The 56969-nt window shown below is 68.4% G+C and carries 45 protein-coding genes and 1 pseudogene (2 of these 46 running past the window's edge); 24 read left to right on the top strand and 22 right to left on the bottom strand.

Annotation, left to right across the window (positions count from 1 at the left end; all coding sequences use genetic code 11):
• From ACOZ90_RS08130 to ACOZ90_RS08120, 3 genes are all read right to left on the bottom strand, one after another.
• Nucleotides 1-760: the 5' portion of an acetate/propionate family kinase gene (locus ACOZ90_RS08130; protein WP_431472838.1), read on the bottom strand. 440 nt of this gene lie to the left of the window's left edge; the window shows 760 of its 1200 coding nt (coding positions 1-760); its start codon is at nt 758-760; its stop codon lies off the left edge, out of view.
• Nucleotides 757-2187 carry a bifunctional enoyl-CoA hydratase/phosphate acetyltransferase gene (locus tag ACOZ90_RS08125; RefSeq protein WP_422893153.1) on the bottom strand — a complete coding sequence of 477 codons (1431 nt, stop codon included), beginning with the start codon at nt 2185-2187 and terminating at the stop codon, nt 757-759. The genes ACOZ90_RS08130 and ACOZ90_RS08125 overlap by 4 nt, the downstream gene beginning before the upstream one ends.
• Nucleotides 2188-2262: 75 nt before the next feature.
• Nucleotides 2263-3003, bottom strand: a complete 741-nt coding sequence (locus tag ACOZ90_RS08120; protein WP_422893152.1) for a hypothetical protein — start codon at nt 3001-3003, stop codon at nt 2263-2265.
• 164 nt (nt 3004-3167) lie between these two features.
• Between ACOZ90_RS08120 and ACOZ90_RS08115 the strand changes: the two genes are divergently transcribed.
• Nucleotides 3168-5900 carry an HAD-IC family P-type ATPase gene (locus ACOZ90_RS08115; RefSeq protein ID WP_422893151.1) on the top strand — a complete coding sequence of 911 codons (2733 nt, stop codon included), beginning with the start codon at nt 3168-3170 and terminating at the stop codon, nt 5898-5900.
• A gap of 15 nt (nt 5901-5915) precedes the next feature.
• On the opposite strand, the gene ACOZ90_RS08110 is transcribed toward ACOZ90_RS08115, so the two are convergent.
• The 3 genes from ACOZ90_RS08110 to ACOZ90_RS08100 form a co-directional block, all read right to left on the bottom strand.
• Nucleotides 5916-6653 (bottom strand): methyltransferase domain-containing protein, encoded by a 738-nt coding sequence (locus tag ACOZ90_RS08110; protein ID WP_422893150.1) that lies wholly within the window; start codon nt 6651-6653, stop codon nt 5916-5918.
• 73 nt (nt 6654-6726) lie between these two features.
• The gene (locus ACOZ90_RS08105) at nt 6727-7362 is read right to left on the bottom strand and encodes an SGNH/GDSL hydrolase family protein (RefSeq protein WP_422893149.1); all 636 of its coding nucleotides are present in this window, start codon (nt 7360-7362) and stop codon (nt 6727-6729) included.
• On the bottom strand, nt 7359-8609 hold the full coding sequence (locus tag ACOZ90_RS08100; protein ID WP_422893148.1) for an aminotransferase class I/II-fold pyridoxal phosphate-dependent enzyme: 1251 nt from the start codon (nt 8607-8609) through the stop codon (nt 7359-7361). The genes ACOZ90_RS08105 and ACOZ90_RS08100 overlap by 4 nt, the downstream gene beginning before the upstream one ends.
• 98 nt (nt 8610-8707) lie before the next feature.
• Between ACOZ90_RS08100 and rsgA the strand changes: the two genes are divergently transcribed.
• The gene (gene rsgA / locus ACOZ90_RS08095) at nt 8708-9793 is read left to right on the top strand and encodes a ribosome small subunit-dependent GTPase A (protein WP_422893147.1); all 1086 of its coding nucleotides are present in this window, start codon (nt 8708-8710) and stop codon (nt 9791-9793) included.
• Nucleotides 9794-9799: 6 nt separating this feature from the next.
• Here the strand turns inward: rsgA and ACOZ90_RS08090 are convergent, their stop codons facing one another.
• From ACOZ90_RS08090 to ACOZ90_RS08080, 3 genes are read right to left on the bottom strand one after another with little or no spacing between them, the layout of a single operon-like run.
• Entirely contained in the window at nt 9800-10729 is a 930-nt protein-coding gene (locus ACOZ90_RS08090) for a LysR family transcriptional regulator (RefSeq protein ID WP_422893146.1), read from the bottom strand.
• 32 nt (nt 10730-10761) lie between these two features.
• Nucleotides 10762-12000: an FAD-dependent oxidoreductase gene (locus ACOZ90_RS08085; RefSeq protein WP_422893145.1), complete on the bottom strand. Its 1239-nt coding sequence runs from the start codon at nt 11998-12000 to the stop codon at nt 10762-10764.
• The gene (locus ACOZ90_RS08080; RefSeq protein WP_422893144.1) at nt 11975-13684 is read right to left on the bottom strand and encodes a gamma-glutamyltransferase family protein; all 1710 of its coding nucleotides are present in this window, start codon (nt 13682-13684) and stop codon (nt 11975-11977) included. Before ACOZ90_RS08080 ends, ACOZ90_RS08085 begins: the two co-directional genes overlap by 26 nt.
• A 293-nt stretch (nt 13685-13977) precedes the next feature.
• Here ACOZ90_RS08080 and ggt point away from each other — a divergent pair, with 293 nt between their 5' ends.
• From ggt to ACOZ90_RS08065, 3 genes are all read left to right on the top strand, one after another.
• Entirely contained in the window at nt 13978-15708 is a 1731-nt protein-coding gene (gene ggt / locus ACOZ90_RS08075; RefSeq protein ID WP_422893143.1) for a gamma-glutamyltransferase, read from the top strand.
• A gap of 81 nt (nt 15709-15789) precedes the next feature.
• Nucleotides 15790-18906 (top strand): TonB-dependent receptor domain-containing protein, encoded by a 3117-nt coding sequence (locus ACOZ90_RS08070; RefSeq protein WP_422893142.1) that lies wholly within the window; start codon nt 15790-15792, stop codon nt 18904-18906.
• Between the two features lie 67 nt (nt 18907-18973).
• The gene (locus ACOZ90_RS08065) at nt 18974-20134 is read left to right on the top strand and encodes a serine hydrolase domain-containing protein (RefSeq protein WP_422893141.1); all 1161 of its coding nucleotides are present in this window, start codon (nt 18974-18976) and stop codon (nt 20132-20134) included.
• On the opposite strand, the gene gltS is transcribed toward ACOZ90_RS08065, so the two are convergent.
• Complete coding sequence (gene gltS / locus ACOZ90_RS08060; protein WP_422893140.1) at nt 20118-21314, bottom strand: sodium/glutamate symporter; 1197 nt, start codon at nt 21312-21314, stop codon at nt 20118-20120. The two genes, ACOZ90_RS08065 and gltS, sit on opposite strands and share 17 nt — an antisense overlap.
• A 39-nt stretch (nt 21315-21353) precedes the next feature.
• Complete coding sequence (locus ACOZ90_RS08055; RefSeq protein WP_422893139.1) at nt 21354-22994, bottom strand: N-acyl-D-amino-acid deacylase family protein; 1641 nt, start codon at nt 22992-22994, stop codon at nt 21354-21356.
• Nucleotides 22995-23205: 211 nt separating this feature from the next.
• On the opposite strand from ACOZ90_RS08055, the gene ACOZ90_RS08050 reads away from it, so the two are divergent.
• Nucleotides 23206-25521, top strand: a complete 2316-nt coding sequence (locus ACOZ90_RS08050; RefSeq protein ID WP_422893138.1) for an NADP-dependent malic enzyme — start codon at nt 23206-23208, stop codon at nt 25519-25521.
• A 6-nt stretch (nt 25522-25527) separates the two neighbouring features.
• Here the strand turns inward: ACOZ90_RS08050 and ACOZ90_RS08045 are convergent, their stop codons facing one another.
• The 3 genes from ACOZ90_RS08045 to ACOZ90_RS08035 are packed head-to-tail and all read right to left on the bottom strand — an operon-like array spanning nt 25528 to nt 28162.
• Nucleotides 25528-25908: a response regulator gene (locus ACOZ90_RS08045; protein ID WP_422893137.1), complete on the bottom strand. Its 381-nt coding sequence runs from the start codon at nt 25906-25908 to the stop codon at nt 25528-25530.
• A 5-nt stretch (nt 25909-25913) separates the two neighbouring features.
• On the bottom strand, nt 25914-26354 hold the full coding sequence (locus ACOZ90_RS08040; protein WP_422893136.1) for a response regulator: 441 nt from the start codon (nt 26352-26354) through the stop codon (nt 25914-25916).
• Nucleotides 26351-28162, bottom strand: coding sequence for a sensor histidine kinase (locus ACOZ90_RS08035; protein ID WP_422893135.1), 1812 nt, complete (start codon nt 28160-28162; stop codon nt 26351-26353). Before ACOZ90_RS08035 ends, ACOZ90_RS08040 begins: the two co-directional genes overlap by 4 nt.
• 275 nt (nt 28163-28437) lie before the next feature.
• Here ACOZ90_RS08035 and aceE point away from each other — a divergent pair, with 275 nt between their 5' ends.
• Both aceE and ACOZ90_RS08025 read left to right on the top strand, forming a co-directional pair.
• On the top strand, nt 28438-31128 hold the full coding sequence (gene aceE, locus ACOZ90_RS08030) for a pyruvate dehydrogenase (acetyl-transferring), homodimeric type (RefSeq protein WP_422893134.1): 2691 nt from the start codon (nt 28438-28440) through the stop codon (nt 31126-31128).
• A gap of 343 nt (nt 31129-31471) precedes the next feature.
• Nucleotides 31472-32383, top strand: coding sequence for a hypothetical protein (locus tag ACOZ90_RS08025; RefSeq protein ID WP_422893133.1), 912 nt, complete (start codon nt 31472-31474; stop codon nt 32381-32383).
• 7 nt (nt 32384-32390) lie between these two features.
• On the opposite strand, the gene ACOZ90_RS08020 is transcribed toward ACOZ90_RS08025, so the two are convergent.
• Nucleotides 32391-33635 (bottom strand): nSTAND1 domain-containing NTPase, encoded by a 1245-nt coding sequence (locus tag ACOZ90_RS08020; RefSeq protein WP_422893132.1) that lies wholly within the window; start codon nt 33633-33635, stop codon nt 32391-32393.
• Nucleotides 33636-33786: 151 nt separating this feature from the next.
• Here ACOZ90_RS08020 and ACOZ90_RS08015 point away from each other — a divergent pair.
• The 4 genes and pseudogenes from ACOZ90_RS08015 to ACOZ90_RS08000 form a co-directional block, all read left to right on the top strand.
• Nucleotides 33787-33978, top strand: a pseudogene (locus ACOZ90_RS08015) (hypothetical protein); the annotation flags it as partial.
• A 131-nt stretch (nt 33979-34109) separates the two neighbouring features.
• Nucleotides 34110-35171 carry a DUF5671 domain-containing protein gene (locus ACOZ90_RS08010; RefSeq protein ID WP_422893131.1) on the top strand — a complete coding sequence of 354 codons (1062 nt, stop codon included), beginning with the start codon at nt 34110-34112 and terminating at the stop codon, nt 35169-35171.
• Entirely contained in the window at nt 35168-35590 is a 423-nt protein-coding gene (locus tag ACOZ90_RS08005; protein ID WP_422893130.1) for a DUF6746 family protein, read from the top strand. Before ACOZ90_RS08010 ends, ACOZ90_RS08005 begins: the two co-directional genes overlap by 4 nt.
• A gap of 28 nt (nt 35591-35618) precedes the next feature.
• Nucleotides 35619-36686: a serine hydrolase domain-containing protein gene (locus ACOZ90_RS08000; protein ID WP_422893129.1), complete on the top strand. Its 1068-nt coding sequence runs from the start codon at nt 35619-35621 to the stop codon at nt 36684-36686.
• 1 nt (nt 36687) lies between these two features.
• Here ACOZ90_RS08000 and ACOZ90_RS07995 read toward each other — a convergent pair whose 3' ends face one another.
• Together ACOZ90_RS07995 and xth are read right to left on the bottom strand one after the other, a co-directional pair.
• On the bottom strand, nt 36688-37215 hold the full coding sequence (locus ACOZ90_RS07995) for an adenine phosphoribosyltransferase (RefSeq protein WP_422893128.1): 528 nt from the start codon (nt 37213-37215) through the stop codon (nt 36688-36690).
• 44 nt (nt 37216-37259) lie between these two features.
• Nucleotides 37260-38060, bottom strand: coding sequence for an exodeoxyribonuclease III (gene xth, locus ACOZ90_RS07990; protein ID WP_422893127.1), 801 nt, complete (start codon nt 38058-38060; stop codon nt 37260-37262).
• A 121-nt stretch (nt 38061-38181) separates the two neighbouring features.
• Between xth and ACOZ90_RS07985 the strand changes: the two genes are divergently transcribed.
• The 8 genes from ACOZ90_RS07985 (at nt 38182) to ACOZ90_RS07950 (ending at nt 47343) form a co-directional block, all read left to right on the top strand.
• On the top strand, nt 38182-41769 hold the full coding sequence (locus tag ACOZ90_RS07985) for a class I SAM-dependent DNA methyltransferase (protein WP_422893126.1): 3588 nt from the start codon (nt 38182-38184) through the stop codon (nt 41767-41769).
• A complete protein-coding gene (locus ACOZ90_RS07980; protein WP_422893125.1) occupies nt 41744-42478 on the top strand; it encodes a hypothetical protein in 735 nt (244 codons plus the stop codon). The genes ACOZ90_RS07985 and ACOZ90_RS07980 overlap by 26 nt, the downstream gene beginning before the upstream one ends.
• A 74-nt stretch (nt 42479-42552) precedes the next feature.
• Entirely contained in the window at nt 42553-43485 is a 933-nt protein-coding gene (locus ACOZ90_RS07975) for a restriction endonuclease (protein WP_422893124.1), read from the top strand.
• Between the two features lie 202 nt (nt 43486-43687).
• On the top strand, nt 43688-43975 hold the full coding sequence (locus tag ACOZ90_RS07970) for a TetR family transcriptional regulator C-terminal domain-containing protein (protein WP_422893123.1): 288 nt from the start codon (nt 43688-43690) through the stop codon (nt 43973-43975).
• A gap of 72 nt (nt 43976-44047) precedes the next feature.
• Nucleotides 44048-44899 (top strand): DODA-type extradiol aromatic ring-opening family dioxygenase, encoded by an 852-nt coding sequence (locus tag ACOZ90_RS07965; protein WP_422893122.1) that lies wholly within the window; start codon nt 44048-44050, stop codon nt 44897-44899.
• Between the two features lie 47 nt (nt 44900-44946).
• The gene (locus tag ACOZ90_RS07960; RefSeq protein ID WP_422893121.1) at nt 44947-45741 is read left to right on the top strand and encodes an SDR family NAD(P)-dependent oxidoreductase; all 795 of its coding nucleotides are present in this window, start codon (nt 44947-44949) and stop codon (nt 45739-45741) included.
• A gap of 29 nt (nt 45742-45770) precedes the next feature.
• Nucleotides 45771-46715, top strand: a complete 945-nt coding sequence (locus ACOZ90_RS07955) for an aldo/keto reductase (RefSeq protein ID WP_422893179.1) — start codon at nt 45771-45773, stop codon at nt 46713-46715.
• A gap of 97 nt (nt 46716-46812) precedes the next feature.
• Nucleotides 46813-47343 (top strand): cytochrome b, encoded by a 531-nt coding sequence (locus ACOZ90_RS07950; protein ID WP_422893120.1) that lies wholly within the window; start codon nt 46813-46815, stop codon nt 47341-47343.
• 42 nt (nt 47344-47385) lie between these two features.
• Here ACOZ90_RS07950 and ACOZ90_RS07945 read toward each other — a convergent pair whose 3' ends face one another.
• From ACOZ90_RS07945 to ACOZ90_RS07935, 3 genes are all read right to left on the bottom strand, one after another.
• Nucleotides 47386-48459 (bottom strand): alpha/beta fold hydrolase, encoded by a 1074-nt coding sequence (locus ACOZ90_RS07945; RefSeq protein ID WP_422893119.1) that lies wholly within the window; start codon nt 48457-48459, stop codon nt 47386-47388.
• A 203-nt stretch (nt 48460-48662) separates the two neighbouring features.
• Complete coding sequence (locus ACOZ90_RS07940) at nt 48663-49037, bottom strand: BON domain-containing protein (protein WP_422893118.1); 375 nt, start codon at nt 49035-49037, stop codon at nt 48663-48665.
• Nucleotides 49038-49217: 180 nt separating this feature from the next.
• Nucleotides 49218-49502 (bottom strand): DUF4031 domain-containing protein, encoded by a 285-nt coding sequence (locus ACOZ90_RS07935; RefSeq protein WP_422893117.1) that lies wholly within the window; start codon nt 49500-49502, stop codon nt 49218-49220.
• A 153-nt stretch (nt 49503-49655) separates the two neighbouring features.
• Here ACOZ90_RS07935 and ACOZ90_RS07930 point away from each other — a divergent pair, with 153 nt between their 5' ends.
• Both ACOZ90_RS07930 and ACOZ90_RS07925 read left to right on the top strand, forming a co-directional pair.
• On the top strand, nt 49656-50726 hold the full coding sequence (locus ACOZ90_RS07930; protein WP_422893116.1) for a hypothetical protein: 1071 nt from the start codon (nt 49656-49658) through the stop codon (nt 50724-50726).
• 13 nt (nt 50727-50739) lie between these two features.
• Nucleotides 50740-52740 carry a BCCT family transporter gene (locus ACOZ90_RS07925; protein WP_422893115.1) on the top strand — a complete coding sequence of 667 codons (2001 nt, stop codon included), beginning with the start codon at nt 50740-50742 and terminating at the stop codon, nt 52738-52740.
• On the opposite strand, the gene ACOZ90_RS07920 is transcribed toward ACOZ90_RS07925, so the two are convergent.
• Nucleotides 52737-53294 (bottom strand): DUF3016 domain-containing protein, encoded by a 558-nt coding sequence (locus ACOZ90_RS07920; protein WP_422893114.1) that lies wholly within the window; start codon nt 53292-53294, stop codon nt 52737-52739. The genes ACOZ90_RS07925 and ACOZ90_RS07920 overlap by 4 nt on opposite strands.
• A 19-nt stretch (nt 53295-53313) precedes the next feature.
• Nucleotides 53314-53961, bottom strand: coding sequence for an arylesterase (locus ACOZ90_RS07915; protein ID WP_422893113.1), 648 nt, complete (start codon nt 53959-53961; stop codon nt 53314-53316).
• 107 nt (nt 53962-54068) lie between these two features.
• On the opposite strand from ACOZ90_RS07915, the gene ACOZ90_RS07910 reads away from it, so the two are divergent.
• Nucleotides 54069-54773 (top strand): ABC transporter ATP-binding protein, encoded by a 705-nt coding sequence (locus tag ACOZ90_RS07910; protein WP_422893112.1) that lies wholly within the window; start codon nt 54069-54071, stop codon nt 54771-54773.
• A protein-coding gene (locus ACOZ90_RS07905) for an ABC transporter permease (protein WP_422893111.1) crosses the window boundary here: on the top strand, nt 54770-56969 show its 5' portion. It continues 296 nt past the right edge of the window; the window shows 2200 of its 2496 coding nt (coding positions 1-2200); its start codon is at nt 54770-54772; its stop codon lies off the right edge, out of view. The genes ACOZ90_RS07910 and ACOZ90_RS07905 overlap by 4 nt, the downstream gene beginning before the upstream one ends.

The following is a 56969-nucleotide window of genomic DNA, read 5'->3' as shown; positions in this document are numbered from 1 at the left end:
ACAGCACCGCGCCCGGATCCAGCGCGCCGGTGCGCGTGCCCATCATCAGCCCGTCCAGCGAGGAGAAGCCCATCGTGGTGCCGACGCTGCGCAGCTCGCGCATTGCGCACAGGCTGGCGCCGCTGCCCAGGTGGGCGGCGATCACCCGCCCGCGCGCGATGTCGCCGTGGCGCTCGGGCAGCGCCACCGACATGTAGTCATACGACAGCCCGTGGAAGCCGTAGCGCCGCAGCCCGCGTTCCCACGCATCCCAGGGCAGCGGCAGGATCTGCTCAAGGTCGGGAATGGTGTGGTGGAAGCCGGTGTCGAAGCAGGCCACCTGCGGCAGCTCCGGCGACAGCTCCAGCAGCGCTTCGATCGCCTCCAGCGCAAACGGCTGGTGCAGCGGCGCCAGCGGCACGTAGGTCTTCAGGTCGGCCAGGACTGACGCGTCCACCAGCACCGGTTCGAAATACTTGCTGCCCCCGTGCACCACCCGGTGGGCGACGGCCACGATGCGGCGGCCGTCCAGCCGGGCCAGCACCCGTTCGCGGATCACGCCCAGGGCGGCGCGGTAGGGGTGCGCGCGATCCAGCTCGACCGGATGCGGCTCCACGCCGGTCTCGCCGAAGTCCGGCGTCGGCCCGCCGATGCCCTGGACTTTTCCGTTCCAGGCCGGGGTGCGCGGCAGCGGATCGGTGGCGGCGTCGAACAGGGCGAACTTGATGCTCGACGAGCCGCAGTTGAGCACCAGCACCAGGCCCTGTGGACGGCCGGTCACGGCGGTGTCGTCCGGTAGCGGTGGGCGAGCAGGGTGGCGATGGCGCATGCGGCCAGGCGCGATTCGCGCGGGTCGGCGCGGCTGGTCAGCACCACCGGCACCTTCGCCCCCAGCACGATCCCGGCGCTGACCGCGTCGCCCATGTATTCCAGCTGCTTGGCCAGCATGTTGCCGCTTTCAAGATCCGGCACCACCAGCACGTCGGCCATGCCGGCCACGTCCGACTCGATGCCCTTGATCCGCGCCGCGGCTGCGGACACCGCGTTGTCGAAGGCCAGCGGGCCGTCGAGGATGCCGCCGCTGATCTGGCCGCGGTCGGCCATCTTGCACAGCGCGGCGGCGTCGAGCGTGGCCGGCATGCGCGGGTTGACCGTTTCCACCGCGGCCAGGATCGCCACCCGCGGCTGGCTGACGCCGATCGCGTGGGCCAGGCCGATGGCGTTGCGGATGATGTCGGCCTTGTCCTCCAGTGTCGGCGCGATGTTGATCGCCGCGTCGGTGATGATGAAGGGGCGCGGGTAGGCCGGGGTCTGCATCAGGAAGCAGTGGCTGACCCGGCGCTTGGTGCGCAGGCCGGCGGCCGAAGGCAGGATCGCCGCCAGCAGCTCGTCGGTGTGCAGGCTGCCCTTCATCAGCGCCTCGACCTCGCCCGCGGCCGCCATCTGCGCGGCGCGCGCGCCGGCGGCGTGGCTGTGCGCGGCGTCCTCGATTTCAACGCCGGACAGATCCAGCCCCGCTTCCTCCGCGGCCGCCTCGATCCGCGCCCGCGGGCCCACCAGCACCGGCTCGATCAGCCCCGCCTCGCGCGCGTCCATGGCCCCGGACAGGCTCAGCGCATTGCACGGGTGCACCACCGCCATGCGCACCGGACCCAGCGGACTGACGTGGTCGAGCAGGCGGCGGGTGCCGTTGTTGCCGGCCGACAGCCGGACTTCGGGCAGGCTGGCGCGGTCGCGTTCGATCCGCTCGGTCGGCGCGACCACTTCCGCATCGCCTTCGATCACGGTGTCGCCGTCCTGGTTGACGCAGGTGCAGTGCAGGGTCAGGCGGTGGCTGGACGGGTCGCGGGCGGTGACCGTGACGGTGACATCCAGGGTGTCGCCAATGCGCACCGGGGCGCGGAACTTCAGGGTCTGGCCCACGTACAGCGTGCCGGGCCCGGGTAGGCGCGTGCCCAGCAGCGCCGAGATCAGCGCCGCGCCCCACATGCCGTGGGCGATCACGCCGCTCATGTTCGAGGACGCGGCGAACTCGTGATCCACGTGGGTCGGGTTGACGTCGCCCGACATCACCGCGAACAGTTGGATGTCCTCGGCGGTCAGGGTGCGCTGGAGGCTGGCGCAGTCGCCCACGGCGATCTCGTCGAAGGTGCGGTTGCGCAGCGGCGGCAGGGCCGGCGGCGGCTGGGGGTGCTTGCCATCCTGCATGGCGGATCCTTGAGGTGGGTGGGGCGGGCAAAAAAGGCCGCGGCGCCGGAGAGGGCGCCGCGGCCCGGGAACGGCTCAGCGGGCGGTCTTGCGTGCGGCGCGCTTGGCGGCCTTCTTCGGCGCCTTCTTCGCCACCTTGCGGGCGGTCTTTTTCGCGGCTTTCTTCGCGGCCTTGCGAACCGGCGCTCTGGTGGCCTTCTTCACGGCTTTCTTCGTGGCGGGGCCTGCGGCCCTGGGTGCCGCCTTGCGCGCGGCCTTGCGGGCGGGCCGTTTGGCGGCCTTCGTCGCCTTGCGCACGGGCGCCTCCGGGTGTGCCGCCGGCTGCCGTGCGCCGGTGCCGGCGGATCCGGCCGGCGCCGCCGTCGGCGCCAGCGCGGTCATGCCCGACAGCAGCGCGTTCGACAGCTGCTCGAAGGTGTCGTGCAGTGACTGGAAGGGCTGGGCCGGAAGCTCAACCTCGCCCGCGGCCTCGCCGAACGCCGCGGCGGTGGCCTGCCGCCACTCGTCCAGCGCCTGCTGGAAGCCGTTGACGAAGGTCATCTGGTTGCCGCTGGCGGTCTGCGCCAGCGCCTGCACGTCGGAGACCTGCTGTTCGGCGATGCGCCACAGTTCGCTGCCGGGCAGCATTGTCATTGAGGGCCAGTCACTTCCGCCCGGGGCGGGGGCGTGCCTGGCGTCGGACATGCGCTGCTCCAGCTCCTGGGTCAGCAGGCCCATCCACTGTTCGCGGTTGTCCTTGAGCAGCTGGCCAAGCTGCAGCCACAGTTCGAGATTGGCCTTGTACAGGGCCAGGGGGAGATTGCTGGCATCGGTCATCGGTCTGTCCTCGCGTCATGGGAGCGCCTGGAACCACGGCGTGCCGGCGTTCGCCAGCCCGCCCATCCGATCCTACTGCAAGCAGCCTGCAGGTTTGCGCATGCGCCGGTGGCCGCCCTGGTGCCGGTCAAGCGGCAATCTGCCGGGGTTATAGTTTCCTTCCCATGTCCGCAGCCGATCCCGCGCCGAAGCCGCCGTTCCCCGCATCCCCCTGGCACGCCCGCGGCGCCGACGAGGCGCTGGGCGCACTGCGCGCCACGCGCGCCGGGCTGGATGGCGGGGAGGCCGCGCGGCGCCTGCGCGAACACGGCCCAAACCGGCTGCCCGAACAGCGTGGCCGGCACCCGCTGCTGCGCCTGGCGGCCCAGTTCAACAATGTCCTGATCTGGTTCCTGCTGGCGGCGGCGGTGGCGGCCGGGATCCTCGGCCATCTGGTCGACGCCGCGGTGATCCTGGCGGTAGTGATGGTCAACGCCATCGTCGGCTACGCCCAGGAGGGCAAGGCCGAGCGCGCGCTGGATGCGATCCGCGACATGATTTCGCCCCAGGCACCGGTGCTGCGCGGCGGCGAGCGCATGGCCGTGGCGGTGGAAACGCTGGTGCCCGGCGACATCGTGCTGCTGGAGGCCGGCGACCGGGTGCCGGCCGACCTGCGCCTGATCCAGGCCAGCGCGCTGCTGGTCGATGAGGCGGCGCTGACCGGCGAGTCGGTGGCGGCGGAAAAGCTGGATCGGCCGGTGGCCGCGGACGCTGCGCTGGGCGACCGCGCCTGCATGGCCTATTCCGGCACCCTGGTGGCCGCCGGGCAGGGTGCCGGCGTGGTGGTGGCGACCGGCAGCGATACCGAGATCGGCCGGATCAGCAGCCTGGTTGGCGGGGTCGAAACCCTGACCACGCCGCTGCTGCGCCAGATCAACGAATTCGGCCGGCGCTTCACCTGGGTCGCGATCGCGGCCGCCGCCGGACTGTTCGCGTTCGCGGTGCTGGTGCGCAGTTACGCCTGGGACGAGGCGCTGATCGCGGTGGTGGCGATGGCGGTGGGCGTGGTGCCCGAAGGCCTGCCGGCGGTGATCACCATCACCCTGGCGATCGGGGTGCAGCGCATGGCCACGCGCAACGCCGCGGTGCGGCGGCTGCCGGCGGTGGAGACGCTGGGCGCGACCTCGGTGATCTGTTCGGACAAGACCGGCACCCTGACCCGCAACGAGATGACCGTGCGGCGGCTGTTCGTGCCCGGCCACGAGCTGCTGGCGGACGGGGCCGGCTACGCGTCCGGGGGAACGCTGTCGGTGGTGGGCGACACGCAGGCCGATGCGGCCGCCGCCGCCGCGCCGCTGCTGGCCGGCGCGGTGCTGTGCAACGACGCGCAGCTGCGCCGGGACGAGGCCGGCGCGTGGACAGTGGACGGTGATCCGATGGAGGGTGCGCTGCTGGCGCTGGCGGCCAGGGCAGGGATCGATGGCGGGGCCGGGCGCGACCGCTGGCGGCGGATCAACGGGATTCCCTTCGACGCCCGCCACCGCTACATGGCCACCCTCAACCAGGCGCCCGATGGCGGCCGGGTGGTGTACGTCAAGGGTGCGCCGGAGCGGATCCTGGCGCTGTGCGGCGGGCAGCGCGACGGCGCCGGGATGGTGCCGCTCGACGCGGCCCGCTGGGAGGCGGCGATCGCCCGCAGCGCCGCCGAGGGCGAGCGCGTGCTCGGCTTTGCCAGCATGCGGATGGCCGATGACGCCGCCGAGCTGTCCGAGGCGGACTTCGCGGGCAGGCTGGTGCTGGAGGGCCTGGTCGGCTTCATCGATCCGCCGCGCGAGGAGGCGATGGCGGCAATCGCCGAGTGCCGCAGCGCGGGGATCGCGGTGAAGATGATCACCGGCGACCACGGCGCCACCGCCGCGGCGATCGCCCGCCAGCTTGGCCTGGCGGATGCGCCGCGGGTGGTCACCGGTGCGGAGCTGGAGGCGATGGACGAGGCGCGCCTGGGCGAAGTGGTGGAGGGAACCGACGTGTTCGCCCGCGCCAGTCCCGAGCACAAGCTGCGCATCGTGCGCGCGCTGCAGGCCCGCGGTGCGGTGGTGGCGATGACCGGCGACGGAGTCAACGACGCGCCCGCGCTCAAGCAGGCCGACGTGGGCGTGGCGATGGGCCGGCAGGGCACCGAGGCGGCCAGGGAGGCATCGCAGATGGTGCTGCTGGACGACAACTTCGCCTCGATCGTGGCCGCGGTGCGCGAGGGCCGGGTGGTGTACGACAACATCCGCAAGGTGGTGTCGTGGACGATACCCAGCAACGGCGGCGAGGTGCTGGCGGTGGCGGCGGCGATCCTGTTCGGCTTCACCATGCCGATGACCGCGGTGCAGATCCTGTGGATCAACCTGATCCTGACCGTGACCCTGGGACTGGTGCTGGCGTTCGAGCCGGCCGAACCGGGGGTGATGGCGCGGCGCCCGCGTGCCCGCGACGCGGCGCTGCTGTCGCCGTTCCTGCTGTGGCGGGTGCTGTTCGTCTCGCTGCTGGTCGGCGCCGCGGCGCTGGGCGTGTTCTTCCATTCCATCGGCCGCGGCGACGACGTGGAGACGGCGCGAACCATGGTGGTCAACGCGATCGTGGCGATGGAGACCTTCTACCTGTTCAACGTGCGCTACCTGCACCGCAGCTCGTTCAGCCTGCGCGGCGCGATGGGCACGCCGGCGGTGCTGGGCGCGATCGCGGTGGTGGTGCTGGCGCAGGCGGCGTTCAACTGGCTGCCGCAGATGCAGGCGCTGTTCGGCAGCCGCGGGGTGGGCCTGGGCGACGTGCTGCTGGCCGCCGGGGTGGGCCTGGCGGTGATGGTGGTGCTGGAAGTGGAGAAGGTGGTGCTGCGCAGGCTGGACGTGTTCCAGGAGCTGCGCCGCTGAGCAGCGTGCGCCGGCCTACGGCAGGGCCGGGGTGGCGACCAGCAGCCAGTTGTTGAACGGCGTGCTGCCGTACAGCGGGGCCAGCGAGACCTGCAGGCCGGCGCCTTCCAGGCTGCGGCGCAGCCCGTCGGCGGTGGGATAGCTGCGCGGGCGTTCCTGCATCCAGCCGACCACGTTGGCGAAGCGGTCGCTCAGGCGGCTGGTGCGGCTGCGCCCGCTGTCGTCCTGCAGGCCGGTGCGGATCACCAGCCGGCCGCGCGGGGCGATCATCGCCGCCACCTTGACCAGCAGCGCATGCTGCTCGGCCGGCTGCAGGAACTGCAGCATGTCCAGGATGGTGACGCTGCCGGAGTGGTCGGGCGTTTCCACGCCCACGTCCATCACCTCCAGGCGCACGTCGCGCAGGCCGATATCGGCCGCCACCCGGGCGCCGCGCGAGATCTTGTCGGCGTCGATGTCCACGCCGCGGTAGGCCATCGCCTGGCCGTCCTGGCGCAGCGCGTGCGCCAGCAGTCCCAGCCCGCAGCCCAGGTCGAGCACCGGCGCGCGGGTGCCGCGCAGCGCCGCCAGCACGCCGGGATAGAGCGGATCGGTGCGCAGCTTGACCAGGGTGTAGAAGAAGTCGTGGCGGTTGCCCAGCACATTGCGCGGGGCAAACGCCCGCGCGATCCTGCGGCTGCGGGCACCGTCCAGCGGTCGCAGCGACGAGAGGGCGTCGACGTCGGGCAGGCTGTGGGCGGGGGCAGGGTGCATCCGGCGTACCGGTGGCGGGACGGCGGACAAGCTAACACGCCCGTATCGGGCGTCAAACCGCGCGCGGCCGGGGCTATCGCCGCGGGTGCGGGAGCAGGCGCCGTACAACCGGCAAGGCCAGCGCGGCCCACTCGGCGTACATGGCCGCGGACGGGTGCAGGCCGTCTTCTGCGAGCATCCCGGGCTTGCCGCCGCGGGCACGGCTGACCGGGGTGATGTCGACGAACGCCACACCGCGCTCCCCGCACAGCCGCGCGGCAACGCTGTTGAAGGCGTCCAGCTCGCGCGCGATCACCGCCACGTCGCGCCCGGAGCCGGCCGCGAACGGCGTCACTCCCCAGTCCGGGACCGAGAGCACGAACGTGCGGCCCGGATCCCCGCCGGCAAAGCCGACCGCGCGTTCCAGCAGCGCCGCGAACTGTTCGCGGTACTCGTCCACGCCGCGGCCGCGGTACTGGTTGTTGACCCCGATCAGCAGGCTGCACAGGTCGAAGCCGGCAGCCGGGGCGGCGGCGTCGATCGCCGCGTCCAGCTCGTCGGTCGTCCAGCCGGTGGTGGCGATCACCTGCGGGTCGGCCAGGGCGATGCCCCCGGCGCGCAGCGCGCGGGCCAGCTGCATCGGCCACGTCCCGGCGGGGTCGACCCCTTCGCCGACGGTGTAGGAGTCGCCCAGGGCCAGCCAGCGCAGCGGTTGGCGCGGCGTGCTCATGCCGCTGCAGTGGCCGTGGAGGGCTTCGGGGCGGCATCCGCGCGCCGTGCCAGCACCCGGTCGATGCGCCGGAACACCTCCCGCAGCTGCTCCGGCTCGGGCAGCAGGGTGACCCGGAAGTGGTTGCCCGGGCGCGCGTTGAAGCTCGATCCGGGCACCACCAGCACGTCCTCGGTTTCCAGCAACTCCATGGCGAACGCGTAGTCGTCGAACCCCTGCGCCGCCCGGCCGCACACGCCGGGAAACGCGTACAGCGCGCCGTCGGGGGGTACCAGCGACAGGTGTTCGCTGGCCGCGCAGCTCTCGATCACCGCGCGCCGGGCCTCGTGCAGGCGGCCGCCCGGTGCGCACAGCGCGGCGACGGTGTCGGTGCCGTCCAGCGCGGCCTGGATGGCGAACTGGCCGGGCACGTTCGCGCACAGGCGCAGCGCGCCGAGCAGATCCATGGCGTGCTGGAACTCGCCCACCGCCGATGTCGGCCCGGACAGCATCGCCCAGCCCACCCGCCAGCCGCAGGCGCGGTGGACTTTCGACAGTCCGCCCAGCGACAGGCAGGGCACGTCGCCGGCCAGCGGCGCCAGCGGCTCGAACCGCGCGCCGTCGTAGAGGATGCCGTCGTAGATCTCGTCCACCATCAGCAGCAGCCCGCGGCGGCGGGCGATGTCGACGATGCGCTCCAGCAGCGGCCGCGGGTAGGCGGCGCCGGTCGGGTTGTTGGGGTTGATCAGCACGATCGCGCGGGTGCGGGCCGATACCAGCGCCTCGATTTCGTCCGGGTCGGGCAGGAAGCCGTCTTCCGCCCTGCAGCGGTAGTACACCGGCCGGCCGTCGTTGAGGATGGTCGCCGCCGACCACAGCGGATAGTCGGGCGAGGGCAGCAGCACCTCGTCGCCCGGGTTGAGCAGGGCGCGCAGGGAGATGTCGATCAGCTCGCTCACGCCGTTGCCGATGAAGGCCCGGTCGGGCGCCGCATCCGGGGTGCCGCGGCGGGCGTGGTGGGCGGCGATCGCCTCGCGCGCGGCGGGCAGGCCCTGCTGGTGGGTGTAGGGGTCGGTATCGTGGATGTGGCCGGTGATCGCGCGCTGCAGGTGCGCAGGGGCGCGGAAACCGAACGCGCCGGGGTTGCCGATGTTCAGCTTCACCAGACTGCGCCCCTGCGCTTCCAGCTCGCGCGCGCGCCGGGCCAGCGCCCCGCGGATCTCGTAGCGGACTTCGGACAGGCGGTTGCGGGTCTGCAGGACGGTCATGGGCGGGCGCGGGATGGGGGCCGCACAGACTAGGCCAAGCGTGCCCGCCGATGGAAGCGGGGATAGAATCCGCGCATGCGCTCCGCGACCGCCCCCGTTTGAACCCCGGACCCGCCGCCACTGCCGGCCAGGCGGGGCTGCGCGCGATCGGCTGGCCGCCGCCCGGCCAGCCGCTGCCCGAAGGCTGGCCCGCGGCGCTGGCCGCCCATCCGGACGCGCGCCCGGCGCGGATCCTGGAACAGCACCGCAACGGCTACCTGGCCGCCGAGGGGCCCGATGGCGGGACGATGGTGGAATCGCTGCCGGACTGGCAGCGGCCGCGCTTTCCCGCCGAGCAGCGGGCCGCGGTCGGCGACTGGGTGCTGCTGGAGGGCAGCCGCATCGTCGCCCTGCTGCCGCGCACCAGCCTGGTCAAGCGCGCCGCCGCCGGCGAGCACTACCGGCAGCAGCCGATCGCCGCCAACGTCGACGTGGTGCTGGTGGTCACCGGACTGGACGCCGACTTCAACCCGCGCCGGATCGAGCGCTACCTGCTGCTGGTGCGCGGCGCCGGCGTGCAGCCGGTGGTGGTGCTGACCAAGGCCGACCAGCCCGGCGTCGATGCCGCGACCGCCGTCGCCGTGCTGGCTGACGTGGTCGCCCACGACGTGCCGGTGGTGGCCGTCAACGCCCGCGACCCGGAAAGCGTCGCCGCGCTGGATCAGTGGCTGCGCCCGGGCGTGACCGCCGCCCTGGTCGGCAGCTCCGGCGCGGGCAAATCCACCCTCACCAACACCCTGCTGGGCGAGCAGCGGATGAAGACCGCCGCGGTGCGCGAGCGCGACTCGCGCGGCCGCCACACCACCACCTGGCGCTCGCTGGTGCCGCTGGCCACCGGCGCCTGCCTGATCGACACCCCCGGCATGCGCGAGCTCAAGCCCACCGGCGAGGAAGACCTGGCCGACGGCGTCTTCGACGACATCCGGGAGCTGGCCATCCGCTGCCGGTTCCGCGACTGCCGCCACGACAGCGAACCCGGCTGCGCGATCCGGGCCGCACTGGAGGCCGGCGAACTGGATCCGGGCCGGCTGGCCAACTACCTCAAGCTGCGCGACGAAGTGGCCGCGGCAAGGGGGACGCTCAGGCAGCGGCGCGCGGGTGAGCCGCCCGGTGGCAGAAATCACGGGGGATCACGTACGCAGTGAGCCGGTTCACGGACGCGCCTGGCGGGCGCGGGGCCTGGTGGCGGGCCTGCCCTTCGCCGCGCCGAGGGATGTCCGGAACTCCTCAATGAACGCTTCGGCCAGGTGTGATGGAGGACGATCCTCCAGGTACACGCATTCGATCTGGAACCGGATGGCGGGCTCGAGCGGGCGGAAATCGAGTCCGTCCGCCACGCTGGCGCGGGCGGTGAACTCGTCGATGATGCTCATGCCTGCGCCGCAGCGGGTCAGGGCGGCAGCCAGGTAATAGGTCTGGTTGGACACCACTTCGCGGAGCGTGACGCCCTGTGCTTCCAGTTCGCGATCCACCAGGTCGCTGATCGGTCCGCTGTTGGCCAGCCCGACCATCTCATGGCCGGCCAGTTGCGAAACCGGTATCCGTTCCTCCGGGCTGTCCAGGCAGCCCGGGTCAAACAGCAGCACCAGTTCACCGCTGTCCAGTCGACGGCGCTGCATGCGCGGATGCATGGGTGGCATGTAGGCGAAGGCGACGTCGCACTCGCGCTCGTAGAGGGCCTGGAAGATGTCGCCGTGGTGGAGGGTCTGGACGTCGAAGGTGACCTGCGGGAAACGCTGCCGGTAGCGGGCGATGGCGCTCGGGGCAATGTGTAGCCCGAGCGAGGGAACCACGGCCAGGCGCAGGTGGCCGCCGTCCATGTTGCGAATGTTGGTCACGGCTTTGCGCAGTGAACCCATGCGGTCGAAGATTTCCTTCACCTCTTCGAACAGGGCGTGCGCTTCGTCGGTGGCCACCAGCCGGCCGCGCACCCGGGTAAACAGCTCGAACCCCAGCTGGCACTGGGCATGCTGGAGCACCTTGCTTACCGACGGCTGGGAGACGTGCAGCGAGCGTGCAGCGGCGCTGATCGAGCCCGCGGTATAGACGGCGTAGAAAACTTCGATATGGCGAAGGCGCATCGGGACAGGCTAGGCGATGCGCCTCAGTCCTGTCACGGCCGGACGTCATGCTCGCCCATTGCCAGCGCGACCGCCTGCTCGCCGCTGCCCATGGCAAGGGTCCAGCCGAGCATGCCGTGGCCAACGTTGCAGGTCAGCCCTTCGCCGGCATCGGCAATGATCGGCACCGAGTCCGGGGTGGAGGGGCGCAGGCCGGCCCATTGGCCGTGGATCGCGGTGTAATCGGCCGCTTCCGGGAGCGACTCGCGAGCCAGCGCCAGGAACTGCTCGAATCGCCCGGGATCAATTGCCGGATCCCAGTCGTTGATATCCGCCATGCCGGCGACGCGGATGTGGTCGCCAAGCCGGCAGAACACCAGTTTGCGTGCGGTGTCCGTAATGCTGGCAAGCGGGGCCCGCGGCCCGCAGGGTGCGGTGAGCGAACAGCCCTTGATCGCCATCAGTGGCAGGCGGACGCCCAGGGGCCGCAGCAGGGCGGCGCTGTCCACGCCGGCGCATACGATCAGCCGCCGGGCCCGGGCCGCATCGCCTTCCCGTGAGCGCAGCAGCCAGCCCCGGCCATCGCGCCGAATCGATGCGGTGTCGAAGCCGAACCGGGTCTGCACCGGATACCCGCCGCACAGGATGTCCAGCAGCCCGGCTGCAAACCGCCACGGGTCGCCGACCTCTTCCTGCGGTGAATGCACCGCGCCGTGGAGCCCGGCTACCTGGGCCAGCGCCGGTTCGATGTCGACGGCCTCGCGCGGATCCAGGAGCTGCTGCTCCACGCCGTGCGGGCGCTTGAGTTCAATCATCGCCGCCCCGGCCCGCAGCGCGGCATCGCTGAAATACAGGTGCAGCTTGCCGGCCATGTGGTGCCGGAAGTCGATCGGATGCCTGTCCAGCAGCTCCCGCATCCTCTGCTGCGAGACCTTGGCCAGGGCCAGGGCGCGCAGCGTATTGCGCCGCATCCTGGCACCGGTGGCGTTGGTCAGCAGGGATAGCCCCCACGGCCAGATCCGCGGGTTGCCAGCGAGCCGGAGCCGGAACGCCGGGTCACTCCCGGCCAGCAGCCCGGGAATCTGTTTCCACAGGCCGGGACCGGCCATGGCGTCGGTATAGGCGTAACTGAGCTGGGCTCCGTTGGCGAACGACGCGCCCAGCGCGGGTCCATGCGCGCGATCCACGATCTCCACCGACAGCCCCCGCCGGGCTGCCGCCCAGGCGGTGGCCATGCCGACCACGCCTGCTCCTAGGACGGTGACATCACAGGACGGGGCGGGTGTTTCCATTCGGGCTGCTCTTTTCGGACGTTCGGGTGGTGGATACGGTGCCTTCGCGGCGCGGATCGGCAGCGCCATGAAGGACGCCGCCGCGCAGCTGCACGCCGTGCAGGCCGGAGTCTTCCCCGCTGCCGGAACGTACAGGGACGCCCAGCGCCTCCAGCGAGCCGAGTAGGGCGGGATCGAAGGCATCCGCCTCGCCGTTGAAGCGGTCGCCGCGGGCGACCAGATTGGGCAGTTGGATGGCCTCGTCCAGCCGCATGTTCCAGAACAGCCACCCGAGCAGGGCCTTGCCCACGTAGGCCGGGATCGCATTGCCGCCCGGTGAACCGATCGCGCCGGCAAAGCCGCCCTGGCTGTCGAGCACGATCACCGGCGACATCGATGAGCGCGGCCGCTTGGCCGGCGCCAGTGCGTTGGCCGCAGCGCCGCCCGGTTGCCAGGAGAAATCGGTGAGCTGGTTGTTGAGCAGCATACCGCCGACCACCCGGCCCGAGCCGAAGTAGGACTCGATCGTGGTGGTCATGGAAACGGCGTTGCCCCATCCGTCAACCACGACGAAGTGGCTGGTGCCGGAAGGTTCCGTGGTGTGGTCGTCCGCGTTGGCCGGCGCGCCGGCGGGCTGGCCGGGCCGGTAACCACCCCGGGTGGCGCGGTTGCCGATCAGGCTGACGCGGCGATCCAGGTAATCCGGCTCCAGCATGCCGTCCAGGGGCACTTCCACGAAATCCGGATCACCGACGTAATGGTCGCGATCGGCGTACATCAGCCGGCTGGCCTCGGCGAAGGTCAGCCAGGCCACCGGGTCGTCGGCCTGGCGCCGGGCGATGTCGGACTTTTCCAGCAGCAGCAGGAGCTGCAGCAGTCCCACGCCGCTCGATGGCGGGGGTGGTACGCAGACCACGTGGGCGCGGATGGCCCTGCACAGGGGCGCGGTCTTTTCCGCCTGGTAGCCGGCCAGGTCCGCCGCCTGCATCGGCGATGCGCCTGGCGGCTGCCGGACGCGCTCCAGGATGGCCGTGGCCAGCGATCCGGCCTGCAGCGCCGCGGCGCCGTTTGCGGCAACCTGTTCCAGACTGCCTGCATAGGCGGGATTGCGCATCACCTCACCGGCGCGCAGCGGCCTGCCGTCCGGGTGCGAGAACAGGGCGGTGACGTCCGCTGCCGAGGCCTGCGGGAAGTCGCCGCTGATGTGCCGGGCCATGCGCGGGGTGACGGTGAAGCCCCGGCGCGCGGTATCCATGGAGGCCTGGAAAAGGCCCTGCCACGGCAGCCGGCCATGATCCGCGTGGGCGGCCTCCAGCGCCGGCAGCACGCCGGGAACGCCGGTGGCGGCACCCGTCAACATGGCCTGTGAGCGCGGCAGCGGGCTCCCGGACGAGTCCAGGAACAGCGAAGCATCGGCGGCGGCGGGTGAGCGTTCGCGCCCGATATAGGCGTCGACCTTTCCGTCCCGGGCCCGGTAGTGGAGCAGGAACGCGCCACCGGCGAGCCCCGAGCTCTGCGGTTCCACCAGTCCCAGCATGGCCTGTACCGCAATAGCGGCATCGATTGCGCTGCCGCCGCGTTCAAGTACTTCCACCCCGGCCTGCGTGGCCAGCGGATGCGCGCTGCTGACCATGCCCTGGCCCGTGGTGGTTCCGGCCTCGGGCTTTGCGGCCGGTGGAACCACCGTGGTGCATGCCGCAAGCACGGATCCGAAGATTGCGGCGAGTGCCGTATGCGCAGGCCTCCTGCGCGGAATGTGAATGGCGATTGGACGCCTCCTTGCAAGCGGAACAGGCGCGGCTTCCGAATGCTGGAAGCGAGTGTGCCGAGGTTAACGCGGCGCTTCCGCTGGCAGGGGTGATTTTGGTTCCGACGGGCACAACCGTGGGTTATGGGTGCCCATAACCTGGAGGCATGTGCTGCCTCAGCATTGATGGGGGACACGCGCCGCCTGCTTATGCATGGTGATTGGCAAGCATCCCCTGGGAGGAGGGACCCATGGTCTGGAGCGTGGCCCGCCGAGGTGCGGTGTTCGTCGCGGGCTGCCTGTTGGCGCTCTCATTCGCGGTGCCGGCGCAGACCCGGCAGCTGCTCAATTACGAGGCCATCCACAAGCCGGAGTCGGGAACGGCCGGCATGGTGGTCAGCCAGAACGAGGCGGCCAGCCGGGCCGGCGCCCAGATCCTGCGCGAAGGCGGCAACGCGGTCGACGCCGCGGTGGCGACCGCGTTCGTGCTGGCGGTGACCCTGCCCCGCGCCGGCAATATCGGCGGCGACGGGTTCATGCTGCTCCACCTGGCCGACGAGGATCGCTACACGGCGATCGACTACCGCTCGGCGGCGCCGGCGCTGGCGACGCTGGACGCCTACGTTGGCGACGACGGCGAGCTTGAAGGCCATTCGGCGGGCATCCGCGCGGCGGGGGTCCCGGGCACGGTGGCAGGCCTTGCGCTGGCTCATGAAAAGTATGGCCGCCTGCCCTGGAAACGGCTGCTGGAACCCGCGATCGCGATGGCCGAGGACGGCATCGTGCTGACTGCCGACGAGGCGTTCGCACTGGATTGGGGCCGGGAGCGGCTTGCCCGCAGCCAGGCCGGGGCCGAAGTCTTCCTGCATCCGGACGGGCAGGCGCTGCGGGCGGGCGAACGACTGGTGCAATCCGACCTGGCCTGGACGCTGCGCCGGATTGCCGAGCATGGCGGGGACGACTTCTATCGCGGCCGGATCGCCGAGCGTCTGGATGCGGGCATGCGCGAACACGGCGGGCTGCTGCGCAAGGAAGACCTGGCGGCCTACCGGGCGATCGAGCGGGACCCGCTGCGCAGCACCTATCGCGACGTGGAGGTGGTGACCATGCCGCCCGCCAGCGGCGGCGGCGCCGGTATCGTCGGCACCCTCAACGTGCTCGAGCGCTTCGACCTGGCGTCCATGGGCGCCGGTTCGGCCGACGCGCTGCACCTGTTCGCCGAGGCCAGCAAGCTGTCCTGGCGTGACCGGCTGGCCCACGTTGGCGATACCGGCTTTCTCGAAGTGCCGCTGCGCGGGCTGGTGGCCAAGGGCTATGCGGCCGGGCGTGCGGGCCGTATCAGCATGGATCGCGCCACGCCGGCGGCGGACGTGGAGGCGGGCGACCCCTGGGCACATGAAGGGCCTGAAACCACCCACTTCTCGGTCGTGGATACCGACGGCAACGTGGTCAGCAACACCTATACGATCGGCGCCGACTTCGGGTCGGGGGTGATGATCGAGGGCACCGGCTTCCTGCTGGGCAACCTGATCGGCAACTTCTCCCTGCGCGCGCAGCTGGATGCGCGGCGCGAAGGCCGCCCGGAGCCACCCAATGCCATGCAGCCCGGGCGGCGACCGGTTTCGAGCATGGCCCCGACAATGCTGGTGCGCGACGGCCGGCCCTGGCTGGTGACCGGCAGTCCCGGCGGCAACACCATCCCCGGCACCGTCGTGCAGACGATCATCAACGTGGTCGACTTCGGCATGAACGTCGCCGAAGCCACGATGGCGCCGCGGGTGCACCAGCACATGTCCGGCAAGGGCACGCTCCAGGTCGAGCGCGGGCTGAGTCCGGACACGCTGCGGCTGCTTGAAGGCCGCGGCCATGACATTTCTTCCGGCCAGACGATCGGCAGTACCCAGATGCTGCTGATCGGGCCTGCCCAGGTTGAAGGAGCAGCCGACCCGCGCAGGCCCGGGGCGGCGGTCATTGAGCAGTAGCAGCGGCACGACCGCTGGACAACAACCGCGCGCTGGCGTGGTCACGACAAGAAAACACATGATTCGTGGGAGCGAAGACATATGAAGACGTATCGGAGAACCGTACTTGCAGCGGTCGTGGGGGCGATCATTGCCGGCGCCCCGGCTTTGGCGCAGACCCGGCAGGCAGCCGACCCTGAGGCTCCGCCTCCGGCGGACGGCCCTGCCCAGCCGTCGGCCGACGACCAGGATGCGGCCAGGCGCATTTCCGAACTCGACCAGGTCGTCGTGGTTGGCAGCCGCTTTGCCGGCAACAGCGAAGCGGGCATGGTCCCGGTCGCGGTGATGGACCAGGAGGAGATCGAAGCCACCGGCGCGGACTCCGGCGAGGAGTTGCTGCGCAGCCTGCCGCAGGTGGGCGACATGATGTTCGACAACAGCGACACGGCAGCCAACCTCAATGCCGCGCGCGGCGACATCGGCTCCATCAACCTGCGCAACCTGGGTACCGGCAATACCCTGCTGCTGGTCAACGGCCGGCGCATGGTCCCGCATCCGGGCACCCAGACCGAGGCCCTGGTTCCGCGCCAGACCGGCAACATCAACGCCATCCCGCTGTGGGGCGTTAGGCAGATGGAGGTGCTGATGGGCGGCGCCTCGGCGCTGTACGGCTCCGACGCGGTGGCCGGCGTGCTGAACGTGGTAATGGACACCCACTTCCAGGGCCTGGAGGTGCAGGCCCAGTACGGCGGCTCGGAAAACATCGACCTGCGCCGGGGAAACTTCAACTTCAAGGCCGGCCGCTGGTTCAACGATGGACGCACGCGGGTGACCCTGCTTGGCGGGCATACCTACCGGTCCGAGGTGCCGGCGAGTGAACATCCGCAAACGGCCAACGCCGATCACCGGCATCTGCTGGAGGGAACGGCGTTCGAGGGCCACACCGCGTTCGACGACCGCCTGACCACCACGCCCTGGGCCGCATTCCAGACCCGCGACGGCAGGACGGTCTCGATGGACGGGGACCTGCTCACCAGTGCCACCGGCTACTTCCACATGCAGCCGCTCGAGCATCGCTGCCTGATGCAGATCAACGATGACGTGTGCATCCAGACCGGTGGGTTCAGCACCGAGCTGGATCGCCCGAGGCGTTTCAACCCGATGCACCAGCGCAACATCCTGGGCGGCGTGGGCCGGACCAACCTGTTCGGCACGATCGAGCAGGACATCAACGACAACTTCGTGGCCTTCGGCGAGTTCAGTTACTACCAGGCCAAGTTCGAAAGCATGCGCGAGCAGGCGGCGTCGCTGGGTTCGGCGCCGATGATCGTGCCCGCCTCCAACTACTACAACCCGTTTGGCGCGATGTACCTGCCGGACGGGTCGCTCAACCCCAACCGCCTGCCCGGCATCGATGCGCCGGAAGAAGGCCTTGACCTGCGCATCACCAGCTATCGCGCCACCGATACCTCGCGTCCCTACACCGTGGACGATGACTCCTACCGGGTGATGGCCGGCGTGCGCGGCTATCTGGGCAATTTCGACTGGGAAAGCGCGGTGCTGTATTCGCGTGCAACCACCGAGGACACCCAGCACGGATCGATCAGCAACACCCTGTTCGCTGAAGCGCTGGCGCGTTCCGATCCAGGCGCCTACAACCCCTTCAACGGCGGCGATCCGAACGACTGGTCGGGGCTCGACGCGACGCCCAGCGACCCCGACACCATTGCCAGCTTCACCGTGCCGGTGGTTCGCTACAGCACTGCGAGCCTGTTCCAGATCGACACCCGGTTCGTGAACGAGAGCATCTTCAGCATGCCCGCCGGTGACGTGGGTCTTGCCTTTGGTGCGGAGTGGCGTCGTGAAACGCTGAACGATGTGCGCGATCCGCGCTTCAACGGCGAGATCACCTATACCAACCCGATGACCGGAGCGATCACCAGCGATGTTCTGGGCGCCAGCCCGGCGGCCAGCAACTCCGGTGACCGCAACGTGGCCTCGTTCTACGCCGAGTTCGCGCTGCCGCTGGTATCGCCGCAGATGGGGATTCCGCTGGTACGCAGCCTTGACCTGCAGCTGGCCGGCCGCTGGGAGAACTATTCCGACTTCGGCTGGGTGTCCAACCCCAAGGTCGCGCTGGCATGGAACCTCAGCGATGACTTCATGGTGCGGGCCAACTGGGCGCAAAGCTTCCTGGCGCCCAATATCCTTCAGCTCTACGCCGAAGGGACCGTGGTCAGCAATACCCGCACCGACTACTACATGTGCGAGGCGGACCTGCGTGCCGGGCGCATCGAACGCTGGTCGCAGTGCGGCCGTGGATCCAGCACCCAGGCCGAGCGCAGTGGCAACCGCGACCTGCAGCCGGAGACCTCCGACGCGTATTCGGTCGGCTTCGTGTTCCAGCCGACCTTCCTGCCCGCGGCGGCTGGCCGCCTGTCCCTGACCGCCGACTACTGGGTGATCGAGCAGCAGGACGTGATCGGCATCCTGGGCGAGCAGGCGCAGCTGGCGCTGGACTACCTGGCGCGCATGCAGGGGTCCCACAACCCGAACGTGGTCAGGAACGATCCCGATGACACCCGGATCGAGGACTTCGTGGGCACCGGCCTGGATCCGGTCGGCACGGTCAGCGTGGTCAACGACCGCTACATCAACCGGCTGCCACGCACCACCCGCGGCCTTGACTTCGGCCTGAGCCACCGGATTCCCAGCGAGCGCGCGGGCACCTTCAATTACAGCGTCAATGCGTCCCGCCTGATCGAACGCACCCAGGACCCGGTGCCCGACGAACAGATGATCCTGGACGCGCAGGCGGCAGGCATCATCAACGACGGCTTCCGGCTGAGCAGCGCCGGCAACCTGCTGGGAATCAACGGATCGCCGGAGTGGCGGGCCACGGCGAACTTCTCGTGGCGCAAGGGTGACTGGCTCACCGGCACCCACGTGCGCTACGTGGGGGGGTTCGAGTCCAGCGGCGCGCTGGATGCCGATGGCAACCGCTTCCAGATCCCGAGCTGGACCACCGCGAACGTGTACGTGGAGCGTCGCTTCAATGGCCTGGGCAACTTCCTGGACGACTCCCGCATCCGGCTCACGGTACGCAACGTGACCGATCGCGATCCGCCGCTGTCGACCACGGCCACCGGTTTCTACTCCGGGTTGCACAACGTGCTGGGGCGCGGCTACTACCTGACCCTGACCAAGTCGTTCGACTGAACCCGGCCGCTCATGATGCCGGGCGGCACAAGCCGCCCGGCGTCACCGGCCAACGAGGGGAAGTGACATGAGAAGAAGCAACCGTGCGAGCCGCGCCCTGGTCCTGGGCGCGGCGTTTTTGCTGGCGTTGTCCGCGCCGGGTTTCACCGTCGCCGCGGACATCGGGGAAAAGCTCTCCGCGCTCATGGCCGAGCACGACGCCGTGGGCCTGGCGGTGGTGGTGGTGCGGGACAACGAAATCGTCTATCGCCAAAGCCTGGGCTGGAAGGACAGGCAGGCGCGCATCCCGCTCCAAGAGGACGACGTCTTCCGCATTGCGTCCATCTCCAAGTCGTTCGCGGCCACGTCGGTGATGCAGCTGGTGGAGCAGGACAGGCTGTCGCTGGATGACGACGTCGGAGGACTGCTTGGATTCCCGGTTCGCAACCCCGGCTTCCCCGACCGCGCGATCACCCTGCGGATGCTGCTCAACCATACCTCGTCGATCACAGACAGCCAGCGGTACGGCAGCCTGGACATCATCAACCCCGATGCCAATGACAGCTGGAGCGAAAGCTATTCGGAGTACGCCCCGGGGGAGCAGTACGAATACTCAAACCTGGGCTACAACATGGTTGGTGCGATCATCGAGCAGGCGTCGGGGCAGCGCTTCGACCGGTACGTGAAGGAGCACGTGCTCGAGCCGCTGGAACTCTACGGCGGGCACTGGCCGGATGCGTTGGACGCGGATCGCTTCGCCCGGATCTACCGCTACCGTGAAGGCGAGGGCTTCGTGCATTCTGAGGCGGCGTACGCGCCCCTGGGCGAAGGCCTGGTCGATTACCGGCTGGGCTACAGCGCGCCCATGTTCTCGCCCACCGGCGGCATGAAGATTTCCGCGCCGGACCTGGCCACGTACATGCTCATGCACATGAACCAGGGCGAGTGGGCGGGCGTGAGGATCATCAGCCAGGCGCACGCGGCCCTGATGCAGGCAGCCACCGTGCCGGTTGATGACAGCGCCCGCTACGGGCTCGGCCTGCGCACCGACAACAGCCTGGTCCCCGGCGTCACTCTGGTCGGCCACACCGGCTCCGCCTACGGGCTGTACAGCTCGATGTTCTTCGATGCGGACCGCAAGTACGGTTTCGTCGTGATCACCAACGGGGTGCGGGATCCGGACCTCCGGGCCGCCGTGAACCAGGCGCTGCACGCCCACTTCATCGGCCCGCTCAGCTCCAGAAATTGATGAACCCGGTGATGATCAGCGCGTTGGTGAAGTCGATGAAGAACGCGCCGACCAGGGGCGCCACCAGGAACGCGCGTGGCGCCGTGCCGTAGCGTTCGACCAGCGCGCGCATCACCGCCATCGCGTTGGCGGTGGTGCCCAGCATGAAGCCGATGAAGCCGCCGCCCATGATGGCGGCGTCGTAGTCCCGGCCCATGACCCGGTAGACCACGATGCAGAACGCCACCACCGCGCCCACCTGCAGGACCAGGTTCAGCACCAGCGGCAGCGCCAGCCCGGCCAGCTCCCAGAGCCTGAGGTTCATCAGGGCCACGGCCAGGAACAGCGCCAGGCAGACGTTGCCGATCAGGTCGGTGGTGGGCACCGAAAGCCCGACCCAGCCGGTGCGGTCGTCCAGGTTGCGGATCGCCGCGCCCACCAGCATCGCGCCCACGTAGGCGGGCAGGGTGATGCCGGTGGCGGAGATCCAGCCGCTCACCCAGGCGCCCACCCACATTGCGATTAGCAGGGTCACGATGGCCTTGAGTGCGTTGAACTCGCGGATCGCCTCGGTCTGGACCGGGCCGCCGGTTTCGATGTCCGGCGCCGCCGGGCGCGCCTGTTCGCGCGATGGCGACAGGTTGAAGCGGCGGATCAGCACGGTGATCGCCGGGCCGCCCACGATCCCGCCCAGCATGATGCCGGCCATCGCCGAGGCCACGGCGATCGACTCCGCGCCGGGCACGCCGGCCTCTTCGAACAGGGGCGCGAACGCCAGGCCCGTGGCCGGCCCACCGGTGAGCGTGGTCGATCCGGCCAGCACCCCGAACAGCGGGTGCAGGTCGAAGCCCACCGCCACCGCCATGCCCAGCAGGTTCTGGAACACCGCGAAACCGCTGGCCAGACCGAGGAAGATCATCACCTGGGTGCCGCTGATCCTGAGCAGCCGCAGGCTGGCGTTCATGCCGATCGTGGTGAAGAACGCGATCATCAGCGGTGTCTGCAGGCTGGTGTCGAGCACGAACAGCGTGGTGTCCCGGGTGTGGGCGATCCACACGGCGATGGCGAAGATCAGGCCGCCGACCACCGGCGGCGGCAGGTTGTACCTGCCCAGCACCGGTATCCATCGGCACAGGCCGTAGCCCAGGAACAGCGCGACGCCCGCAAGGGCGAGCGTCTGCACCGCATCAAGTTGCAGCATGGATGGGAACTCCTGTTGAAGGTCGGGCGGACGGCCTGCTCAGTCGCAGGTACCTGCAGGCGGTTGGTGGCGCAGTATGCGTCCCGGCAGCAGCGCATCCGCCGCCCGGCCGCGGTCGACCATGGCCGTCCCGTTGACGAACAGGTACTCCACGCCCCTGGACAGCACCGCCGGCTCCACGTAGGTCGCCGCGGGCGCGTAGCGGTCGGGATCGAGCACCACGACGTCGGCGTGGTATCCGGCCCGCAGATACCCGCGCTCCTCCAGGCCGAAGGTGTCCGCGGTCAGGCCGGTCGAGCGGTGGATGAAGGACTGCAGGTCGATCACGCCTTCCTCGACGACGAAGCGCTCGTACTTTTCCGGAAAGGTGGCGTACTGGCGTGGATGTCCGTCGCCGCCGTCGGAGGCCGTCAGCACCCACGGCTGGCGCATCAGTTCGGACACGTCATCGGCGTGCATGTTGAACGAAGCGATCTTGCGCGCTGAGCCGCTGGCGTCCGGCCCGCCATGGCGGATGATCCGCAGCGCGGCTTCCACCGGCTGCAGCTCCCAGGCCTCGGCCATCTGCGCGAGCGTCCTGCCCGACCAGGGCCAGCCCTCGCCGATCATCAGCACTGCGGCGGCGCCGCCGCGGCGGCGCAGGTTCTGCTCCATTTCGTCGCGGATACGATTTGCGGTGGCCGGCTCGTCGAGCCGGGTGAACAGCGCCTGGCGGCCCCCGTCCTGGGCCCAGCGCGGCAGCAGTGCGGCCTCGATGCCGGTGGCAGAGGCCAGCCACGGATACTGGTCGGCGGTCACGCGGATGCCTTCGGCACGCGCACGCCCGATGCGTTCGACAATCCTGCCGGCGCTGCCATGCACGTCCGTGCCCAGCGCCTTGATGTGGGCGATATGCACTGGGATCGCGGCGCGGCGGCCGATCTCAAGCGCTTCTTCAATTGAACCCATCAGGCCGATCGAATAACTGGATTCGTCCCGCTGGTGGGTGTCGTAGACGCCGCCGCGCAAGGCGGCTTCTTCGGCCAGCGCCACCACTTCGGCGGTGGTCGCAAAGCTCTGCGGAGCGTAGAACAGGCCGGTGGACAGTCCGATGGCGCCCTGGCACATCGCATCGGCCACCATGCCGCGCATCCGCGCCAGCTCGTCGGCGTCGGGGGCCCGGTCATCGTTGCCGAGCACCCGGCGCCTGACTGGCCCCAGGCCGACGTAGGCGGCAATGTTGGTGCCCACGCCGTGGCTCTGGAACCATTCGCGCTGTTCGGCGATGTCCGGCGTCCCGCCGCCATCGATGCCGATGAAAATCGTGCTCACGCCCTGGTGCAGCCACGGCAGGTTGCGCCGGATCAGCGGATCGGGGGAGCGGATGTGGCTGAACGGGTGGGTATGGGGGTCGATGAAACCCGGGGCCACCACCAGCCCGCGGGCGTCGATGGTGCGGGTGGCGCGGTAGCGACGGGCCAGGCCGGGGCCCACTTCGAGGATCCTGTCGCCGGCGATGGCCACGTCCGCCTCGCGCGCCGGGCTGTCACCGCCATCGAACAGGGTTCCGCCGATGATCAGGACGTCGGCGCTGGCGTCGGTGGGCAGGGGCTGGCCGCCGGAGCAGCCCGCAAGCAGCGCCAGGGCCGTCAGGCAGCCGGCAAGGCGGGTGATCGGCACCTGCTGGAAGGATCGGGACAAGCGGCTACCTCGCTGACCGGAGGGGCTCGCCAGAGGCGGGCCAGGGCGATGAGCCACCCATCTTCATCGCTGTCATCGCCGTTGGCCATTGAAATTGAGCCTGCCCTGCATAGCCCGGGGTTATGCATGTGCCGCCCGGGACGAATGGCGTAACCTGTATCCGAACCGGCTAGAATCGGGAGTCACCGCAAGCAGGCAACCAGCACAAAAAATGTCAGGCAACAAGTCCGGTACCAACGAATCCGCGGAGGAATTCCGCAGCGCCGCCCTGGACTACCACCGCCTGGCGCCGCCGGGGAAGATCAAGGTCGCGGCCACCAAGCCCATGCTCACCCAGCGCGACCTGTCGCTGGCCTATTCACCGGGCGTGGCCTACGCCTGCGAGGAAATCGCCGCCGACCCGCTCAAGGCCAGCGACTACACCGCCCGCGGCAATCTGGTGGCGGTGATCAGCAACGGCACCGCGGTGCTGGGCCTGGGCGACATCGGGCCGCTGGCCGGCAAGCCGGTGATGGAAGGCAAGGGCGTGCTGTTCCAGAAGTTCGCCGGCATCGACGTGTTCGACATCGAGGTCGACGAGCGGGATCCGGACAAGCTGGTCGAGATCATCGCCTCGCTGGAGCCGACCTTCGGCGGCATCAACCTGGAGGACATCAAGGCGCCCGAGTGCTTCATCGTCGAGCGCAAGCTGCGCGAGCGGATGAAGATCCCGGTCTTCCACGACGACCAGCACGGCACCGCGATCATCGTCGGCGCGGCGGTGATCAACGCGCTGGAGATCGCCGGCAAGAAGATCGAGGACGTGAAGCTGGCCACCACCGGCGCCGGCGCCGCGGGCATCGCCTGCCTGGACATGCTGGTGGCGCTGGGCATGAAGCCGGAGAACATCACCGCCTTCGACCGCGGCGGCGTGATCCATTCCGGCCGCGACGACCTGGACGAGGCCAAGCGGCGCTACGCGCGCGACACCGATCACCGCGAGCTGGCCCAGATCGTCGAGGGCGCGGACGTGTTCCTGGGCCTGTCGGCCGGCGGCATCCTCACTCCGGAGATGGTCGCCACGATGGCCGGCAAGCCGGTCATCCTGGCCCTGGCCAACCCGTATCCGGAAATCCTGCCAGAGCAGGCCCGGCAGGTGCGGCCGGACGCGATCATCGCCACCGGCCGTTCCGACTACCCCAACCAGGTCAACAACGCGCTCTGCTTCCCGTACATCTTCCGTGGCGCGCTGGACGTGGGCGCCACCGGCATCAACGAGGCCATGAAGCTGGCCTGCGTGCACGCCATCGCCGAGCTGGCCAAGGCCGAGGCCAGCGATCTGGGCAGCGCCTACGGCGACGAAATCCCCACCTTCGGGCCCGACTACCTCATCCCGCGGCCGTTCGACCAGCGCCTGCTGACCGTGCTGGCACCGGCGGTGGCCCAGGCCGCCATGGACTCGGGCGTGGCCCAGCGCCCGATCCCCGACATGGACGCCTACCGCGAGAAGCTCGGCCACTTCCTCACCCGCACCGCGCTGGTGATGAAGCCGGTATACGACCGCGCCCGCGGCGACCGCCAGCGCGTGGTCTATGCCGAGGGCGAGGAGGAAACCGTGCTGCGCGCCGTGCAGACGGTGGTGGACGAAGGCCTGGCGCACCCGATCCTGATCGGGCGGCCGGAGGTGATCGAAAACCGGATCGAAAAGCTCGGCCTGCGGCTGGAGCCGGGGCGCGACTTCGACCTGACCAACATCCACGACGACCCGCGCTTCCAGGACTACTGGCAGCAGTTCCATGCCATGAGCGAGCGGCGCGGGATCACCCCCGACTCGGCCAAGAACCTGATGCGCTCGCGGCCCGCGCTGATCGCCGCCATGATGGTCGAGCGCGGCGAGGCCGACGCGATGCTGTGCGGCATGGTCGGCCGCTACCACAAGAAGCTGAGTTACATCCGCGCGGTGCTGCCGCTCGAGCGCGGCGTGCAGTGCACCTCGGCCATGACCGGCGTGGTCAGCGACCGCGGCCTGTGGTTCTTCCTGGACACCCACGTGCAGGAGGATCCCACCGCCGAGCAGCTGGCCGAAGCCACCATCCAGGGCGCCTACCGGCTCAAGCTGTTCGGGATCGAACCCAAGGTCGCGCTGCTCTCGCACTCCAACTACGGCAGCCACTCCGGCCCCAGCGCGGTGAAGATGCGCCGGGTGCGCGAGATCCTCGCCGAGCGCGCGCCGAAGCTGGAGGTGGACGGTGAGATGATGCCCGACACCGCCTGGGACGAACCCCTGCGCCGGCGCATCTTCCCCAACAGCACGCTGTCCGGGGAGCCCAACCTGCTGGTGCTGCCCAACCTGGACGCGGCCAACATCACCTACAACATGGTGCGGGTGATGACCGACGGCGCCGCGCTGGGGCCGATCCTCATGGGCGTGGGTGCGCCGGCGCACATCATGACCCCCACCGCGACCCCGCGGCGGGTGATCAACATGACCGCGATCGCCGCGGTGGAAGCGCAGATCCGCAAGGCCCGCGGGACGCCGGGGGCGTAGCCCCGCCTAGCCGAGCAGGCGGCGGGCCAGCGCGGGCAGGGCCTGCAGGTCGTCCTTGGAGAGCACGCCGCCCACGCCCGGCAGCGGCTCGGGCAGGATTTCGGCGGGGCTGCCGGTGAGCAGCACGAACGGCAGCCGCGGATCGTGCGCGCGCACCAGCGCAAGCGCGTCCTCGCCGGAAAAGCCCGGCAGGTTGAGATCGGAGAGCACCAGCTGCGGCGCGAATGCGGCCAGCGCCTCGGCGACCGCCGCGGCCGACCAGGCGCGGCGGCATTCCACTTCCAGCCCGGCCTCGCGCAGGGCGATCTCGATCAGCTCCGCGTCGTCACGCGAGTCCTCGACCAGCAGCACCCGCCAGGGTGCGTGGGCAGGCTCCCGCGTGGCCATGGCGGTCAGTCGTCCCCGGGCGGCTCGTTGAGCACGGCCCAGAACCGGCCCAGCGTGCGCACCGCATCGAAGAACTGATCCACGTCCACCGGCTTGACCACGTAGGCGTTCACGCCCAGGTCCCAGCTGCGGGCCAGGTCGCTCTCCTCGCGCGAGGAGGACAGGATCACCACCGGCAGGTGGCCGAAGTCGCCGGCATTGCGCAGCTCGGTCAGCACCTCCAGCCCGTCCATGCGCGGCATCTTGATGTCCAGCAGCAGCACCGCCGGATCGCCGCCTTCGCGGTTTTCATAGCGTCCGCGCCGGTACAGGTAGTCCAGCGCCTCCACGCCGTCCTCCACGTGCACGATCGGGTTGGCAAGGTTGGCGTCGCGCAGGGCGTCGATCGCCATTTCCGCGTCGTGGGGGCTGTCTTCAGCCAGCAGGATGGTGCGCACTAGGGTCATGTCCTGGATTCCGGATTGGTCTGGATCTCGCCAGCGGCGGGAAGTATGAAGTGGAACGTGGCGCCCTTGCCAGGTTCTGATTCTGCCCAGATCCGGCCGCCGTGGCGACCCAGCACCCGGCGCACGCTGGCCAGGCCGATGCCGGTGCCGGGGAACTCGCTGGGCGCATGCAGGCGCTGGAACACGCCGAACAGCTTGCCGGCGTATTTCATGTCGAACCCGGCGCCGTTGTCGGCCACGCTGAAATGGTGGCTGCCGTCTTCGCGCAGGGCGTGGGCGATGGCGATGCGCGAGGGATTGGAGCCGACGCTGTACTTGACCGCGTTGCCCAGCAGGTTCAGCCACACCTGGCGCAGCATGTTCTCGTCGCCCACCACCACCGGCATCTGCTGGATGTCCCACTCGATCTCGCGGTCGGGATCCTCCTCGAGGGCGTTGGAGTCCAGCAGCGCGCGGGTGTCGTTGACCATGGACTGCACGTCCACCATCTGCAGCCGCAGGGCGCTGCGGCCCAGGCGCGAATACACCAGCAGGTCGTCGATCAGCGAGGACATCCGCTTGGCCGACTCGGAGATCACGTTGATGTAGTGGCCGGCCTTGTCGTCGGCCTGGTCGCCCAGGTGCTTGCCCAGCTTGTCGGCGAAGCCGGCGATGTGCCGCAGCGGCGCGCGCAGGTCGTGCGAGACCGAGTAGCTGAACGCCTCCAGCTCGCGGTTCACGTCCGACACCTGCTCGACCTTGCCCTCCAGCTGGCGGTTGAGCTCGCGGATCTGCCGCTCCTGGATCACCTGCGGGCTGATGTCGGCCGCCGTCAGCAGCACCGCGTGGTCGTCGCTGTCGGGCAGCGACATGCGCCGGGCGGACAGCAGCATCACCCGCTCGACGTCGTCGGCGGTGCGCTGGCTGACCTGGAAGTCCCACAGCTCGCGGTCGCGCGCGAGCACGTCGGTCAGCCGCCGCAGCACGCCCGGCTCGTCCCAGGCGCCGCCGCCGAAGGCGGTCAGCGGCTCGCCGCGGCTGTCCTCCTCCACGCCGTACAGCTCGGCAAACGCGGCGTTGTACATCAGCACCCGGTTGGACTCGTCCAGCAGCGCGATCGGCTCGCGCACGGTGTCGAGCATCACCGTGGCCCGGCCGCTGGCCAGGCGCGAATCGCGCTCGGCGCTGACCCGGCGCACGCCCTCGCGCAGTCCGTACACCGCCAGCAGGGCCAGCAGCGCCAGCTGCAGGGCCAGCCCGGCCCCGCTGACCAGGCGCGCCCGGCGCTCGGCCGCGCGGGCTTCGGCCCGGCGCTGGTCCAGCACCTGCTGCTCCTCCGCGCTGATCTGGTCGACCAGGTCGTGGATGGGAAAGCGCGTGAGCATGCGCTCCACGTCCGCCGCGGTCAGCGCGACCCCGGTATCCAGCGACCGGTAGACCTCGGCCATGCGCAGCCGGAGCATGGTGCGCAGTTCCCCCAGCAGGCGCTGCTGGACCGGATGGTCGCGGGTCAGTTCGTCCAGCCGGTCCAGGTTGGGTCCGATCCGTGGCCGGCTGTATTCGATCCGCTCGCGCAGCAGCTCCAGGTCCACGCCGAACGCCTGGCCCAGCGCCGCCGATTCGGTGTTGCGCACGTCCGAGGCCAGCCAGGCGATTTCGGCCTCCACCTCGTGGGCGTGCACCAGTGCCTCCTGGGCGCGGGTGCTGGCGCGCGAAGCTATGGCGTTGAGCGCGAACGGGACGATTACGATGACCACGATCGCCACGATCAGGCCGGGCAGGCGGTACCTGGCCGTGGCGTCGCTGGCATCAGTGGCGGCAATGGGCATCGGGCAATCCTGACATCCTGCGCGCCGGGACTCCATCCCGGGCCGCGCGGCCCGCGGATCCGCGGCGAATAACCGCCGAATCATCCGCGCGCGCCGTGAAGCCGTGGTGAAGCCTGCCGTTTGCAGCGGTTTCATCCCGGCGCGGCCCGGCCGTGGACCCGCGCCGCCTGCGGCCGGCGCGGGCCCGCCTGCTAGAATCGGGTTCCCGATATCCCGGGATTTATCCCCCGATTTCACAACGGCCGGCGGCGTGGCCGCGAGCGGAGTGCAAAGCAATGAACTGGTTGAACGACGTGCTGGAAAACGACCCCGACCCTGCGGAGACCCGCGAGTGGATGGAGTCGATCAAGGCGGTCATCGACGCCGCCGGGCCGGAGCGCGCGCACCACCTGCTCGAGAACATGGTCGAGCTGACCCGCCGCGCCGGCGCCCACCTGCCGTTCGCCCCGACCACCGAGTACATCAACACCATTCCGCCGCACCTTGAGCCGAAGATGCCGGGCGACTCGGCGATGGAGTGGAAGATCCGCTCGCTGATCCGCTGGAACGCGATGGCCATGGTGGTGCGGGCCAACCGCAAGCCGGGCGACCTGGGCGGGCACATCGCCAGCTTCGCCAGCGCGGCCACCCTGTACGACGTGGGCTTCAACCACTTCTGGCGCGGGCCCGAGGGCGAGCACCCGGGCGACATGATCGGCATCCAGGGCCACAGTTCGCCGGGCATCTACGCCCGCTCGTTCCTCGAGGGACGCCTGAGCGAGGATCAGCTGGACAACTTCCGCATGGAAGTGGACGGCCGCGGCATCGCCTCCTATCCGCATCCGTGGCTGATGCCGGACTACTGGCAGTTCCCCACCGTGTCGATGGGCCTGGGCCCGATCGCCGCCATCTACCAGGCGCGCAACTGGAAGTACCTGGAGGCGCGCGGACTGATGCCGAAGACCGACCGCAAGGTGTGGTGCTTCCTGGGCGACGGCGAGACCGACGAGCCCGAGAGCCTGGGCGCGATCTCGGTGGCCGGGCGCGAGGGCCTGGACAACCTGGTGTTCGTGATCAACTGCAACCTGCAGCGCCTGGACGGCCCGGTGCGCGGCAACGGCAAGATCATCCAGGAGCTGGAGGGCCAGTTCCGCGGCGCCGGCTGGAACGTGCTCAAGCTGGTCTGGGGCAGCTACTGGGATCCGCTGCTGGCCAGGGACAGGGACGGCATGCTGCGGCGGCTGATGATGGAGACCGTCGACGGCGAGTACCAGAACTGCAAGGCCTTCGGCGGCGCGTACACGCGCGAGCACTTCTTCGGCAAGTACCCGGAGACCGCCAACCTGGTGGCCAACCTGTCCGACGAGGACATCTGGCGCCTGAACCGCGGCGGCCACGACCCGCACAAGGTCTACGCCGCCTACCAGTCGGCGATGGACACCAAGGGCATGCCCACCGTGATCCTGGCCAAGACGGTCAAGGGTTACGGCATGGGCAGCGCCGGCGAGGCGCTCAACCCGACCCACCAGACCAAGAAGATGGACGACGAGGCGGTGCGCGCGTTCCGCGACCGCTTCAACGTGCCGATCGACGACGACCAGCTCAAGGACGGCGCGGTGCCGTTCTACCACCCGGGCAAGGACTCGGAGGAAGCGCAGTACATGCGCGAGCGGCGCGAGGCGCTGGGCGGGTTCCTGCCGCAGCGCCGCGCCAAGGCCAGCCAGCCGCTGCCGGCGCCGAAGCTGGAGGTGTTCGAGCGCCTGCTCAAGGACACCGGCGAGCGCGAGATCAGCACCACCATGGCGTTCGTGCAGTCGCTTGGCATCGTGCTGCGCGACAAGCAGGTGGCGCCGCGGGTGGTGCCGATCGTGGCCGATGAGGCCCGCACCTTCGGCATGGAAGGCCTGTTCCGCCAGATCGGCATCTACGCGCCGCAGGGCCAGAAGTACAAGCCGGTCGACCGCGACCAGCTGATGTACTACCGCGAGGACGCCGCCGGGCAGGTGCTGCAGGAAGGCATCACCGAGGCCGGTGCCTTCGCCAGCTGGATGGCCGCGGCCACCAGCTACAGCACCAACGACCTGCAGCTGCTGCCGTTCTTCATCTTCTACTCGATGTTCGGCTTCCAGCGCGTGGGCGATGCCGCCTGGCAGGCAGCCGACATGCGCTCGCGCGGCTTCCTGCTCGGCGCCACCGCCGGGCGCACCACGCTCAACGGCGAGGGCCTGCAGCACGAGGACGGCCACAGCCACCTGCTGGCAGGCGCGATCCCCAACTGCCGCAGCTACGACCCCACCTTCGCCCACGAGGTGGCGGTGATCATGCAGCACGGCATGAAGCGCATGCTCGAAGAGCAGGTGGACGAGTACTACTACATCACCCTGATGAACGAGAACTACGGCCACCCGGGCATGCCAGAGGGCGCCGAAGAGGGAATCATCAAGGGCATGTACCTGCTCAAGGATGCGGGCAAGCCGAAGAAGGGCGAGCTGCGGGTGCAGCTGCTGGGCAGCGGCACGATCCTGCGCGAGGTGATGGCCGCCGCCGAGCTGCTGGATCGCGACTTCGGCGTCACCGCCGACATCTGGTCGTGCCCCAGCTTCAGCGAGCTGCGCCGCGACGGCTTCGACGCCGAGCGCTGGAACCGCTTCAACCCGGAGGCGAAGAAGCCGCGCAAGGCCTACGTCACCGGGCTGCTGGAAGACCACCAGGGGCCGGCGATCGCCGCCACCGACTACGTGCGCGCCTATGCCGACCAGATCCGCGCCTTCGTGCCGATGATCTATACGGTGCTGGGCACGGACGGTTTCGGCCGCTCGGACACCCGCGCCAACCTGCGCAGGCACTTCGAGGTCGACCGCTTCCACATCGCCCACGCCGCGATCGAGGCGCTGGCGAAGGACGGCAAGATGACGCCGAAGGACGTTTCGCGCGCGATCAAGCTCTACAAGATCGATACCGACCGGCCGAACCCTTTGGAAGCGTAATCGGCCGTTCGTCACAAAGACGGCTCGCTGGACGCGCAGTTCTTGCGTCCCAAACGCTGAGATGCTATTTGAACAACTTGCCTGTACTTCCCGCGGGGGTGATTAGTGAACAGGGCAACAAAGGCGAAATCCGTAGATGATGCCGAAAAAATGATCGCGAAGCTTCTCAGGGAGCGACAAGCAACGCAAGCATTTAATGGCACTTTGCGTATAAACCTGGATAAAGTTTATATCGATCGTAAAGACGGATTGCGTGCACTAAATAGCCTCAGGCATTTGAGCTCCGGGCGAGCTTTGAAGAAGTGAATTAGGGGCGCAAAAAATGGGGGCGGGGGGTGCCGTGTTGTTCTTTATTCCGCTTCTAATAAGCGGATATATTTTTAATCTCATTTTCTACCCTTTTCGCTATTTTTCTGGGCGGGCGGAAGGGCAAAAGCTATTCTTTATGGCATCCGGCTCCGGCTTAATTCTCGGGGCGATGTCATTCATTCTAAGCGGGGCGATTGCTGGAACTAGCTGGTTCCAAGGCAGCTGGTTGCTTAGCGCTGCGTTGGAAATTGATCGTTCCATACCAGTGCCGCATGCATGTCGTCTGCTTGCTACGATATTTGGGTCGGTTATTCTCGCCTACGCGCTGAACAGCCTGTTGTGGATGCGCTACGGTCGCAACGGTCGCCCTACGGCTAAAAGAATTTACAACAAGCTGACGGATGCATTTGGAAACCCTTTGTCCCAGCTCTTGAGAAAGGCCGCAGATAGCCAGCGGCTGGTCATGCTGACTTTGAAATCTCGAAAAGTCTACTGCGGTCGTATCCTCGAGGTTCCGCCAGATATTGAGAGCGACGATGCCTGTGTCGAGCTCTTGCCTTCATTCTCAGCTTATCGGGAAAAAGAGACACTGCTTATCGGAGAAAAGAAGACCGAGTATCCAGTAATTTCCTTATGGGAAGCGAAGCAGTATGTTTTTTCTAGTCGTGAAGCCTTGAAAATGCTGGAAGAAAGATTGGATCAATTCCCGGCGGAGTTGCGGGATTCTATAACAAGGGAGCAAGAACGAATACGGTCGGATATCAAGGGTGCTGAGGAGGTGATCTCAGAGTTCGGGGAGCCTCCTAGGTTTGACCCCCTCGATTGGGTCAAGGTAATTCCAATCAAGGAAGTCGAATCTGCGTCGCTGTACGACCCAGAAGCTTACGACACCTGGTTCGCGGGAAGTCGAGGCCATCCGCAAAAGACAGCTTCAATTGAGACTTGATCGTCGTTCACCAATTTGTAGACAGCTGGCCCTGGCGGCGATTCGCGTATACTTCAGCGGTGACGTCATCCACAACTCCCTCCGCGAGACCCTTCATGATGACGAACGGTTGCATCAGCGGATCGGCGAATCTATATCGATAATTACGGGGCTCCCCAAACCGCTCGAGAACCCGCTTCCTCGCATGCTGCGTAAATTCGTTCATGTGGAAGGCAAAAGTTGAAGGCTTGTAGTTTCTTCCAGGAAGAATCCGGTTGAGCGGCTCTGTTACAGCAGCCTGTTGGAATGCCCCGAGTTCATCACCTTTCGCTAATGCACAAGCGAGCAATACCGGACCGTAGAGTGCGTCGCCTCGTTGGCTCCTGATGGCTGCCAAGTATGCCTCTTTGATTGTTTGGTCGAGCTCTAAGACAGCCTCTCCTAGGGATGCCTCGACGTCGACGGGAAGCACCTCGCGACGCCTATCCTGAATGGCTTGACGTGCGCTATGCATTCCTAGGAGTTGTGCATAGTAAGGCAGTCCTCTTGACAGAAAAGTCATTTTCCAAAGGGCTTCGTCATCGCACTTAAGTCCGCACTTCCCGTAGCGAGATTCGATAATTTGAGAAAGTTCGCCCTGATCCATTCTTGGCATTTTGACTTGTAGCAGCGCTCGAGAAATTGAACGATGACCCTCAATTAAGTCGCCTACGTCTTCCGCAACTCCCACTATAATTACCGTTGCCTTGGATGAATAATCAGATAGGGCTTTTATGGTGTCAGCCATCAGCGTCGTGGCGCGCGAGTCCGCGATTCGGTCGAACTCATCGATCATTATCACCGGTGTGCTATTGGCTCCGAAACTTGATAGTTCGAGAATGACGTCGTCCGGCGTTATTTGCGCCGCGTGGTCCTCAGCAACAACTCTTCTCTCTAGTGTCCCATCTTCATTTTTTAAGTCGTAGCTGAGTCGCCTGAAAACTTTCCGCCAGATTGAGCTGAACGAATCTTGTGGGTCAGCGTTTACCTTAACTGTAATGACGTTTCTGCTTTGGCCTTGTATGACAAGGCTCACGATATTGGCGAGAGACGTTTTTCCAACACCTCGCTCACCAAAGATGATCCCATGTCGACCGCGCTGGCTTACAGTGTCAACCAGAGCGCGGATTTGCTCGATTCGTCCCGAGAAAAGGTCTTTCTCTTGAACAGGTGCCCCTGGGCTAAATGCATCCGTTATCTCAGACCATAATACGGACCAATCTTCGTCCGTCATGCGGGAATGGGGTCTCATCTTAACCTCGTTACGAGTGACGTCGTCCAGTTATGAGTATAATACAAAACCCAAATGGAGCTATTTCCGGTGGGCGAATCAGTCGTCGACAGGCTAAGAGTATGCTTGGCGAGAAATGCACTTCTGGCTCGCTGGCGGGAACGGCTTTGGCCGCTCGGATACCCGCGCCAACCTGCGCAGGCACTTCGAGGTCGACCGCTTCCACATCGCCCACGCCGCGATCGAGGCGCTGGCGAAGGACGGCAAGATGACGCCGAAGGACGTTTCGCGCGCGATCAAGCTCTACAAGATCGATACCGACCGTCCGAACCCGCTGCTCGCCTGAGGCTATGCCCCGCGGGGAGGGCTCCCGGATCGCGCCCATGCCCCCCGCGGGCGTGAGGCGCGTCCCTGGCCGCAGGCGCCCAGCCTTCCCGCCTGCTAGATTCGCCGCAGGAATCCCACGCGGAGCGCGGCATGTCGGCAGCAACCCAGGAATTGGAGCGGTTCGTTCGCCAGGCCCTGGCCAGGGGCGCGTCCAGCGAAGAGGTGGCGGCTGCGCTCGAAGCAGCAGGCTGGGACCGGGCGCAGGTGCAAAGCGCCCTGGAGAGCTGGGCCGACGTGCCGTTCGTCATTCCGGTGCCGCGCCCGCGGCCCTATCTCTCCGCGCGCGATGCCTTCCTTTACCTGCTGATGTTCGCCACGCTGTACCTGACCGCCTGGCACGTCGGCAGCCTGCTGTTCGACCTCATCAACCTCGCATTCCCCGATCCGGCCGACGCCGAGTTCGCCCGGGCCGCCCGGTCGAGCTCGATGCGCTGGTCGATCGCCGGGCTGGTGATCGCGTTCCCGGTGTTCGTGCTCGTGGCCCGGATCCTCGGCCGCGAGCTGGCCCAGAGCCCCGTCCGGCGCCTGTCCGCGGTGCGGCGCTGGCTGACCTACCTCACCCTGTTCCTTGCCGCCACGGTGCTGATCGGCGACATGATCGTGCTGGTGTACAACCTGCTCGGCGGCGGGCTGTCGGCTCGCTTCCTGCTCAAGGTGCTGGTGGTGGCGGTGATCGCCGGCACGGTGTTCGGCTGGTACCTGCAGGACCTGCGACGTGAAGAGCGCCATCCGCAGGTCGGCGGGATCCCGGGAAAGGTGGTGCTGGGCGCCGCGGCCGTGGTGATCCTCGCCACCCTCATCGCCTCCGTGGCTGTGATCCGTTCGCCCGCAGCGGAGCGCGAGGCCCGCCTGGATACGCGGCGTGAGCAGGACCTGGCGCGCATTGCCCGCCTGGTGGAAGCCCATTACCACCGTACCGGCGAACTCCCCGCCACCCTGGACGGGCTCGCAACGCCCGGCACCGAGCTGCCACGCGATCCGGTGCTCGGCGACGCCTATCAATACGAAGTCACTGGCGAACAGTTCTATCGCGTCTGCGCGCGCTTTGGCACCGACACCGCGCGCGACCAGCGCCAGCCGTTCGGGGGCGACACCTGGCTGCACGGCGCCGGCGCGCACTGCTTCGACCGGCGCGTCGAACGTCGCCAATGAGGCCAACCGTATTCCCGGACAGGAGCATCACCATGCGCCGCAACCAGACACGCCGCAGGATTTTTCGTATCGCCATCTTCGCCGCAGCGGTTGGCTTCGCTTCCGCTGCCGGGGCGCAGGACGAGCGCATCTCCCACTACAGCGGCGAGCCGGCGGATTCCACCGCGCAGGCGCTGGCCAACCTGGCCGGGTACAACGCCCGGCTGCAGGCGCTGCTGGCTGAAGACGAGGTGGATCTGCACACCGTGCATGAGCTCACCTACACCCTTGAGAACGCGCTGCAGCGGCTGCAGGCGGACCTGGCCGAAGCCGCGGAGGCGCTGGAAGAAGTGCACCTGGCCTCGGAAGCGGCCGATGCTGACACCGTGAAGTCCCGCGGCGGGGATTACCTGGAGGTCACGCGCCCGCTGGTGGAATAGACGCCATCCCCGAACCTCCCGTGGATGAATGAAGCTGCCGATCCTGATCCTCACCGTCGCCCTGTTGGCCAGCCCTGCATGCGGCCAGGCGCCGATCGGCGAAACCCCCTCGGCGCCCACCGGCAAAGCCCAGCAAGTGCCAGCCGCTTCCCCGCCTGAGGCAACAACGCCGGCACCCTCACTCGAGAGCGTGCTGGACGACGCGGCCTCCATCGAACAGCTGCGATCCCTGATGGTGGCCCAGGCCGGCAGCGTGAAAGCCGAGCGCAACTACGGCCTCTCGCCCGACGCCCCCGCCAACATCAAGTCCGCCTCCAAGTCTGTGATCTCCGCGCTGGTGGGCATCGCCATCGACAAGGGCCTGCTGGAAGGCGTGGATCAGCCGATCGCGCCGCTGCTGGAATCCGACCTCCCGCCCGATCCCGACCCGCGCCTGTTCGACATCACCATCGGCCACCTGCTCTCCATGCAGGCCGGCCTGCAATCCACCTCCGGTCGCAACTACGGCGCCTGGGTCGTCAGCAACAACTGGGTGCGCAGTGCGCTGGCGCGGCCGTTCGAAGCCGAACCGGGCGGAGCGATGGTCTATTCCACCGGTTCCAGCCACCTGCTCTCGGCCATCCTTGCGCGCACCAGCGGGCGCTCCACCCTGGAGCTGGCGCGCGAGTGGCTTGGCCCGCAGGACGGGTTCGAGATCACCGCCTGGGACCGCGACCCGCAGGGCATCCACTTCGGCGGCAACAACATGGCCATGAGCACGCGTTCGCTGCTGGCGTTCGGCGAGATCTATCGGAGCGGCGGGCTGTCCCTGAGCGGCCAGCGGCTGGTTCCGGAGGACTGGATCACCGAATCCTGGCAGCCGCGCACGGTCTCGCGTTTCAACGGCGACGGCTACGGATACGCCTGGTTCGCGCGCGAGATCGCCGGCGAGCAGGTGCGCTACGCCTGGGGCTTCGGTGGCCAGATGCTCTACATCGTGCCCGCGCTGGACCTCACCGTGGCCATGATCTCCGATGACAGCCAGGCTTCCGGCCGTACCGGCCACCGCGCCGCCCTGCACGGTTTGATGGGACGGATCATCGAGGCGTCGCGCTGAATCAGTAGGCCGCCGCCGCCAGCAGCGGCGTGCCGTCCGCCCAGCGATCCCGCCCGCCCAGGGCGCGCATCTCGAACAGCACCGCGGCCCCGGCCACCTCCGCTCCCTGCCGGCGCAGCAGTTCCCGGCCGGCAACCAGCGTGCCGCCAGTGGCCAGCACGTCGTCCACCAGAAGCACCTTTGCCCCGGGCGGCACCGCGTCCACGTGCACTTCCAGCCGGTCGGTGCCGTATTCCAGCGCGTAGTCCTGCGACAGCGTCTGCGCGGGCAGCCTGCCCGGCTTGCGAATTGGCACGAACCCCGTCCCCAGCGCCTTCGCCATTGCCGCACCCAGGATGAACCCACGCGATTCGATCCCCGCCACCGCGTGTAGTCCGGCATCGCGCCAGGGCCCGGTCATCTCCGTGACTGCCGCGGCGAACGCGCCGGCATCCGCCAGCACCGGGGTGATGTCCTTGAACAGGATTCCGGGCTTGGGGAAATCAGGAACGTCGCGGACGAGCTGCTGCCACTGGGTCATCGGGGTCATCGCAGGGGAGGGCGCCCCATGCTAACGGAGCAGGCGTCGCCCGCTTACGAAGGCACCTTCACCGTCACCCACGTCGGGGCATGGTCGCTGGCCTTTTCCTGCAGCCGCACCCAGCGGTCCACGCCGGCGGACTCCAACCCCTTGGCCAGCACGGGATTGAGCAGCAGGTGGTCGATGCGCAGGCCGCGGTCCCGTTCGGCGTGCTGGCGGAAATAGTCCCAGAACGTATAGGGCCGCTCCTCGCCGAAGACCTCGTGCAGCGCATCGGTCCAGCCCTGGCCGAGCAGTTCCTGATAGGCCTCCCGCACCTCAGGCTGGAACAGGGCGTCCTTGCGCCAGGCCTTCGGGTCGTACACATCCTCTTCGAACGGAATCACATTGAAGTCGCCCATCATCACCACGGGATGTTCCTGGTCCACCAGCGTGCGCGCGTGCCGGTGCAGCCGCTTCATCCAGGCCAGCTTGTAGTCGAACTTGGGCCCGGGCTGCGGATTGCCGTTGGGCAGGTAGATGCTGGCGACGATGATCCCGTGGATGGCCGCCTCGATATAGCGGCTTTGTTTGTCGGCCGGATCCCAGGGCAGGCGCCGGCGGATCTCCTGCGGCTCCGCATCGCGCGCCAGCAGCGCCACCCCGTTCCACGAGCGCTGGCCCTGCCAGACCGCCCCGTATCCGGCCGCCTCCAGCTCCGTGGCGGGAAAGGCCGCGTCCATGGCCTTGAGCTCCTGCAGGGCCACGATGTCGGGCTGCTCCTTTTCCAGCCACGTCAGCAGGTGCGGCAGGCGGGCGCCAATGCCGTTGATGTTGAACGTGGCCAGCTTCAGGGTCTTCTTCCTGCGCGCCATGCCTTCTCCTCGCCTGCAGCTTCCGGGTGCGCGCCGAGTATCGCCGCAGTTGACGTATCCTTGCGTGCAGGGACGCGCGCAACGAGGGGGCTGGGGGGCCTCGAACATGGATGACGCCCACATGGCATCCGCCGAAGCCGGTAATGCCGCCGTGCACGCCTTCATTGCGAAATGGCAGGGCGTGACCGCCTCGGAGCTCTCCACCTCGCAGAGCTTCCTGATCGACCTGTGCGCCCTGCTGGGCGTGGACGCGCCGCACGCCACGCCCGAACAGGACTACATGTTCGAGCGCCCCATCACCTTCCAGCACGGCGACGGCAGCACCAGCGCCGGGCGCATCGACCTCTACCGCCGCGGCGCGTTCGTGCTGGAATCCAAGAAGGTCCGCGCCGCGCCCAGGACCCGCGGCTTCGACGACGCCCTGCTGCGCGCCCGCAGCCAGGCCGAGAACTACGCCCGCGCCCTGCCGGCGAGCGAGGGCCGCCCGCCGTTCGTGGTGGTGGTGGACGTGGGCAACCGGATCGAGTTGTATTCCGAGTTCAGCCGCTCCGGCGGCACCTACGTGCCGTTCCCGGACCCGCGCAGCCACCGCATCAGGCTGGCGGACCTGGCCAAACCGGAAATCCGCGAGCGCCTGCGCAAGGTGTGGACGGACCCGCTCAGCCTCGACCCCAGCCGCGAGTCGGCCCGCGTCACCCGCGAGATCGCCGAGCGCCTGGCCAAGCTGGCCCGCAGCCTGGAGAAGACCGGCCACGACGCCGAGACGGTGGCGCAGTTCCTCATGCGCTGCCTGTTCACCATGTTTGCCGAGGACGTGAAGCTGCTGCCGGCCGAGAGCTTCCGCACCCTGCTCACCCGCCACCGCGAGCAGCCCGACGTGGCCATGCGGATGCTCGCCCAGCTCTGGCGCGACATGGATGCCGGCGGCTTCTCCGCCGTGCTCGCCGGCGACGTGCTGAAGTTCAACGGCAAGCTGTTCAAGGAACCGGAAACCATCCCGCTCGACGGCCCCCAGCTGGACCTGCTGGTGGAAGCCGCCCGCGCCGACTGGCAGCACGTGGAGCCGGCCATCTTCGGCACCCTGCTCGAGCGCGCGCTGAGCCCGAAGGACCGCCACAAGCTGGGCGCCCACTACACCCCGCGCGCCTACGTGGAGCGGCTGGTGCTGCCCACCGTGATCGAGCCGCTGCGCAAGGAATGGAGCGTGGCCCAGGCCGCCGCCGGCACCCTGGCCGCCGAAGGCAAGCAGGACGCCGCCGTCAACGAGCTGCGCCGCTTCCACCACCGCCTGTGCACCGTGCGCGTGCTGGACCCGGCGTGCGGCTCGGGCAACTTCCTCTACGTGACCCTGGAGCACCTCAAGCGCCTGGAAGGCGAAGTGCTCAACGCCCTGGACGAACTGGGCTACCAGCAGGCCGACCTGGCCCTGGGCGGCGAGCGCGCCGACGCCGCCGCCGGCGAAACCGTGGATCCGCACAACCTGCTGGGCATCGAACTCAACCCCCGCGCCGCCGCCATCGCCGAGGTGGTGCTGTGGATCGGCTACCTGCAGTGGCACTTCCGCACCCGCGGCGACGTGCACCCGCCGCAGCCGGTGATCCGTGACTTCCGCAACATCGAGAACCGCGACGCCGTGCTGGCCTACGACCGCGTGGAGTGGGTGACCGACGAGCACGGCGTGCCGGTGACCCGCTGGGACGGCGAGACCATGAAGCCCTCGCCGGTGACGCGGGAGATGATTCCCGACGAGACCGCGCGCAAGCCGGTGGAGCGGTATGTGAACCCGCGGAAGGCGGCGTGGCCGGAGGCGGATTTTGTGGTGGGGAATCCGCCGTTTATTGGGGCGAGTTCGATGCGTTCCGCGCTGGGCGACGGGTATGTGGATGCCCTTCGCGGGGCTTGGCCGGAAGTTCCCGAGTCAGCTGATTTCGTCATGTACTGGTGGCACCACGCTGCCGCGTTGACGAGTCGCGGAGCGGTGGAACGGTTTGGTTTCATCACCACGAATTCGATCAAGCAGACCTTCAATCGGCGGGTGGTTGAGCGGCACCTGTCCGATCCCAAACAGCCGCTTTCACTCGCGTTCGCCATTCCGGATCACCCGTGGGTGGATACCGCAGATGGTGCGGCCGTACGGATCGCGATGACCGTCGGCGTTCCCGGCAATAAGACCGGCCGCGTGTCGACCTCGGTTCGTGAGCGGGATAGCGGTGAAGGGGAAGTCTCGGTTGAGCTTTCCAACAAGACGGGGGTGATCCATCAGGATCTCCGCGTCGGCGCCGATGTGGCGTCCGCGGTGCCGCTGCGTGCGATGCAGGGATTGAGCTCTCCTGGCCTCAAGCTTCACGGATCGGGGTTCATTGTCACTCCGGAAAAGGCAAAAACGCTTGGGCTTGGACGAATACCTGGTCTGGAGAAGCACATCCGCCCCTACCGTAACGGGCGGGATCTGACTGCTACGCCGCGTGGTGTCTACGTTATTGATCTGTACGGCCTGACCTCTGAGGAAGTTCGTCAGAAGTTTCCTGAGGTATATCAGCACGTCTACGAGCACGTTAAGCCAGAGCGGGACCACAACAACCGGGCGGTCTATCGAGACCTCTGGTGGATTCATGGCGAGCCTCGCGGCTCATTCAGGCCAGCGCTTGAAGGGTTGAGTCGTTACATCGCCACTGTCGAAACCACCAAGCATCGGGTTTTCCAGTTCCTCGATTCGAAGATCGCTGCGGACAACAAGATCATCGTGATTGCGCTGGATAACCCGTTGATGCTCGGGGTTCTGTCAAGCGCGGTGCACGTGGCATGGGCGATAGCTGCCGGGAGCAGATTGGGAGTGGGAAATGACCCTGTCTACGTTAAGACAAGGTCTTTCGAATGCTTCCCCGTAGCGAACCTCCATGCTGCAGACAAGTTCGGTGGGCCTGTCGGCGCTGCCTTGCTTGATCACGATGGAAAGGCAGGTCAATCAAAAACCTGTGGTGACTGCCCATCCGAACGGATCGGTGACATCGCCTATCAATTGGACGCTCATCGCAAACGTCAGCAGAAGGCTCACCCGGGCCTGACCCTGACCGGCATCTACAACGTCCTGGAAAAGCTCCGCAGCCGCGAAGTACTGACGGCGAAGGAGCGCACCATCCATGAACATGGCCTCGTTTCCGTCCTGCGCCAGCTCCACGACGAGCTTGACGAAGCCGTCCTCCACGCGTACGGCTGGGGTGACCTCCTGCCGCTGCTCCGCATCGCACACGGCAACGACGCCCCGCCCGAAGGCCAAATTCGCGAAGACGCCAAGCGCACCTTCGACGAAACCATCCTTGAGCGCCTCGTCGCCCTGAACGCCGAACGCGCCGCCGAAGAAGCCCGCGGCCACATCCGCTGGCTTCGCCCCGAATTCCAGAACCCCGATGCAGAGCGCGAACCCGAGCAGGCCGGGCTCGTCACCGGCACCGTGGGCGAGGACGCCAAGGTCCCCGCCCCAGTCGTGGCCGCTGACAAGCCGAAGCCATGGCCCAAGGACACCGTCGAACAGGTGCGCGCTGTGGCTGATGTTCTCGCCGCTAGCCCAGCACCGCTCTCAGTTGATGAGATTTCAGCCAAGTTTACTGGACGCGGTTCCTGGAAGAAGCGGTTGCCCAGCTTGGTGCATATGCTCGTGGCGTTGGGACTGGCGGAGAAACAAGGTGAGCGGTATGGAAAAGCCGGGTGAGCTGAAGCCACTTCGCGTGTTGTTTGACAATTCGCTCTACTATTTCGCTAACGATGATGACCTCGTTGTAAATTCGGTTCCGGTTGAGGTGGGCGGTGTTGCCGCGACGATCCGTATTGCACAGGTGGAGCCCCGAGAGTTCAAGGATTGGAGGGGAAATGAAAGACAGGCACTCCGAGAGCTGTGCGAACTTGCGAGGCGCGGCGAAATAGAGTTTTGCACTAGTACGGAGCTGTATGGGGAACTGTCAGATTCACGCGAGTCCTGGCGGCCAGGTCGCACCGGGAACGAGATGCTGGAGGGCATAGAGTTTGAATTCTTGGACTCGCCGGTGGAGCGCACACGTTTTTTTTCAGGTGTGGGTTTCGGTGCCAAAAAAGATCGTTTGGACTTCTGCCAATTTCTGCGAACGTTGGCGTCTGCGCAGCAATCACCGTGCTGGTTAGGTAGATTTGACGGACAGCTACCCGAGAGACAGAAGTCAGGCTTGGCCGACGTTGGCCGATTTTCGGAACTATGTACGGGGCTGTCCGACGATGATGAAAAAATGATCGATATGTTTCATTTATGGACCGGTGAGTTTTCGAAAGTTGATTACTTCCTGACCTTCGACCGTAAACTGATAAATTTTGTAAACCAGACGTCGAAGGTGGAAGTGAGGTGCTCCCCAATTTCTCCATATCAGCTCTTGCAGAAGCTAAGGACGTAAGGCGGCACCGGACTCAACTTATTCGAGCTGGCAATCCAATGAGGTAGTGGCCCAGAAACGCTAAGGGGAAGAGTGTGCGCCACGGACTGAAGCATGTATCGCATCGTCGCGACGATGCCCTGGCCCAGGTGAAGTGGGACCGGCTGGAACGCCTGCTGGCCGACCACTACCGGGCGCAGGGGTACGATGTTGATCACGTCGGCACCGGCGGTGCCGGTGGCAGGTTCGACGGCGGCATCGACCTGAAGCTGCGCCGCGAAGCCGAGTACGTCGTTGTGCAGGTGAAGCACTGGAACGCGTACAAGGTGCCCCACAACGACGTGCACCAGCTGATTGGTCTGATGGTGAACGAGGGCGCAACCGGGGCCATCCTGATCACCAGCGGGGAGTTCACCAAGGCCGCCATCGAAGCGGCCACCCGGCACGGGCACGTGCAGCTGGTGGATGGGGAGGAGCTGCGCGAACTGTTGCAGCTCCCCGATGAGCCTGCTGCTGATCCCGGCGCTTCCTGGGGCGAACGCATCGCGCTCGGCCTTGGGGAGCAGGTCGTGCATGCCGCGCTTGGCCGCGCCGTGGGAAGCGGGCGGCGCGGCAGTTCCGGCAGGCGCGGTGGGATTGGCCACGGGGTCGGCATGTCGATCGGCTATGGACTTGCGAAACTCGCCATCACGATCGTCCTGTTCCTGCTCCTTTTCCTCTTTATTCGCAACTCCCTGACTTCTGCCCTGTCCGGCATTACGACAGCGCAGCCCAGGCCCGTTGCCGCTCGGCCGGCCGCCCAGGTCGCCCCGCCGGCCACCGTTCGTGCGGCCGCCCCGGTCGCGCCCGTGGCCACGATCAGGGCATGCGAGGAACTGGTCGACGCCGCCAGCGGCACCTACATCAACCATTGCAGCCGAAGAGCGTCTGATGGTTCGCCAGTCCGTCCCGTGCCCGCGAAGCAGGGGCCCTGCACCAGGAAGAGATCCGCGATTGAGATCCTCAGCGACAACACGCCGGAGATGTGAGGACTCGTTCGCGATCCGAAGCATCGAACAACTGGGGAAACGTGCCATCTCTCCGCCATCGGTCCGACAGAAGGCCGCTTGACGTCGCACGCAACGGTTCCGCTTTGGCAATCATCGCTTCAGATGACGTCCTCCCGATAATTCAGACCAGTCAGAAGTAGAGGATTCGGCGACACTGACGACCCAGGAGGTCTCCGTCGCCATGAAGAAGTCCAAGTTCACCGAAGAGCAGATCGCGTTCGCCCTGAAGCAGGCCGAGGCCACCCGCAATCCCGAGATCGCCGGAATGCTGCAGGCGTTCGACCAGCAGACCCGGCAGGTGTTCGTGTCCCGGCTGGGGGACGATTCGGCGGACGCTGCATCGCGGGGCGAGATCCTTGCCGCGCTGTTCGACGGCCTGGCGGTCCGGGCGTTGCGCAATCCGGAGCTGGCCCGCACGCTCGACAGGGACATGCTGCGCACGGTGATGGCGTCGGTGCTGAACGCCTGAGTCGCCGCTGGCGGGAAGCGCTGTTCTGCATGGCCCGGTTCTCCTGCCGTTGCCCGGCCCCATGCTGTGGCCATGAATACAGACACCATTCCCACCGACAGCAGCGCCGCCGCCCCTGGGCGCGGCGCGCGCATGCCCACGTTCTTCCTCCCCCACGGCGCCGGCCCCTGCTTCTTCATGGACTGGAACCCCGCCGACACCTGGGATGCCATGGCCGCCTTCCTCAAGGGGATCGCCGACACCCTGCCGGCAACGCCGCGCGCGATCGTGCTGGTCTCCGGCCACTGGCTGGAGCAGGGTTTCAGCCTGACCGGTCACGCCCGCCCACCGCTGATCTACGACTACAGCGGTTTTCCGGCACACACCTACGAACTGGCGTATCCCGCCCCGGGCGATCCGGAGCTGGCCGCGCGGATCGCCGGGCTGTTGGGGCAGGCCGGTGAACCGGGCCGGGTCGATCCCGGGCGGGGCTTCGACCACGGCGTGTTCATCCCGCTCAAGCTGGCATTCCCCGGGGCCGACATCCCGGTGGTGCAGCTTTCGCTGCGCCGCGACATGGACCCGGCCGCGCACCTCCAGGCCGGCCGCGCCCTGGCCGACCTGCGGGACGAGGGCGTGCTGGTCATCGGCAGCGGCATGAGCTTCCACAACATGCGCGGCTATGGTGACCCGCGCTACACGCCGGTGTCGGCAAAGTTCGACGAGTGGCTGACGGCCGCCGTGGAAAGCGAACCCGGGCAGCGCGAGACCCTGCTGCGCGACTGGGCCAGCGCCCCGCACGCCCGCGACAGCCATCCGCCGGGCGGCGAGGAACACCTGCTGCCGCTGATGGTGGCAGCGGGCGCTGCCGGCGACTCCCCGGGCCGCAAGGTCTATTCGGAGGAAGTCATGAAAACCACCCTTTCCGCATTCCGCTTCGGCTGATCCGCCGCAGCCGCCCGCCGGGCGGCGTTTAAACAGGAGATTCCCCCATGAAGATCGATCTTTCCGGCAAGTCCGCCGTCGTCACCGGGTCCACCGGCGGCATCGGCCTGGCCATCGCAACCGGCCTGGCGAAAGCCGGCGCCGCCGTCACCGTGGTCGGCCGCGCGCAGGAGCGGGTGGACGCCGCGGTGGCCGAAATCCGCAGCGCGGCCGGCCGTGACGACACCGGCGGCGTGGTCGCCGACGTCGGCACCGCCCAGGGCTGCGCCGCGCTGGTCGCCGCGCGCCCGGACGCGGACATTTTCGTCAACAACCTCGGCATCTACGGCGCGCATGAATTCTTCGACATCGACGACGCGCTGTGGGACGAATTCTGGCAGGTCAATGTGATGGCCGGCGTGCGCCTGGCCCGCCACTACGCGAAGGGCATGCGCGAGCGGGGCTGGGGCCGGATCCAGTTCGTGTCCAGCGAATCGGCGCTCAACATTCCCACCGAGATGGTCCACTACGGCGTCAGCAAGGCCGCCGTGCAGGGGCTCTCGCGCGGGCTGGCCAAGGTGCTCGCCGGCAGCGGTGTTACCGTCAACACCATCCTGCCCGGTCCCACCCGCACCGCGGGTTCGGTGCAGATGATGGCCGACCTGGCCGCCGAGCGCGGCGTGTCGCCCGGGGAAATGGAAGCCCTGTTCCTGGCCGAGAACCGCCCCTCCACCCTGCTCAGGCGTTTTGCCACCCCCGAAGAGGTCGCCAACATGAGCGTCTACGCCGCGTCCCCGCAGGCCAGCGCCACCACCGGCGCGGCGCTGCGCGTGGAAGGCGGCATTGTCGAAACCATCGCCTGATCCATCCCCCATCCGTGAAGAGGTAAAGCATCATGCATAAACGTCCCCTCGGCCGCTCCGGCCTGGAAATCGCCCCGCTGGTGCTGGGCGGCAACGTGTTTGGCTGGACCGCCGATGAAGCCACATCGTTCCGGCTGCTCGACCGCTTCGTCGAGCGCGGCTTCAATGCCATCGATACCGCCGACTCCTACTCGGCCTGGGCGCCGGGCCTGTCGGGCGGCGAATCGGAAACCGTGATGGGCAAATGGCTGGCCGGCCGCGGCCGCCGCGACGACGTGGTGATCATGACCAAGGTCGGCAGCCTGGAAGCGCGCAAGGGGCTTTCGGCACGCAACATCGCCGCCGCGGTCGAGGATTCGCTCAAGCGCCTGCAGACCGACTACCTGGACGTGTACTTCGCCCACATCGACGACCACGGCGTGGCGCTGGAGGAAACCCTGGGTGCGTTCGACAGGCTGGTCGACGCCGGCAAGGTCCGGGCCATGGGCGCGTCCAACTACAACGCCGGGCGCCTGCGCGAGGCGCTGGGCATCTCCCAGGAAAAGGGCCTGTCGCGCTACGAGGTCATCCAGCCGGGCTACAACCTCTACGACCGCGCCGGCTACGAGTCCGAGCTGGCGGGCGTGGTGCGCGAGGAGGGGCTGGGCGTGGTGGCCTACTTCTCCCTGGCCAGCGGCTTCCTCACCGGCAAGTACCGCAGCAAGGCGGATCTGGAAGGCGTGCCGCGCGCCGCGTTCCTGGAAGGCTTCTTCGACAGCCGCGGCATGAAGCTGCTCGACGCGCTGCGCGCGGTGGCCGACCAGGCCGGCGCCACGCCGGCCCAGGTTGCGCTGGCGTGGCTGATGTCCCGGCCCGCGGTCGTCCCGATCGCCAGCGCCACCAGCCTGGAACAGCTCGACGACATCATGGGTGCCGCCGACCTGGATCTGCCGGAGCAGGCGCTGGCGGCGCTGAACCGGGCGTCGGCACGGTAGGACACGCCGTGCGTGGCGAGGATGGCGACTGACATGCGGTTGGCGGTATGGTTGGCTGCAACCGGCAGTCTGCCGTCGTCGCCAGGGAGCCCACTGCATGAGCCAGGACACCACGCAACGCTACGGAACCTTTTCCCGCCTGCTGCACTGGGTCATGGCGGTACTGGTGTTCTGGCAGGCGCTGAAGCTGTTCGACCGCATCGACGACGGCCAGCACTGGGTGGGCCAGAACCTGGTGTCCTGGCACATCTCGATCGGCACCCTGATCGGCGTGCTGATCATCGTGCGCATCGCCTGGGCGCTGCGCAACCGCGACAACCGCCCGCCCGCGCCGCCACCGCCGACGCTGGGCATGCTGGCCAGGGCGGGACACATCGCGCTGTACGTCGGGCTGGTGCTGCTGCCGCTGTCGGGCATCAGCATCATGGTCGGCAACGGCTATGGCCTGGAGGCGTTCGGCATCCAGATCGTGCCTGCCGGTGGCGAGATTCCGTGGCTGGCAGATTTCGGCGGCGTGCTGCACTCGCCGGTGGCCTGGCTGACGGTGCTGATGGTGATCGGCCACGTCGGGGCCGCGCTGTGGCACGGCCTGGTGCGCAAGGACGGCGTGCTGCAGCGGATGCTGTGACGCGCTGACCGGTTGGCCCTGCGCCCGGGACTCGCGGCGGGCTCAGCGCAGCGACGCGGTGCGGATGCCGGAGTCCCCGCAGCCGGGCTGGTCGAACCAGTCGAGCACCTCGGGGGCCAGCGCATCCAGCTGCATGGGCAGGGTCAGGTGATCCTCGCCGGGCATCTCGATATAGCGTGCATGCGGGGCCGATGCCGCCAGCGCGCGGCCGTGCGCGACCGGCACGTGGCGGTCGGCGTCGCCATGCACCAGCAGCGGGCATGACACCTGGGCCAGGGGCTCGGTCACGTCGACGCCGCCCAGCGGCAAGCCCAGGGTTGCGCCCGCTTTCTCGATGGCCGCTTCCAGCACCGCATCGTCGAGCTGCCACTTCAGCCACTGCCGGGTCAGCCACGCGGAGGGCGGGGCGGGGGCGTCGGTGAGCATGTAGGGCACCATGTCGCGGATGGCGTCGTCGGCGACGGCGAAGGACTCCATGGCGACCACGCTGTCCGCGCCCACGCGCGGATCGGCGCCGGCGAAAATCGCGGTTGCCGCGCCATAGGACACGCCCAGCAGGTGCAGCGGGCCGACGATCTCGCCGCGGTCGCGCAGCGCCGACACCACCTGCGCCACGTCGTCCGCCTCGCGGGTGCCGTAGCCGGAGGGCGCCTGGCCCGAGCGGCCGTGGTTGCGCAGGTCGATGGCGATGGTGCGGTAGCCGGCTTCGCCCAGGCGCAGCGCCCAGGGCAGCATCGAGTCGCCGTGCATCATCCAGCCATGCAGCAGCAGCACGGTTGCCCGCGGGTTGGCGGCAGGCGCGGCCGGGATGTTGAAGTCCAGATCCGGGAAGGTATCGGCAACGCCCTGTCCCTTGGGCCACGACATGCGCAGGTCGTAATTGCCCGGGTCGATCGCGCGCCAGAACACGTCCACGCCGTCGCCGGTGGTGACGGTTCCGGCGCGGTCGGCCAGCCGGTCAAGCGCGGCGTTGATCGGCCCCGGCGGCAGCAGCGGCGAGGTGCCGTCGGGCGCGACCAGATGCGCCGCCAGCGAGGCGGGCAGGCCGGGCCGGAGCGAAAAGGAAAAGCCGGCCGTCAGAAGACAGGCAGCCAGGGCAATGATGAGCCGCAGCATTGGGGGAGTACCTGATTCGGCCTGTCAGGCTATCCGGCGCGGCCGGGCCCCTCTACCTCCGCACGGTGACAGGATGATGACAATTTCCGGGCCATTCAGTTCCGGCGGCCGTCGGATAAAAACCGCGGCCCTGCTGACAGGGCCGCGGTGAAGGTGGTGCACTGGGCCGGATCGGAGCCGGCTCTTGTTGGTTGTGCGTTGGCTCAGAAGTCGGTGGCGCTGTCCAGCGTCAGGTTGGACGACTCGACGCTGGTGACGCCCTCGATACCGCGGGTGATCTCGATCGCGCGGTCGATCTGCGCCTGACTCTCGACGTCGCCGCTGAGGCTGACCACGCCATTGACCGTCTCGACGCCGACGTCCAGGCCGGCCACGTCCGAATCGGCGAGCAGGCTTGACTTGACCTTGGTGGTGATCCAGGTGTCGTTGATCGGCTGGTCGGAATCGCTGTCCATCACCGCGTGATCCCGTTCGTGATCGGCGTCCTGGGCCATCACGCCGCCGGCAGCGAACATCAGGGCAACCGACAGGGCGCCGGCCAGGATGGTGCGCGGATGGTTGTGGATGACGTTGTTCATGGCTGCCTCGTTGCATGGGATGTGGGAGTCGAGTCTGGGTATCCGCCCGTACAGGAGGCGTGAGAAAAAGCCCGCTGTTCGTTAACTGAACCCGCCAAACGGCTCACGAAAGACAACGGCAACTGAGCGCGGGAGACCAGGCCGGCGAAGCGCAGGCCCGGCGCATTGCCGGGGGCCCGGTCAGGGCGCTTCGCCACGCCCCTGGGCGCGGGCGTTGGCGATGACCTCGCGCACCAGCTCGCGGTCGCGGTGGCGCGAGATGGGCATTGCCCCCAGCGCGATCGCCTGCAGGCGCATGTCGGCGGTAACGTCGTAATGGGCACCGCTGGTCTTGTTCTGGAACGCGCGCCGCGGAATGCCGAGGCGATCGGCGAACGCGTGCAGCTCCTCCAGGGTGTCGGCCATCAGGTGGGCCCAGCGGCGCCCGCGCCAGAGGGTGACGGCATCATCGACGTAGACGGTCATCGGATGAAAATCGCCCAGGCCGCTGGATTTTGCAATCCATGCTGTCCATCGCGCCTGTTTGCAGCCGCTGCTGCATGGGGGTTAGCCTGAGTGACGTCATTCCGATACGGCAAGGAGCGGTACGTGTCCGTGCTGGGCTGGGGAGTGCGGAGTGTGGCAGGTGTCGTGCTGCTGGCCGGAGTATCGGCTGCCGGCCTGGCGCAGCCAGTGGAAGACGGGCTGGAGCTGGGCGGCGCGGTGCGCTTCAGCTACGGCTGGCTCGACTACGCCGACAGTCCGGGCGCCGACCTGGAGCTGGTGCGGGCCGAGGCCCGCGGCCGGGCGGGCAGGGCGTCGTTCTCGCTGCAGTACCGCTGGTACGACGGTTTCGATGCCGTCCACCACGCCTGGGCTGGATGGGACCTGGACGAGGCTTCGCAGGTGCGCGCAGGCGTGCAGCAGGTGCCGTTCGGGCTGCTTCCCTACGCCTCGCACAGTTTCTGGTTCGGCTCCGGTTACTACCTGGGGATCGAGGACGACTACGACCTGGGCGTGGCCTTCGAGCACACGGCGGGCGCGCACCGCTGGCACGCGGCGTGGTTCGCCGGCGACGAATACGGCACCGGTGCCCGCTACGACCGCTATTCCTTCGACGTGGCCACCACCGATGCGCTGCCGTACCGCGAGCGTGGGCGGGTCGTGCTGCGCTATGGGCATGTGCGCGAGTGGCCCGGCGGCGGGCTGGACATCGGCGCGTCGCTGTCCACCGGCCGCATCGAGAATCGCGGGGACGGGCGGAGGCACGGACATGACGCCGCGGCCGTGCATGCGCAGTGGCAGCGCGGGCCGGCGACGGTGCAGCTGCAGTGGGCGCGCTACCGCTATCGCAACCCGGAGCCGCGGGTGGCGATGTCGGCGTTCTTGTTCCCGTTCGAGATCGCCGCCGAGGCTGACGTGCCCACCTTCAACGTCACCTGGGCGCTGCAGCGCAGCGGCTGGTTCGACGGCATCACCTGCTACAACAACCTGAGCCTGACGCTGCCGCGCGGCGACGATCCGGGGCTGCGCGAATCGTGGCAGAACGTCACCGGCTGCAGCTTCTCCAAGGGCGTGATGTTCACCTACGTGGACTGGATCGCCGGAAAGAACATGTGGTTCGCGGGCGGCCCCGGCATCGGCATCCATGAGCCGGGCCAGGGCGGCTGGCACTCGCGGCTGAACGTGAACATGGGATTCTTCTTCTGAAGGCAGGCATGCAATGAACAACTCCGAGAACCCTCCCGAATCCGGTCCGCCCCCGCGCGCTTCGATCCTGGCGCCGGTGTTCTGGCCCGCCGCAGCATTGATGGCGGTGCTGGTGGCGCTGTCGTTCATCATGCCCGCGCAGATGCAGGGGGTGTTCGGCGCCGCCCAGGACTGGGTGGCGCAGGAGGCGGGGTGGTTCACGATCCTTGCCGTGGCCGGGTTCCTGGTGTTCGTCATCGGGCTGGCAGTGAGCAGCCTGGGCAGGATCAGGCTGGGTCCGGACCACAGCACGCCGGACTACAGCTACGCGACCTGGTTCGCGATGCTGTTCGCGGCGGGCATGGGCATCGGCCTGATGTACTTCGGCGTGGCCGAGCCGGTGATGCACTACGTGGAGCCGCCGGTGGGTGATCCGGCCACGGTTGCCGCCGCGCGCCAGTCGATGCGGATCACCTTCTTCCACTGGGGCATTCACGCCTGGGCGATCTATGCAGTGGTGGCGCTCTCGCTGGCGTACTTCGCGTTCCGGCACGGGCTGCCGCTGCGGATCCGCTCGGCGCTGTTCCCGCTGATCGGTGATCGCATCCACGGTCCGATCGGCCATGCGGTGGATACCTTCGCGGTGCTGGGGACGATGTTCGGCCTGGCGACCTCGCTGGGGTTCGGGGTGCTGCAGATCAACGCCGGGCTCAACTACCTGCTGGGGATCGAGATCAGCGTGATGGTGCAGGTGATCCTGATCACCGTCATCACCCTGGCCGCCACCGTGTCGGTGTTCACCGGGCTGGACAAGGGTGTCCGTCGGCTGTCGGAGATGAACATGCTGCTGGCGGTGCTGCTGCTGGTGTTCGTGCTGTTGGCGGGGCCGACCGTGCACCTGCTGCAGGCGCTGGTGCAGAACACCGGCATGTATGTCTCGAACCTGTTCTCGATGACCTTCAACCTCTACGCCTACGAGCCCACCGGCTGGCTGGGTGGCTGGACCCTGTTCTACTGGGGCTGGTGGATTTCCTGGTCGCCGTTCGTGGGCATGTTCATCGCCCGGATCTCGCGCGGGCGCACGGTGCGCGAGTTCGTCACCGGGGTGCTGCTGGTGCCGCTGGGATTCACCTTCATCTGGATGACGATCTACGGCAACACCGCGCTGCACATGATCGCCATCGAAGGCATCACCGACTTGGCCGACGTGGTTGCGGCGGACAGCTCGCTGGCGCTGTTCCGGTTCCTTGAGGAGCTGCCGTTCACCGCCGTCACGTCTACGGTGGCCACGCTGCTGGTGGTGGTCTTCTTCGTCACCTCGTCGGACTCCGGCTCGCTGGTGATCGACATGCTCACCTCCAAGGGCGAGGAGGAGTCGCCGGTGTGGCAGCGGATCTTCTGGGCGCTGCTGGAGGGCGTGGTGGCGATTGCGCTGCTGCTTGCCGGCGGCCTGGGCGCGCTGCAGGCGGCAACGCTGGCCAGCGCGCTGCCGTTCACCGTGATCATGCTGCTGATGTGCTGGGGCCTGCTGCGGGCGATGCGGCTGGAAGTGGTGAAGCGCGCGAGCATCCGCGACGCGCGTGCGCTGCCGGCGGGCGGAGCCGGCGGTGACTGGAAGGCCAGGCTGCAGTCGATGGTGCTGCAGCCGGGCAGGAAGGAAGTGCTGGCGTTCCTGAGCGACCAGGTGCGTCCGGCGCTGGAAGCCGTGGCACATGAACTGGGCGGGCAGGGCGTGCAGGCGCGGGTGGAAAGCGACGATGAAGGCGGCGGCCGGGTGTGGCTGCGGGTCGGCCACGGCGAGGAGATGGACTTCTTCTATTCAGCGCACCTGGAGGCCTATGACCCGCCCAGCTTCGTCATGGAGGATCCGCGCCGCCGGCGCCGTGGCGGCGACCCGCGGAGCTATCGTGCCGGCGTGCACCTGCGCGAAGGCGGGCAGGGGTATGACCTGATGGGCTGGCGCCGCGAGGAGGTGATCCACGACGTGCTCGACCAGTACCAGCGCCACATGCACTTCCTGGACGTGGTGCGCTAGCGCCCGGGGCCGAACTCCTGATGCAGCCAGCGGTCGATCATGACCTTTTCGTACCGCAGCGGGTCATGGCGGCTGGCTCCCTGGATCGAGCGCAGGTAGTTGGGGTCGCTGAGCTGGCGGGCGCCGCCGTTGACGGGCGTGCCCGCGGCGTCGTGGTGCTGGAATTCCAGGCTCATGCGCGGCCAGTGGATGTCGCGCATGATCCGCACGTGATCCATCTGCGGCCCGCCCCGGGGTTCGAAATCGCCGGCGCGGTCGATGTCGGTGATCAGCACCTGCACCCGCTCGCCTTCTCCGATCCGCGCCTGGATGCCGTCGCGCAGGTATTCGGCCAACTCGTGCACCCAGTTGCCGCGGCTGGCTTCATTGCGGTTGAAGCTGGTGCGGATCTCGCTGAAACCGGCCGGGTCGTCCCACGCCACGGTCACCGGGCCGTCGGCTTCCAGCGCGCGCGGCGCGGATGGGTCGGTGACGCCGAGCTGGGCGGTATGGCCGCAGCCGGCGGCGGAGAGGGCGAACGCCAGCGCCAGGATGGCGGACAGGGGGATTCTCATGGGGGGGCTCCTCGGCAAGTCACTGTTCGCGGTCGAGCAGCGGGAGCAGGGCCGGGCGGACGTGGTCGGCGATGCGCGGTTGCACCGCGGCGGTGGGGTGAAGGTCGTCCGCCTGGTAGGCATCGGCTTGCAATGCGATCGGCTCGAGCAGGAACGGTACAAGGGGTACGTCGAACAGCGTTGAAAGGTCGCGGTAGACCCCTTCGAAGCCGCGGGTGTAGTCGGCGCCCAGGTTGGGCGGCATCTGCATGCCCACCAGCAGCACCCGGGCATCCACGTGCCGGGCCACGCCGATCATGCGCGCCAGGTTGCGGCGCATTTCGGCCAGCGGCAGGCCGCGCAGGCCGTCGTTGGCGCCCAGGGCGATGACCACCACGTCCGGCCGGTTGCGCCAGGCCTCGCCGATGATCCGCGCCGCGCCGCCGGCGCTGGTCTCGCCGCTGATGCTGGCGTTGACCACGCGCCAGTCCGGGTGGCTGCTGCCCAGCTCATCGGCCAGCAGCGAGACCCAGCCCTGTTCGGCGGCCATGCCGTAGCCGGCGGAAAGCGAATCGCCCATCACCAGCAGCGTGCGCCGGGCGTCGTCCGGGGCGCCGGCCTGCTGTGCGGGCTGGGCCTGGGCCAGTGTGCACAGCAGCAGCAACACCGGGCCGATGGCCCATTGCATCCACGCCCGCCGGGGCCGATATCCTGAGATCATTGCAAACCTTTCCTTCCAATATCCGGGCCGCATGCCGCCGCGCGTGGCCGGCCGGGGCCACCGCAGGATCTTCCATGGCTGATACCAACCCGGCGCAGGCCGCCGCCCGCCGCGTGCTCGATGTATCCACGCTCGGCAAGCGCGTGGCGCTGCCTTCCGGCAGCCTGACCATCCTCGACGAGGTCGGGTTCCATGTCGAGCATGGCGACACGGTGGCCATCGTCGGCGCGTCGGGTTCGGGCAAGAGCACGCTGCTGTCGCTGCTGGCCGGGCTGGACGTGCCGTCTTCGGGTGAGGTGGTGCTCGACGGCCAGCCGCTGTCGGCGCTGGACGAGGACGGCCGGGCGAAGGTGCGCGCGGACAAGGTCGGCTTCGTGTTCCAGAACTTCCAGCTGCTGCCGTCGCTGACCGCGCTGGAGAACGTGATGCTGCCGCTGGAGCTGCGCGGCGACGACCAGGTGCGCGCGCCCGCCGAAGACGTGCTGCGCAAGGTGGGGCTGGGCGAGCGCCTGGGCCACTACCCGCGCCAGCTGTCGGGCGGCGAGCAGCAGCGGGTGGCGCTGGCGCGCGCGTTCGTCACCGGGCCGTCGCTGCTGCTGGCCGACGAGCCCACCGGCAACCTGGATACCACCACCGGCCAGCAGGTGATCGAACTGCTGTTCGCGATGAACGCCGACGCCGGCACCACCCTGGTGCTGGTGACCCACGACGACCACCTGGCCAGCCGCTGTGCGCGCGTGCTGCGGCTGGATCGCGGCCGCCTGGTGCGCGACGCATGAGGACTGCGCGCCTGGCCTGGACACAGCTGCGACGCGACCTGGCCGCGGGCGAGGTGCGGATCATGCTCGCCGCGCTGGTGCTGGCGGTGGTGGCGGTGACCGCGGTCGGCTTCGTCACCGACCGCGCCGGGCGCGCGCTGGCGGCCGAGGCCAACCGGCTGCTCGGCGGCGACGCGATCCTGCGCTCGAACGCGCCCATCGGCGAAGGGCCGCGCGAGGCCGCACGGGCGGCGGGGCTGGCCCAGACCGAGACCGTGGAGCTGGACAGCATGATCCGCGCCGGCGGCGACCTGCGCCTGGGCGACCTGCGCGCGCTGGGCGAGGGCTATCCGCTGCGCGGCGGGTTCCGGCTGGTCGATGCCGCCGGTGGCATCGAGCGGGAAGCCGACGCGGTGCCCGCGCCCGGCACGGTGTGGATGAGCCGCGCCGGCGCCGACCAACTGGGCGCAAGCGTCGGCGAACAGGTGGGCATCGGCGAGCTGCAGCTGGAGCTGACGGCGCTGGTGACGGTGGAGCCGGACGCCTCGATCGACTACTTCAACCTCGCCCCCAAGGTGTTCCTCAACCTGGCCGACCTGGCGGCGACCGGGCTGCTGCAGGAGGGCAGTCGCGCGCGCTACCGGCTGGTGGTGGCGGGCGATGCGAATGCGGTGGAGCGTTTCGCTTCGGCCGTGCGCGACAGCCTGGAGCGCGGGCAGCGGCTGGAGACGATCCAGGACGCGCGCCCGGAAGTGCGCTCGGCGCTGGATCGTGCCGGCAGCTTCCTCGGCCTGGCGGCGATGGTCTCGGTAGTGCTGGCGGCGGTGGCGGTGGCGATGGCCGCGCGCCGGCACAGCGAGCGGCACCTGTCGGGCGCGGCGGTGATGCGCTGCCTGGGCGCCAGCCAGCGCACCCTGGTGGGCATCCACGTGGGCGAACTGCTGCTGCTGGGGTTGCTGGCGTGCACGGTCGGCGTGGCGCTGGCGTTCGGACTGCAGTGGCTGGTGGCCGGCTGGGTGTCGCGGGCGCTTGAATTGCCGCTGCCGGCGACCGGCTGGCTGCCGGCGCTGGAGGGCTATGCGGTCGGGCTGGTGGTGCTGATGGCCTTCGGCGCGCCGCCGGTGCTGGCGCTGCGGCGGGTGCCGGCGCTGCGGGTGCTGCGGCGCGACCTGGACCCGGTGGAGCCGGGGGCGCTGGTCGTTGCCCTGCTGGCGCTGGGCGGACTGGCGGCGCTGCTGTGGATCAAGGCCGGATCGCCGGCGCTGGCCGGCGCGATGCTGGCCGGCATCGTCGCCACCCTGGCGGTGCTGGCGCTGCTGGCCTGGGCGCTGATCGCCGCGGTGCGCCGGCTGCGCGCGCGGCTGCGCGGGAGCCTGCGCTACGGGCTGGCCAACGTGAGCCGCCGTGCCGGCACCAGCGTGGCCCAGGTGGCGGCGCTCGGGCTGGGGCTGATGGCGCTGCTGCTGCTGACCTTCGTGCGCGGCGATCTGCTCGACCGCTGGCAGCTTGCGCTGGCCGAGGAGGCGCCCAACCGCTTCATCGTCAACGTGCAGCAGCACCAGATGGAGAGCGTGCGGGAGTTCATCGCCAGCCAGGGCGTGGCGGAGCCGGTGCTGTTCCCGATGGTGCGCGCGCGCTTCGTGACGATCAACGGCGAGCCGGTGACCGCCGACACGTATGCCGGCGAGGACCGCCAGACCCGGCGGCGCGCGGAGCGCGAGTTCAACCTGTCGATGGCCGCCTCGCTGCGCGACGACAACCGGGTCACCGCGGGACGCTTCTGGGACGGCACACCGTCGGCGCCGGAGTTCTCGGTGGAGGAAGGCTTCGCTAATCAACTGGGCTGGAAGGTCGGCGACCGCATCGGCTTCGACATCGCCGGGCAGCGGATCGAGGCGCCGATCACCAGCCTGCGCGCGGTGGAGTGGGAGAGCTTCCGGCCGAACTTCTTCGTGCTGGCCTCGCCCGGGGCGCTGGACGGCTATCCGGCGAGCTGGATCACCGCGGTCAGCGTGCCGCCGGAGTCGCGCTTCACCGCCGAGCTGGTGGAGCGCTTCCCGAACCTGTCGGTGATCGACATCGACGCGGTGCTCGACCAGGTGCGCGCCACCGCCGACCAGGTGTCGGTGGTGGTGCAGGCGGTGTTCTGGTTCTCGCTGCTGGCCGGGGTGCTGGTGCTGCTGGCGGCGGTCAGCGCCAGCCAGGACGAGCGCCTGC

Source organism: Luteimonas dalianensis (genome assembly GCF_049339425.1).
In the GTDB taxonomy this organism is placed as follows: Bacteria; Pseudomonadota; Gammaproteobacteria; order Xanthomonadales; family Xanthomonadaceae; genus Luteimonas; species Luteimonas dalianensis.
Note: the sequence above shows the minus strand (reverse complement) of the source record. Positions and strands in the feature narration are given on the sequence as shown.

What these genes read in the sequence shown, in the direction of transcription:
- ACOZ90_RS08125 (WP_422893153.1), bottom strand. Translation starts at nt 2,187, where the DNA reads ATGCAGGATGGCAAGCACCCCCAGCCGCCGCCGGCCCTGCCGCCGCTG.
- ACOZ90_RS08120 (WP_422893152.1), bottom strand. Translation starts at nt 3,003, where the DNA reads ATGACCGATGCCAGCAATCTCCCCCTGGCCCTGTACAAGGCCAATCTC.
- ACOZ90_RS08115 (WP_422893151.1), top strand. Translation starts at nt 3,168, where the DNA reads ATGTCCGCAGCCGATCCCGCGCCGAAGCCGCCGTTCCCCGCATCCCCC.
- ACOZ90_RS08110 (WP_422893150.1), bottom strand. Translation starts at nt 6,653, where the DNA reads ATGCACCCTGCCCCCGCCCACAGCCTGCCCGACGTCGACGCCCTCTCG.
- ACOZ90_RS08105 (WP_422893149.1), bottom strand. Translation starts at nt 7,362, where the DNA reads ATGAGCACGCCGCGCCAACCGCTGCGCTGGCTGGCCCTGGGCGACTCC.
- ACOZ90_RS08100 (WP_422893148.1), bottom strand. Translation starts at nt 8,609, where the DNA reads ATGACCGTCCTGCAGACCCGCAACCGCCTGTCCGAAGTCCGCTACGAG.
- ACOZ90_RS08090 (WP_422893146.1), bottom strand. Translation starts at nt 10,729, where the DNA reads ATGCGCCTTCGCCATATCGAAGTTTTCTACGCCGTCTATACCGCGGGC.
- ACOZ90_RS08085 (WP_422893145.1), bottom strand. Translation starts at nt 12,000, where the DNA reads ATGGAAACACCCGCCCCGTCCTGTGATGTCACCGTCCTAGGAGCAGGC.
- ggt (WP_422893143.1), top strand. Translation starts at nt 13,978, where the DNA reads ATGGTCTGGAGCGTGGCCCGCCGAGGTGCGGTGTTCGTCGCGGGCTGC.
- ACOZ90_RS08070 (WP_422893142.1), top strand. Translation starts at nt 15,790, where the DNA reads ATGAAGACGTATCGGAGAACCGTACTTGCAGCGGTCGTGGGGGCGATC.
- ACOZ90_RS08065 (WP_422893141.1), top strand. Translation starts at nt 18,974, where the DNA reads ATGAGAAGAAGCAACCGTGCGAGCCGCGCCCTGGTCCTGGGCGCGGCG.
- gltS (WP_422893140.1), bottom strand. Translation starts at nt 21,314, where the DNA reads ATGCTGCAACTTGATGCGGTGCAGACGCTCGCCCTTGCGGGCGTCGCG.
- ACOZ90_RS08050 (WP_422893138.1), top strand. Translation starts at nt 23,206, where the DNA reads ATGTCAGGCAACAAGTCCGGTACCAACGAATCCGCGGAGGAATTCCGC.
- ACOZ90_RS08045 (WP_422893137.1), bottom strand. Translation starts at nt 25,908, where the DNA reads ATGGCCACGCGGGAGCCTGCCCACGCACCCTGGCGGGTGCTGCTGGTC.
- ACOZ90_RS08040 (WP_422893136.1), bottom strand. Translation starts at nt 26,354, where the DNA reads ATGACCCTAGTGCGCACCATCCTGCTGGCTGAAGACAGCCCCCACGAC.
- ACOZ90_RS08035 (WP_422893135.1), bottom strand. Translation starts at nt 28,162, where the DNA reads ATGCCCATTGCCGCCACTGATGCCAGCGACGCCACGGCCAGGTACCGC.
- aceE (WP_422893134.1), top strand. Translation starts at nt 28,438, where the DNA reads ATGAACTGGTTGAACGACGTGCTGGAAAACGACCCCGACCCTGCGGAG.
- ACOZ90_RS08020 (WP_422893132.1), bottom strand. Translation starts at nt 33,635, where the DNA reads ATGACGGACGAAGATTGGTCCGTATTATGGTCTGAGATAACGGATGCA.
- ACOZ90_RS08010 (WP_422893131.1), top strand. Translation starts at nt 34,110, where the DNA reads ATGTCGGCAGCAACCCAGGAATTGGAGCGGTTCGTTCGCCAGGCCCTG.
- ACOZ90_RS08005 (WP_422893130.1), top strand. Translation starts at nt 35,168, where the DNA reads ATGAGGCCAACCGTATTCCCGGACAGGAGCATCACCATGCGCCGCAAC.
- ACOZ90_RS08000 (WP_422893129.1), top strand. Translation starts at nt 35,619, where the DNA reads ATGAAGCTGCCGATCCTGATCCTCACCGTCGCCCTGTTGGCCAGCCCT.
- ACOZ90_RS07995 (WP_422893128.1), bottom strand. Translation starts at nt 37,215, where the DNA reads ATGACCCCGATGACCCAGTGGCAGCAGCTCGTCCGCGACGTTCCTGAT.
- xth (WP_422893127.1), bottom strand. Translation starts at nt 38,060, where the DNA reads ATGGCGCGCAGGAAGAAGACCCTGAAGCTGGCCACGTTCAACATCAAC.
- ACOZ90_RS07985 (WP_422893126.1), top strand. Translation starts at nt 38,182, where the DNA reads ATGGCATCCGCCGAAGCCGGTAATGCCGCCGTGCACGCCTTCATTGCG.
- ACOZ90_RS07970 (WP_422893123.1), top strand. Translation starts at nt 43,688, where the DNA reads ATGAAGAAGTCCAAGTTCACCGAAGAGCAGATCGCGTTCGCCCTGAAG.
- ACOZ90_RS07965 (WP_422893122.1), top strand. Translation starts at nt 44,048, where the DNA reads ATGAATACAGACACCATTCCCACCGACAGCAGCGCCGCCGCCCCTGGG.
- ACOZ90_RS07960 (WP_422893121.1), top strand. Translation starts at nt 44,947, where the DNA reads ATGAAGATCGATCTTTCCGGCAAGTCCGCCGTCGTCACCGGGTCCACC.
- ACOZ90_RS07950 (WP_422893120.1), top strand. Translation starts at nt 46,813, where the DNA reads ATGAGCCAGGACACCACGCAACGCTACGGAACCTTTTCCCGCCTGCTG.
- ACOZ90_RS07945 (WP_422893119.1), bottom strand. Translation starts at nt 48,459, where the DNA reads ATGCTGCGGCTCATCATTGCCCTGGCTGCCTGTCTTCTGACGGCCGGC.
- ACOZ90_RS07940 (WP_422893118.1), bottom strand. Translation starts at nt 49,037, where the DNA reads ATGAACAACGTCATCCACAACCATCCGCGCACCATCCTGGCCGGCGCC.
- ACOZ90_RS07935 (WP_422893117.1), bottom strand. Translation starts at nt 49,502, where the DNA reads ATGACCGTCTACGTCGATGATGCCGTCACCCTCTGGCGCGGGCGCCGC.
- ACOZ90_RS07925 (WP_422893115.1), top strand. Translation starts at nt 50,740, where the DNA reads ATGAACAACTCCGAGAACCCTCCCGAATCCGGTCCGCCCCCGCGCGCT.
- ACOZ90_RS07920 (WP_422893114.1), bottom strand. Translation starts at nt 53,294, where the DNA reads ATGAGAATCCCCCTGTCCGCCATCCTGGCGCTGGCGTTCGCCCTCTCC.
- ACOZ90_RS07915 (WP_422893113.1), bottom strand. Translation starts at nt 53,961, where the DNA reads ATGCAATGGGCCATCGGCCCGGTGTTGCTGCTGCTGTGCACACTGGCC.
- ACOZ90_RS07910 (WP_422893112.1), top strand. Translation starts at nt 54,069, where the DNA reads ATGGCTGATACCAACCCGGCGCAGGCCGCCGCCCGCCGCGTGCTCGAT.